Below are 57,671 nucleotides of genomic sequence, written 5' to 3' on the forward strand. Positions count from 1 at the left end.
GCTCTTCTAATTCTGCTGTATAGGGAATACCAGCATTGAAAGACCAAGTGGCAACATTATAACATCCCTCGCAGTGAAACATGCAGCCTGATACATAGAGAGAGTTACGCACACCTTCTCCATCTACAAAGTTAAAGGCCTTGTAGTCGATGATACGCCCTTGACTGAGTTCCTCACTTTTCCATTCTTGTGGTTTTGGATTATTCATTCGCTACCTCTATCCAATAACGCTCGACTCCATTACGAACATCCTCAAGGAGCCCACCATTTGCTAAAATGACTGCTCTGCTAGCAGGATTATTCACGCTACAGGTCACAAGAGCTTTCTTGATGTTCTTTTCCTTAGCAACTTGCAAGCCCTGACGGAGAGTTTCTTTAGCATAACCCTTGCCTCTTTCAGATGGACGAATAGAGTAGCCAATGTGGCCAGCATAATTCAGTAAACCCTCATTCAGTCTTAATCGCAGATTCAAAAATCCTAGAGCACGACCTATATCATCAAATGATACAAATTGAATAGAAGGAACACGATTTTCAGGCAAGTTTATTCCCATCTCTTTTTGCATATTTGTTTCCAACCACTCTTCATACACAAAGTTCTCTGTATCCCAAAATCCACCATCATGGGCTGATTGGATCTTTTCAAACTCTGCCATCATGTCTAAAACAGCTTCTCTATCTACTATTGTCGGTCTGCGTAATTCCATCATTACCTCCCACTATGAGAAAAGTGAGAGCTGACTCTCATACTCTTCGAAAATCAAATTCAAACCACGTCAGCGTCGCCTTACCGTAGTACGGTTACTGACTTCGTCAGTTCTATCCACAACCTCAAAACAGTGTTTTGAGCAACCTGCGGCTAGCTTCCTAGTTTGCTCTTTAATTTTCATTGAGTATCACTTTTATTTTTTCTTATTCTTGTTTAAAAATTGTTCTCTGATGTTGAGCAAACGTTCTTTCTTACCAGCTCCACCTTTAGAGTGTTTCTCGTGATAACGGGTCACTTGCGCACGCCCCTTATCGTCTAATTGATATTTTCCCATTTCATTTCTTTCTAATTTGTTACTTGATGCCCAGCTATTTTAATCGTTGAACCATTCATATGTTTGACACGCGCAGCGATTTCCTTGTGACGACCGTTTACCATGGGTCTTGCTTGAGGATTGCCTAAATAGCCACAAGTCCGTTTAACAACGTCTACTGTTTTAGGGTCGCTATTGCCACAGTTAGGACAAGCAAAGCCCCTCTCAGTTGGTTCAAAATCTCCTTCAAAGTCACACTTGTAGCAACGGTCAATTGGAGTATTAGTGCCCAAATAACCCACACGGTCATAAGCATAATCCCAGACAGCTTCCAAGGCTTTAGGATTTTGCTGGAGGACTGGATACTCACAATAATGAATGAAACCACCTGACGCACCCGCTTCTGGATAGACTTTCTCAAAGTCTAATTTTTCAAACGGTGTTGGATTTTTACGAACATCGTAGTGGAAAGAGTTAGTGTAGTATTCCTTATCTGTAATATCAGGAATAGAACCAAACTTGTCTGTATCTAGTCGGCAGAAACGATCTGTCAAACTTTCAGATGGTGTTGAGTAGATAGAGAAATGATAGCCATATTGGTCAGACCACTCTTCTACACGACGTTTCATATCACGAATGATATCCAGCGTGAATTCTTTGGCTTCTGGATTGTGTTCCCAGCTATTTCCAAAGAAGACTGTCGCTACTTCATACAAACCGATATAGCCCAGCGAAACGGTTGCGCGACGATTCTTAAAGAGCTGGTCAACACTTTCTTCTTTACCTAGACGATGGCCAAAAGCACCGTACTGATAGAGGATAGGAGCATTGGCTGGTGTCGCCTCTTTAGTGCGTTCGACACGATAAACCAGAGCATCTTCAGCAATATTCATCCGCTCATTGAAGATTTCCCAGAACTTATTCATGTCACCCTCAGATTCGAGGGCGATACGAGGCAGGTTAACCGTCACAACACCCAGATTCATACGGCCTGAATTGACTTCTACACCATTTTCATCCTTCCACCCTTGGAGGAACGAACGGCAACCCATAGGCACCTTGAAGGAACCTGTCAAGTCAACAATCTTATCATAGGACAAAACATCTGGGTACATCCGTTTTGTTGCACACTCTAGAGCCAACTGCTTGATGTCGTAGTTGGGTGTCCCTTCCTCTAAGTTAAGACCTCTTTTAAGCGTAAAGATGAGCTTAGGGAAGATGGCTGTGCGGTGTTCCGAACCAAGCCCATTGATACGAATGTTTAAAATCGCCTTTTGAATTTCACGCTCAAAACGATTGGTTCCTAGACCAAAACCTAGCGAAGTAAAAGGTGTTTGTCCATTTGAAGTGAAGAGAGTGTTGATTTCATACTCGAGAGATTGCATGGCATCATAAATGTCCTTTTGCGTTTTCTTCCAAGCGTAATCTTCCCGTTTTTCAGGCAAAACCCATTCTTCCGCATCTTTGAGGTGTTTTTGGTAATTCTTCTCTGCATAAGGCGCCAAGACTTCATCGATACGGTCAGCTGAACAGCCTCCATACTGGCTAGAAGCAACGTTGGCGATGATTTGGGAAATCTGAGCTGTCGCAGTCTGGATAGACTTGGGACTTTCTACCTCTGCATTTCCAATCTTAAAACCATTTTCCAACATACCTTTAAAGTCAATCAAACAGCAGTTGGTCATAGGAGTATAGGGGCTGTAGTCCAAATCATGATAGTGGATATCCCCTTTTTGGTGGGCATTGGCTACGTGCTTAGGAAGCATTTGCAGTCCGATTGATTTCCCAACAATACCTGCTGTCAAATCACGCTGGGTATTAAAAACATCGCTGTCTTTATTAGCGTTTTCATTGACAACTGCTTGATCTTTGTTGAGAAGTTTATGGATACTAAAGTTAATATCTGTCGCTTTTGAGCGCTCAAAATCCCTTTGTGTCCGATAAGTAATATACTCCTCAGCCAGCGCATATTCTTTGGCTTCGAGGAGTTCATGTTCTACGATATTTTGAATTTCGTAAATCTTAACCCCCTTTGGAAAGCGACTATGAATTTCTGTGACAATTCGCTCGGTCAGAGCATTGAGGCGTTTTTCGACCAAGGGTGTCACATCCATAACCTTGTCTGCCGCCTTGTGGAGAGCCTTGTCAATCTTGTCCACATCAAATACAACACGTCTCCCATCTCGTTTCTCGACGAAGAGAGTTGGCAAAATTGTAATTTTTTCTTCTAGTGCAATCATATGCATGCTCTTTTCTAAAATGTTCTTTCTAAAAAGTATTATACCACTCTAAAAAGAAAAATCAATATCTTGTGTTAAAAATCCTAAAATTTTTAAAAATACACAAGATATTGATTTAGCTATTTAATTTTATAGACTTTAAACTCTGAGTAATCAGTCTTTACTGGTTGGTAATTTTCTTTCAAAATTGTTTCCACTTCAGACCAGACTGCTACCTTATCATTCACCACAATCACCTTGGGTTGTTTTTCTTTCAAGTCATTGAGTAGCTTATTCCGATTTTCCTCAGTTGCTGTATAGTGCAACGGGGACAAAATAGCCGATGGCGACAAGCGCTCACTCTTACGATAAAGAGTTGCAGTATCATCCCATGCATAGATAGCATCTTCCGTACTTGTCTCCTCTTTCACCAAATCAGCAAGACGCTCACGTTCTTGATAAGGTACTGGATAAAGGACAAACCTCATCAAAAAAGGAACAGCCAAAAGATATAACAAAGTTAAAATCGGTAGGTAAAGATTCCCTTTAGTATAGCGATGCCAGAGACTAACAGGCTCTTCTCTGCGTCTTCTTCTAACACTACGACCACTCTGTTGTCCCTTGATATTGGACACTAAAAGCAGAAGAAAGACAGGGAAAATGAGCATCAAACGGGATGCATGTAGAGGATCCTGTGTAAAGGAAATCACTACCAAACCTAAAATCAGGAATAGACTCGCAGGCACTGAGATGACATATAGTTTAGAGGATTTAGATTGAAAGAGACCTAAAAAGACAAAAACCAAAACTCCCATGCCAAGAGCCAACAACCCATAAAACAAAACATTTTCTAACAATGCCGAAACAGAAACCAAACGAATGGAATGAATTGGATACAAAATTCCACTAATCGCATCCTCAAAACTTCCTGTTGCAACACTATAGTAAGCAGTTGGATAAAAGACCAGTGAGAAACCTAAAGCCACTGCAAGAAACTGATAAAATCCATGTGCAAAACGTCTATGCCCAATGTTAAAGACCAACAAGCCTAAACTCACTACAGCAATAAACAGGAGCGATGCCAAGGGAGCAAAGAAAAATCCTCCCGCCAAAGCCAGCCCAATCCGTACAAATCCCTTATCATGGCTTGGATTGCTTAGGTAAGCAGCAACTAAGCTAAAGGCCGCGAATAAGAAAGGAAGCGCTAAAAGAGTCGCATAACCTCCACCAAACGCAAGACCTGTAACTAGCATATAAAAAATAGTCACCAGTTGTCCAGCTTGGTCTCCTTGCTCTGTCAAGGTGTCTGCCGATCGAAAGAGGAAAAATCCTCCTGCTACCAAGGCTAACCACTCAAAAATGGCAAAGAAAAATCCGCCCTGAGTCACGTAAGTCAGCAAATAATAAAGCAAACCTTGACTTCCATAATAGTCGCTGTAAATTTTCCCTGTCTGATGAAGGGCCCAACCTGCATAAAAATCCTGCACTTCCTGCGCACTCATTAAATCGAGTAATAGCGGTACTCCTAGAGTTATCCCCGTTACAAGCGTACTCCATAGTAAAATTTTTACCAAAGGAAGACGACTTGATTCACGATGATGCGATTCTTGTTCGATTTGGTATTCTAGAGGTTCACGATTCTCCTGATGAACTTCTTCTACTCTACCATACACACTCATATCGTTTCTCCTATTCAATTTATCTGTCTTAGTATATCAAAAAGTCCTAGGATTGTCAGCTTGCGATGGGTGTTTGAGTGATTTTTTGTATAGTTTCACAAAGGTTTCAATTTCTCGAAATCGGTGTAAATGTGTCTGTTTAAATATCATGATATAATCCAATTCTTTCTGAGTTAACATCTTGCCTCCTACATCTTCTTATTCGTAAAAGACAAGAAAAATAGGACTGGTTTGTGTCCTCAGTCCTAGATTTCTTATAAGATAGGGGCGAATAACTGGGCAATTTCCTTAATCAATTTTTGATACCAGCTATTTTTTATCGTATGAGGGAATATTTCTTGCGATACTGAAAAAATCTCCTGAAAATCTTTTTGAATCTCTGTGATTGATGCCGTTTTATATAGCAAAACTGCATCTTCATAGTGATGAAGCAAACTTCTGTAATCTAAGTTAATGGTCCCAACTGCAGCAAAGTCCTTATCCACTAGGATTTGTTTACTGTGGATAAAGCCTGGACTATACTCAAAAATCCTTACTCCTGCTGACAAAAGATCTGGATAGGCTCCTCTTGTTATGAGCTGGATTAATTTTTTATCCGGAATAAAAGGGGTCACGATACGGACATCAACACCTCTCATGGCTGCATTTTTAATACTCTCAGTTAAATCATAGTCAATAATCAAATAGGGTGTTGTGATATAGACTGAATCAGTAGCCTGATTAATCAAACTTTGATAGACTTTTTTCCCTACCTGAGTACGGAAGATGGGCTTGGGTCCACTACCGTAAGGAATGCAGAGCCCTTGGCCAGAACAAGGCTGATTTTCCAAGTGATACTGGTCAAAATCGCTGATTTCCCCACGATTGATGTACCAAGTCATCAAAAAGAGACGAGTTAGAGCCTTGACACCAGGGCCATCTAAGCGAATCCCACTGTCCTTCCAGTAGCCAAAGCGTTCTACATGATTGATGTATTCATCGGCTAAGTTAATACCTCCTGTATAAGCTACCTGACCATCTATGACAAGGATTTTCCGATGGTCCCGATTGTTGTAAGCCACCGTCAAGCGAGGAACCACCTTGTTAAATTTATGGGCTTCAATTCCTCGACTACGAAGCTGAATAGTATAGTCTCCAGGCAAAGTCGCCATACAGCCGATATCATCATAGAGCATCTTGACCTCTACACCCTGAGCTGCCTTTTGCTCTAGTATGTCTAGTATGCTATTCCACATCAAACCTTCTTCGACAATATAATACTCTAAAAAGATAAACTTTTCAGCTTTCTTGAGGTCTTCCAACATATATTGCCACATGCTTTCACCCGAAGAAAAGAATTGTGAGTCTGTTCGATCATAGACATCGGCGTTACTATCCATACTTAACAAAGATTTGATAACTCCGTAAGCTGCCTTATCCTCTTCCTTCAATTTCTGGCGGAGAGCTTTACTGTTATCCTCACGAAAATGCATGGAACCAAGTTTGTCCAACTGCTTGATTTCTTTTTTGGATAATCGTCTTTCACCAAACATCAGATAGAGCAAGGGGCCAATGACAGGAACAAAAGTCACCACTAACCACATTACCTTGCTTTCAGGCGCCATGGAACGATTGACAATCGCTACGATAGTCGCCATACTCATAAAGATTAAGAGAATAACCCAAAGAATAGGGGCCATACGCCCTAAATAAAGAAAGAGACCAAAAACAAGAAAAAGTTCAAGTAGCATAATCGAAAGACTAAAGCCATACTTGGACATCAATAATTGAAATTTTCTATATTTCATATCCCCTCCTTGATAGTTTGAATGCTAAAAACAGGTAATTGATACTAGTATAACTCAGGTATTCGGTAGAAGGCAAGTATTTATAATCATTTTTCTGAGCAAAAGCAAAAGAGACCGAAAAATCCAGTCTTCTTCTAGTCTATTTTGATAAAACAATGCGATCAGACGCTTCTCTATCCATAACGTCGATAATCATCTGACTGCCATTGATTGCATAAATCTTGACATCATCCCCAATAACCATGCGTTGATTGGCTGCATCGAAGCTGACCTGCTTGATTTCTTGTTCCCCGTCAGTTTCAACCTGTGTCCAGGTACCAGTTGTTCCAGTTACCACTAAAGTGATACGGTCTCCTTCGTCCTGACCGGTATAAGTCCCATCAATATTAGTTGGTTGAGCCTCAGGCGCATTTTGTGAAGAACTTGTCGTTGCCTGGTTTGTATTTGCTGTGGAAGATGAAGCAACAGGTTGTGATTGCGGTTGAGCTGCTGGTTGTTGAACCTGTTGAACTCTTTGTGAACAAGCTACTAAGAGACTAAGACTTGCTAGAGAGGTCAATTTATCTGCTCATGCCCCAGTATGTGGCTCCGTACTTCTGAGATAAAATAGAGAGACCCTGTAATGAATAACAAGTCCTTGGTATCGGCTCTTTCTTCAAAACTGCTGATAAATTCTCGGTAAGAGGGAATTACATGGTAACCTGTTACATCTGTCTCATCCAGAGAACCTTGATAGTCAAAACCAGTCACCTTGAGTTCCACTGGAGGCAAATTCTCAGTCAGATAACCTAACATCCCTTGATAATCCTTACGTTTCAAGGCGCCAAAGAGGATTTGAGGTCGATATCCTTCCTGCTCTTTTTCTTTAATAAATTCAACCAAGCGAGTCAAGGCAGGGAGGTTATGAGCACCGTCCAAGTAAATTTGAGGACGAATACGCTCCAAACGGCCAGCCCAATGGGTCTTCCCCAAAGCCTGTCTTACAACCTGCTCATCAACAGCTTCCTTTCCTTCTCTCATAAAGAGAAGAAACGTTTGTAGCGCCAAGGCCGCATTTTCCTGCTGATAAGCTCCTTCTAAGCCTATTTTCAACTGTGAAAGGTTAGCCAAAGAGCTTGAAAAATCACCATTCAGCATTGAAAAATCTTGGCCCGCCTGATAAAGGTCAACAGCTAAAGATTCGGCTTTTTTCCGACAGACAAGCCTAGCTTCTGGAGGCAATTTCGCAATCACTGCCTTCTTACCAGCCTTGAAAATACCAGCTTTCTGCTCTGCGATTGCTTCCAGACTATCACCCAAGGTCTCCTGATGGTCAAGGCCGATGGAGGTGATGACAGCAATCTCTCCAGTTACCACATTGGTCGTGTCAAGTAAGCCGCCAATTCCCACTTCTAATAAAACCAAATCCACCTCTTGTTCTCTAAAATAAAGAAAAGCAATCAAGGTCAGCAATTCAAAAAAGGACAACTGATCATGGGTTTGCAGAAGCGTTTTTTCCATCTCCTTGACCTGCTCAGCCAAGCGGATGAAGTCTGTGTCTGCTATAGGTTGCCCATTAATGCAGATTCGATCATTGATAGAGACGATATGAGGGGAGGTAAAGGTCGCAACTTTTTTGCCATGTCCCATAAATAACTCCCTCATAAAAGCAATGGTAGATCCTTTCCCGTTAGTCCCTGTTACGTGGATAATAGGATAAGACTTCTCGGGATTCCCCAACAAATCCACCGCTTGCTGTATTCGGCCCAAACCTGATCGAAAATTCAAACCAATCCGACTATGGAGCCATTCTTCTATTTCAAACATACACATCTCCTTGACAAAAATCTAATCAATTATCTAACAAAATTCCGTAGATAACAAAAAATGAGGTCAGGATTTTCGTCCCGACCTCTTACCTGGTTAGCTAATCACTAGCAACTATGAATATTAACTTGGGCTAAAAACATCCACTGGATGTTCCAACTCTTCCAATTTCTAGGAGTTGGGGTGATACAGTCTCCCAGACTTACTTATAGTCTTTATTTTTAGCATAAGGGTAAAAATGTTCACTGAACATTTTTACTCCTCCATAAAACTATTGAAGACCTCCTCAATCATGTTCCATTCGTCTTCTGAGTCTTCTGGGATTGGTTGCAATTCGCCTTCTGTTCCATCTTCGTTTTCGATGAATGAGTAAGCTTGAATTTCAACTTGTCCGTCTTCGTCTTCTTCTGCGTTAACTGGTACTAGAAGAACATAGTTTTTACCAAATTCTTCTTTTCCGTCAATGGTCAAAAGGATTTCAAACAAGGTTTCATTTCCTTGCTCATCTACTAGTGTAATTAATTCACGTTCTTCGTGGTCGTGGTTATGATCGTGTGACATAGCCTCTCCTTTATATTAAAATTTTCTATCTAAATAATTTTGTAAAATCAGCTGAGCTGCTAACTTATCAATGACTTTCTTGCGCTTATTGCGACTGATATCTGCTTGTTCAATCAACATGCGCTCAGCAGCCACTGTTGTCAAGCGTTCATCTTGATAGTCTACTGGTAAACCAAAAAGCTCTTCTAGCTTTGCTCCGTATGCTTGACTAGCTTCCACGCGCGGTCCGCTTGTATTGTTCATGTTTTTAGGCAAGCCCACTACAAATCGTTCCACCTTGTAAGTATCAACCAACTCTTTAACGCGGTCAAAACCAAATTGGCCTTGCTCCTCATTGATTTGGATGATTTCAAGCCCTTGAGCTGTAAAACCGAGCGGATCGCTAATAGCCACCCCTACCGTTTTTGAACCGACGTCCAATCCCATAATTCTCATAGGTTACAGATCGACTCCTTGTCCTTTTAGGTAGTAGCGAACCAACTCCTCAACGATTTCATCACGCTCATACTTACGGATTTGATTTCGTGCATTATTATAACGAGGAACGTAGGCAGGGTCTCCACTCAATACGTAACCAACGATTTGGTTAATTGGGTTGTAGCCCTTATCGTTCAACGAAGCATAGACATCAGTCAAAGTTTCGCTAATTTCTTTTTTATTGGAATCGTCCAATTTAAAACGTACTGTTTCTTCAGTAAATCCCATTCTAACACCCTCTTTCCTTAGAATAGTACCATTATAGCATAATTCCTTACGTTCTACAATTCAGGCAGTCTATTTATTTGGATTTTCTATTGTTCTGTCGCGCCATTTGCCAATCTGTCTGAAATATATTTGCTTGGTTCATTCTTCAAGAGATTTTCCAAGCCAATATTCTTCAAATATTCCAACTGAGAAGCCTTCTTGACATCCAGAACTTGAAAATCAAAACTAGTCGTTGTTTGAAGTTCTGTTGCGCTCAATAATTTGGTTTCAAGCTTAAAGCCTGCTAATTTACGAGCTGCTATGATAGCCTCATCCTTCTCCTCTGCCTCGAGAAGAGCTTTTTGAGTTTCTTCCACTCCATGTTGGTCAATATAAGTCTTCAACTCATCAGAGACTGGACGTTTTTGTTGGATAGTTAGACTCAAAAAAGTCTTGTCTTTGTAAGTAATTGTTTGGATTTGCTGGCTACCATCATCTGATTTCGGCAAAACCAAAGTCTTGGTGACAACTGTATTCTTCTCAGCATTTTCAATAACTGGCAATGCTGACTGAAGCGTATCTTTTTCTGTTTTTGTAGCTGGTCCAGTTTCTTTTTTCTGTCCGCAACCAACCAGGACAAAAAGGAAAGCTAGACTAACAAGAACAATTTTTTTCATTTCTTTCTTCTTTCTTTTTGAAATTAAAATAAGACTGGGAGTTGCTCCCAGTCTTGATGTTTATAGAGCTGCACGCAAACGTGCTTCTGCATTTTCTACATTACGGACAGAGCGTGGTAGGAAGGCACGAATATCGTCTTCCTTATAGCCAACTTGCAGGCGTTTTTCATCTACAAGAATTGGGCTCTTTAAAATTCTCGGTGTTTCCATAATCAGATTGAGGACTTCATTGACACTCAAATCTTCAATATCCACTCCAAGGGCTTTGGCATAGCGATTTTTAGACGAAACGATGCTGGCTATTCCGTTATCTGTTTTTGTCAGAATATCCAGTAATTCTTCTCTCGTAATTCCTTCTTTACCAAGGTTTTGTTCTTTATAACTTAACTGGTGGGCATTGAGCCAGGTTTTTGCTTTTTTACAGCTAGTACAACTTGAGACTGTATAAATTTTAATCATGTACCTACCCCTTTCGCTACATGTTACTATCAGTTTAGTCTATTATACCATAAAAAACATCCGACTTGCGACCTATTTTTAAATTTTTTTGACTTTTTTCGTCATTTTCGTACTTTTTTCTTGACAAAATGAAATTTACAGCCATTCTTTATATTTCTTGATATAGATTTTTTTCACAATTGTCACGCTAATCATGTACAAAATGATGATGAAAAGCAAAAAGATGAAATAGATCGGCTTCAAAGGAGTTAGATGAAGAAGGCTAGCTAGTGGACTGTAGGGAAGGAAGGTCACAAAGGCTGCAGCCAATAAGGTTGTCACAAGGACTAGCCAAGCTGGACGACTTTGTAAAAAGGGAATTTTAGCTGAACGCAGCATATGGATAACCATGGTCTGTGACCACATGGACTCGATAAACCAACCTGTCTGAAACAAGACAATAAATCCTACGGCAGACTCCGCTCCATGGACATAGGCTTGACCTGTCGTCATGGGTACAATGATAAAATAGAGCAAACTGAAGGTCAAAATATCAAAGGCAGAAGAGATAGGTCCCATCCAAATCATGAAACGTGTGATAGACTTAGCTTCCCAGGTATGTGGATTTCTCAAAAAATCTTTGTCCACCTTGTCAAAAGGCAAGGCAATACAAGACAAATCATAGACTAGATTTAGGATAATCAAATGGACTGGCGCCATTGGTAAAAATGGTAAAAAGATTCCAGAGACTAATAGGGATAAGATATTTCCAAAATTAGAACTCACTGTCATCTTGATATATTTGGTCATATTGGCATAGACCTTACGACCTTCAACAAGTCCTTTTTCCAGCACCATGAGATCCTTATCAAGTAGGATAACATCAGCTGTTTCTTTGGCAATATCTACTGCTGTATCAACAGAAATTCCCACATCTGCAACTTTCATAGAAGGAGCATCATTGATCCCATCTCCCATATAACCGACAGCATGACCATTAGCCTTAAATCGCAGAATAATCCGTGCTTTTTGATCAGGAGAAAGTTTGGCGAAGACGGTTACCTCCTCTACGGCTTGAGCCAATTCTTCGTCCGCCATGGCGTCAATATCAGAACCCAACAGCATCTGATTGATATCCAAACCAACCTTTTCACAAACTGCTTGGGTAACTTTTTCGTTGTCTCCCGTCAAAATCTTTGTTTGAACCCCATGCTCTAACAGAGCCTTAATTGCTGGTGCTGCAGATGGTTTAGGAGGGTCTAGGAAGGCTAAATAACCAGTTAGAATCATATCCCCTTCGTCATCAACTGTATAGGCATGACCTTCCCTCAAACCTGACTTATAGGCCACTCCCAAGACACGCAAACCTTGTTGATTTAGTTGTCTGACTTCTGCTAAAATTTCTTCTCTAATAACATCTGTCAAGGGAGTAATCACTCCTTGGTATTCCGCATAACTGGAAATCATCAACATTTCCTCAAGGGCTCCCTTAGTTACCAAACTAACCGTTTCGTGTTCATCCTTAACGATAACACTCATCCGTCTACGTTCAAAATCAAAGGGAAGCTCATCTATTTTTTGAAAGGTTTGAGCCAGATTTTGCAAGAGGGCGTGTTCTTTTGCTTCCTTTTCAGTCCGCTTGATAATAGCTCTGTCCATCAAATTTTTCAGACCAGTTTGAAAATAGGAATTGAGATAGGCCCGTCTCAAGACGGTCAAATCCAAGCGCCCGTGGATGTCCAAGGGATATTCTAGAACGATTTCATCTTGGGTTAAAGTTCCTGTTTTATCTGTACACAAGATATCAATCGCCCCTAAGTCCTGTATGGCATTGAGTTTCTTGATAACCACTTTTTCCTTGGCCATAATGATGGAGCCTTTTGCTAGACTGGCTGTGATAATCATAGGAAGCATCTCAGGTGTCAATCCAACACCAACACTCAAAGCAAATACGCCAGCTTCTAACCAATCTCCATCTGTCAAGCCATTAGAAAGAAACACGATGGGAACCATGACCAACATCAAGCGAATCAGGAGCCAAGAAATACTATTCATCTCCCGCTCAAACGAAGTAGGCTCGTCATAGGTGTTCAAAGTCTGCTCAATGGCTCCCATCATGGTATCATCACCAACTGCTAAAACCACGGCCTTGGCACTACCAGACAAGACATTGGTTCCCATAAAGGCGAGCGCTTCTGCTTCTAGCAGACTATCAGATTGTTGAACTGTTGCCTTGGTCAAGGCCAATTTTTCAACCGATTCACTTTCACCTGTCAAGCCCGACTGTTGTACAAAGAAATCACGCGACTCAAATAAAAGAAGATCTGCTGGAATCATGTCTCCAGCGCTTAATTTAACCACGTCACCCACTACCAAATCATCGATAGGTACTTCTTGGATTTCTCCTTGACGAATGACAGTCGCTGTGTTGACAATCATTTTTGATAGATTGGTCGCAGCCTTATCACTACGGAGTTCTTGGACAAAGCGTATACCACCAGAAATGAGGACTAGGACAACGATGATAATAGAAGTCGTCGGATCCTCTTGACCTGGTTTTGCCAACCAGACATTAGTCACCAAGGAAATCACGGCGATGACCAGTAAGATGATCGTAAAAGGATTGATAATGGATTCGTAAATCTTTTTGAGGATACTGTCTTCTTGACCCTTTGTGATGGTATTTTCGCCATATAGGTCACGATTTTTCTCCACCTGCTCCTCAGTCAAGCCTGTTAGACTTGTCTTATAAAAAGATAGAGTTTCGTTTAAAGATGTATGAATAGCTGTTGCTAATCTTTCTTTTGTAGTTTTCATTGGTTTCTCCTATCTGTATGAATGATGTGTTTCATACACAGAGACCAATCACTTTATAAGGGCAGAACGACACAAATCAGCGATTGGCTGTGTATGTGCGGTTCCGGATGATCGTCAATTTGCATCGTCTATCTCCTTTCTTTGATTTAAACAGTAGAAAATCCCACCATAAAATGGCAGGATTAAAAAACTAATTATCTGTTTTTCGTTCAAGCTTTAACTCCATAGGGCAATGTAATGAGCTTAGTCTTGGCCTTCGCGACCAGGACTGTTGACCAACGAGTAGTGTCTCCACTGCTTTGCGGTAGTCATCCGTATCCCTATGGTAGCCTCACCTACCGTTTTCGTCTTTCAGTATAAACCTTTAAAATTTAAAAGTCAATCATTTGAGTTGTTTAACTCTTAAATAACTATCAACTCTTTTGGAGCAAGGGTCAATAATTCACAACCTGTCTCTGTAATCAAGATATCATCCTCGATACGAACGCCATATTTACCTTCGATATAGATACCTGGTTCATCTGTCAAGGTCATTCCTGCCTTAATAGTTTCTGTAGAAGTTTGGCTAAAATATGGTTCCTCATGAATATCCAGTCCAATACCGTGTCCGATACCGTGAGTAAAGTAGTCGCCATAGCCTGCCTCGATAATAATATCACGAGGGATTTTGTCAAAGTCACGGAAACCTAAGCCAGCCTTAGCCTGATCAATCAAGGCTTGGTTAGCTTTTAGAACTGTATTGTAAATCTCTGCTTGCTCGTCGCTAACATGCCCTAGATAGATAGTCCGTGTCATATCACTGACATAGTGGTCATAAAGGCAACCGAAATCCATTGTAATGGCTTCTCCTAGTTCCACTGGTTTGTGCATAGGATGGGCATGAGGTTTAGAAGAATTGATACCGCTAGCTAGAATCGTATCAAAAGATAAGCCAGATGCTCCCAACTCACGCATGCGGAAGTCAAGGAAGTTGGCAATCTCAATTTCAGTCTTTCCTGGTTTGATAAAGTCAAGCGCGTCGCGGAAAGCTTGGTCTGAGATAGAACAAGCCTTGCGAATAGCTGCAATCTCTGCCTCATCTTTAATCATTCGAAGACCTTCGACAAACTGAGTTTGTGGAAGCAAGTCAATTCCTTCAAAGGCGGCCTGCATACGATGATAATAAGAAACTGAAATCTCGTCCTCAAAACCGATTCGAGACAAGCCCATATCCTTAACAATCCCTGCAATGACAGCCAATTCATCACGGTCAGCCACAATCTCAAAACCACTGGTTTCTTGCTTGGCTGCAATGATATAGCGAGAGTCTGTCACCAAGACCTGACGGTCACGGCTGATGAAGACTGTTCCGTTTGAGCCCCAAAAACCAGTCAGGTAATAGACGTTTTTAAGGTTATTAATGATGATTCCATCTAGTTCTTTTTCTTGCATTTTAGCTAGAAATGCTTGTACGCGTTTATTCATGATGTAACTTTCCTTTCAAATACTGTCCTGTGTAGCTGGCTTCGTTAGCCGCTACTTCTTCTGGAGTTCCTGTTGCGATGATGGTTCCACCGCCGACACCGCCCTCAGGTCCCAAGTCAATAATATGGTCTGCCGTCTTGATAACATCCAGATTGTGCTCAATGACAAGAACTGTATTGCCATCATCGACAAAGCGAGCTAAAACCTTGAGCAAGCGAGCGATGTCCTCGGTATGAAGTCCTGTCGTTGGCTCGTCCAGAATGTAGAAAGATTTTCCTGTCGATCGTTTGTGGAGTTCACTAGCCAGCTTCATACGCTGGGCTTCTCCCCCAGAAAGGGTGGTAGCTGGTTGCCCTAGCGTTACATATCCCAGTCCCACATCCTTGATGGTCTGAAGTTTGCGTTGAATCTTGGGAATGTGTTGGAAGAATTCTACCGCATCGTTGACGGTCATATCCAAGACCTGCGAGATATTTTTTTCCTTGTAGTGGACTTCTAGGGTCTCACTGTTGTAGCGGGTCCCGTGGCAGACTTCACAAGCCACGTAAACATCTGGCAAGAAGTGCATCTCAATCTTGATAATCCCGTCACCTGAGCAGGCTTCACAACGACCACCCTTGACATTGAAACTGAAACGACCCTTCTTGTAGCCTCGAATCTTGGCTTCGTTTGTCTGGGCAAAAAGGTCACGTATATCGTCAAAAACTCCCGTATAGGTAGCCGGGTTAGACCTTGGCGTTCGTCCAATCGGGCTCTGGTCAATGTCAATCAAACGATCAACATGCTCAATCCCTGTAATCGTCTTGAATTTACCAGGCTTGTCTGAATTACGGTTGAGCTTCTGGGCAATAGCTTTTTTGAGAATGCTATTGATTAGGGTCGATTTACCTGAACCTGATACACCTGTCACTGCGATGAATTTTCCTAGTGGAAAGCGAGCTGTGACATTTTGCAGGTTGTTCTCACGCGCTCCTGTCACTTCGATAAAACGACCATTACCCACACGGCGCTCGTCTGGTACTGGAATGGCACGTTTGCCTGACAAGTACTGGCCTGTGATAGACTTACTGTTACGAGCTACCTGTTTAGGCGTACCTGCCGCAACAATTTCCCCACCAAAAACACCCGCACCAGGACCAACGTCAATCAGATAATCCGCCTCACGCATGGTATCTTCATCGTGTTCTACCACGATGAGAGTATTGCCCAAGTCACGCATCTTTTTGAGACTGGCAATCAGACGGTCATTATCCCTCTGGTGGAGCCCAATCGATGGCTCATCTAGGATATAGAGGACACCTGATAGGTTAGAACCAATCTGAGTTGCCAAGCGAATACGCTGACTTTCCCCACCTGAAAGGGTTCCTGCCGAACGTGACAGGGTTAGGTAGTTAAGACCCACGTTATTAAGGAAGGTCAAACGGTCCTTGATTTCCTTGAGAATGGGACGAGCAATAATGGCTTCATTTTCAGACAAAGTTAACTGGCTCACCAACTCCAAGTGGTCCGCGATAGACAGGTCTGAAATTTCTCCGATATGTGGCCCTTGCTCACCACCTACACGGACAGACAAGGCCTGGTCATTGAGACGGTAACCACGACAAGTTCCGCAGGTCAGCTCATTCATGTAGAGGCGCATCTGGGTGCGAGTGTAATCGCTGTTTGTCTCGTGATAGCGACGCTTGATATTATTGACAACTCCCTCAAAAGGAATATCGATATCGCGCACGCCACCAAATTCATTCTCATAGTGGAAATGGAATTCCTTGCCATCTGACCCATAGAGAATCAAGTTCTTATCCTCTTCTGACAAGTCCTCAAAAGGCTTATCCATATCCACTCCAAAGGCTGTCATAGCCTGCTCTAGCATGTTTGGATAGTAGTTGGATGAGATAGGATTCCAAGGTGCCAGCGCTCCCTCACGTAAGGTTTTGCTGGCATCTGGCACTACCAAATCAGTATCCACCTCCAGCTTGATGCCCAAGCCATCACACTCACTACAAGAACCAAAAGGAGCATTGAAGGAGAAGAGACGTGGCTCTAACTCTGGAACAGTAAAGCCACAAACTGGACAGGCATAATGCTCAGAGAAGAGCAACTCAGAGTCGTCCATCGTGTCGATAATGACATAACCTTCTGCAATACGAAGGGCAGCCTCAATGGAATCAAAGAGGCGACTACGGATACCCTCCTTGATAACGATACGGTCAACCACGACATCAATATTGTGTTGCTTGCTCTTAGACAACTCTGGCACTTCGGTCACATCATAGACTTCCCCATCCACACGGACGCGAACATAACCATCTTTCTGAACCTTTTCAATGACGTTCTTATGCTGTCCTTTTTTCTTACGAATGACTGGTGCTAAAATTTGTAGGCGCTGGCGTTCAGGTAACTCCAAAACCTTATCAACGATTTGCTCCACAGAAGAAGCTTTAATAGCTCCATGACCGTTGATACAGTAAGGCGTCCCCACACGCGCGTAGAGGAGACGCAGATAGTCATTGATTTCAGTCGTGGTTCCCACCGTCGAGCGAGGATTTTTACTAGTCGTTTTCTGGTCGATGGAAATAGCTGGGCTGAGACCATCAATAGCATCCACATCAGGCTTCTCCATATTTCCCAAAAACTGACGAGCGTAGGCTGACAAACTCTCCACATAGCGACGTTGTCCCTCCGCATAGAGGGTATCAAAGGCCAGACTGGATTTCCCTGAACCTGACAAACCAGTCACGACAACCAGCTTGTCTCGTGGAATCTCCACATCAATATTTTTTAAATTATGGGCACGCGCCCCATGAATGACAATTTTATCTTGCATCTTTGTTCTTTCTAGTCCATTATTGCTTACCATTATACCAAAAAAAGTGAGATTCTATTACCCAAAAGGCTGAATTTGTAGTATAATAGTACGGTGTGAAAAAATCTGAAAAATGAGAAAGGATAAGGGATATGAAACAAGTTTTTCTCTCTACAACAACTGAATTTAAAGAGATCGATACGCTTGAACCGGGTACTTGGATCAATCTCGTCAATCCGACTCAAAATGAATCACTCGAAATCGCCAATGCCTTTGATATTGATATTGCCGACCTTCGAGCACCGCTCGATGCGGAAGAAATGTCTCGTATTACCATTGAAGACGAGTACACCCTGATTATCGTAGACGTGCCGGTCACAGAAGAAAGAAATAACCGCACCTACTACGTCACCATCCCGCTTGGGATTATCATCACCGAGGAAACCATTATCACTACGTGTTTGGAACCATTACCAGTCCTCGATGTCTTTATCAACCGTCGTTTGCGTAATTTCTATACCTTCATGCGTTCGCGTTTTATCTTCCAGATTCTGTATCGCAATGCAGAGCTTTACCTAACAGCCCTTCGTTCGATTGACCGTAAGAGTGAACAAATCGAAAGTCAACTGCATCAATCAACTCGTAATGAAGAATTGATTGAGCTGATGGAATTGGAAAAAACTATCGTCTATTTCAAGGCCTCCCTCAAAACAAATGAGCGTGTGATTAAGAAATTGACCAGCTCAACCAGCAATATCAAGAAATACCTTGAGGACGAAGACCTGCTTGAAGACACCCTGATTGAAACCCAACAGGCCATCGAGATGGCAGACATTTATGGAAACGTCTTGCACTCTATGACAGAGACCTTCGCCTCTATCATTTCTAACAACCAGAACAACATCATGAAAACCTTGGCCCTTGTGACCATCGTCATGTCCATCCCAACCATGGTCTTTTCTGCCTACGGGATGAACTTTAAGGATAATGAAATCCCCCTAAACGGCGAGCCAAATGCCTTCTGGTTAATCGTCTTTATTGCCTTTGCTATGAGTGTCTCGCTCACTCTCTATCTCATCCATAAAAAATGGTTCTAAGAGGAGTTCCTATGTCTCAGATTGATCTACAAAAATTAACTAAGAAAAACCAAGAATTTGTCCACATCGCTACCCAACAATTCATCAAAGATGGAAAAACAGACGCTGAAATCAAGGCTATTTTTGAGGAAATTATTCCCCAAATCCTTGAAGAGCAAACCAAGGGTACGACTGCTCGTTCCCTCTATGGCGCACCAACTCATTGGGCTCATAGTTTCACTGTCAAGGAACAATATGAAAAAGAGCATCCAAAAGAAAATGATGATCCAAAACTCATGATTATGGACTCAGCTCTTTTCATCACTAGCCTCTTTGCCCTTGTCAGCGCCCTCACAACTTTCTTTGCGGCAGATCAAGCTTTTGGCTATGGATTTATCACCCTCCTGCTAGTTGGACTTGTTGGTGGATTTGCCTTCTATTTGATGTACTACTTTGTCTACCAATATTATGGACCAGATATGGACCGCAGTCAACGTCCACCTTTCTGGAAATCTGTACTAGTTATCCTAGCATCTATGTTCCTTTGGTTACTTGTCTTCTTTGCAACAAGCTTCCTACCAGCTAGCCTTAACCCAGTACTTGCTCCATTGCCACTGGCTATTATCGGAGCAGCCCTCCTAGCCCTTCGCTTCTATCTCAAGAAACGCTTGAACATCCGAAGTGCAAGTGCAGGACCAACACGTTATTAAGGGAACGATAAAAGCAACTGCAGGTGCGGTTGCTTTTTTACGGCTCTTTCTTGATTTTAAAGTATTCTTCTGACATCCCACATAGCTTCCTCTTATCTTTTGTGATAAAATAGGCTCAATCTATTTCTAGGAGGATAAAATATGATTTCTACTATTGGTATTGTTAGTTTATCTAGTGGCATTATCGGAGAGGACTTTGTCAAACACGAAGTTGACTTGGGCGTCCAACGTCTCAAGGACCTGGGACTCAATCCTATCTTTTTGCCCCATTCGCTAAATGGATTAGACTTTATCAAGGACCATCCTGAAGCGCGTGCAGAGGATTTGATTCAGGCCTTTTCTGATGATAGCATCGATATGATCCTATGCGCCATCGGTGGAGACGATACCTATCGCTTACTACCTTATCTTTTTGAAAATGACCAACTACAAAAGGTTATCAAACAAAAAATTTTTCTTGGCTTCTCGGATACAACCATGAACCATCTCATGTTGCATAAACTAGGAATCAAGACTTTTTATGGTCAATCCTTCTTAGCAGACATTTGTGAATTAGAAAAAGAAATGCTAACCTATAGCCTTCACTACTTTAAAGAATTGATTGAGACGGGAAGAATCTCAGAAATCCGCCCTAGTGACGTTTGGTATGAGGAACGAACTGATTTTAGTCCCAAGGCTTTGGGAACACCTCGTGTCAGTCATGCAAATACCGGTTTTGAGTTGTTGCAAGGAAATGCCCAGTTCGAGGGAAAAATCCTCGGTGGTTGCCTCGAATCCCTCTACGATATCTTTGACAACTCTCGATACGCAGATAGCACGGAGCTCTGCCAAAAATACAAACTTTTCCCCGACTTGTCAGACTGGGAAGGAAAGATCCTCTTACTAGAGACAAGCGAAGAAAAGCCTGAGCCGAAAGACTTCAAAAAGATGTTGCAAACTTTAAAGAACACTGGTATATTCGAGGCCATCAGTGGACTCCTGGTCGGAAAACCTATGGATGAAACTTTCTATGACGACTATAAAGAGGCACTATTGGATATTATTGACAGCAATATCCCGATTATCTATAATCTAAATGTCGGCCACGCAACTCCAAGAGCAATTGTCCCCTTCGGAGTTCACGCCTATGTAGATGCAAAGGAGCAAATCATTCGCTTTGACTATAACAAAAAATAAATAGTTTCTCTATTTTTGTGCTTTTGTATTGGTTTTCGTTACAATTTGTATCTGAATTTATTGCATTTCGCTAATTTCTATGATATCCTTTTGAAGGAGGTGTATATGACAAAACAAAAAATTAATCGAATCGTAGGTTCTATTGGTGCCTTTATTGGAATTATAGTATTTATTGCCTACATACCTCAAATTATCGCTAATTTACAGGGAAATAAAGCTCAACCATTTCAACCTTTATCAGCTGCTATATCTTGCTTAATCTGGGTTATTTATGGATGGACAAAGGAACCTAAGAAGGATTGGATACTAATCATTCCAAATTCAGCTGGTGTTATTTTAGGTGGAATCACTTTTTTGACTTCACTCTAACAAATCTAATAGTATATATAAAAAGCTGGGAAAAGTTTCTCAGCTTTTTTCTATATTCTCAGATATGCTAGTTACCTGTACACACTAATGACCGCTTTTCCACTCACAATCATTCTCGTGGTCATCAACTAGGCCTGCAGCCTGTAGAAAAGACAAGACGGCGACTGGGCCTGTGAACTTGAAGCCTCGTTTTTTGAGATTTTTGGCTAATTTCTCAGACAAGGGTGTTTTAGCTGGGGCTTGGCGGTAATCGGGAACATCATTGACGATCGTTTTCCCCTCAACAAAAGACCAAAGATAGGCATCAAAAGAGCCGTACTCTGCCTGTAGTCGTAGAAAGGCTTGGGCGTTAGCGCGTGTAGCAAAAATCTTGGCTCGATTTCGGATAATAGCTGGATTATCCAGCAAGGCTTCCAATTCGGTATCGGTCATCTCTGCAACTGCTTGAATTTGATAGCCATGAAAGGCTTCTCGGAAAGCTTGGCGTTTGTTGAGTACCGTTTCCCAAGACAGGCCTGCCTGATAGGTTTCCATACACAATAACTCAAACAATGCTTGGTCATCATGGAGGGGCTGACCCCACTCCTCATCATGATAGGCAATGTAGAGCGGATTGGTCATCTTGACCCACGAACAACGTTTTGTCATGCTCTGCTCCTATTTGACCAACATTTTAAGGGCCGACTTGATATAGTTCTCAGCTGTATCTGTCGTTCCTTCAAAGAATTTCTTGATTTTCTTGAGTTCGGTCGCCTTGTAGCCCAGAGCCAACATGGCTTCCATGGCTTCTTCCAGTTCTTGGTTTTCAGCGCTTGCTTGCACTGCCACCTTGGCAGGAAGGTCATCTCCTGCAACTACTACCTTGCCTTCCAAGTCCAGCACCATCTGCTGGGCTGTTTTCTTGCCAATTTTAGGAAACTTGGTCAAGTAGGTGATGTTCTTGGTTTCGATGGCTTGAACCAAGCCAGCATTGTCATCAGCAGCGATAATAGCAAGAGCTGATACAGGACCAATCCCAGAAACCGAAATCAGACTAAGAAAGAGCTTTTTCTCGTCTTCTGAGCGAAAACCATAAAGCAGATGAGCGTCCTCACGTACAACTTGATGAACATAAATTTGAGCTTCTTGATTGACCTGTCCTGAATAAGCATAAGGATTGGCCACATGCAAAATATAACCGATACCGTTGACTTCAAGAACAATGTATTTAGCAGTGATTTTGGTAATGATTCCTTTTAAATATTCGTACATGGTTTTCCTTTTAGTTTAATATTTCCCCAACTCACGGAGACTGGTGTGATTTTCCTGAATGCGTCGGAACATCTTTTCCATATCTGACTTGGTAAAATGCACCAAAACAGGACGTCCGTGGGGACAGTTATAGGGATTGTCACATTGAGAAAGCTGATAAAGGAGCTGTCTGGCCGAATGATCGTCAATACGATGGTTGGCCTTGATAGACCGTTTGCAGGACATCATAATAGCCAGCTCTGCTCGGTATTTCTTGATAGAAACTTCCTTGGTCAAGAGGAGCATGTCGCACATTTCATAGATGCCTGACTCGATTTCCTCCTCTTCCATCCAAATAGGATGCTCACGCAGGATAAATTGATTTTCTCCGTACTCTGCTAGAAAGACGCCCACTTCCTCTAAGAGAGGCATTCTCTCCCTGAGACGAAGGGCATCATCCGCTGGAAATTCAAAGATATAGGGTACTAGGAGTTGCTGCTGGCTCTGGTCAACATCACCAATGCTTTCACGATACTCCTCGTACTTGACCCGTTCCTGCGCCGCATGTTGGTCTATGATGTAAAGTCCATCTCGCCCTTGGGCAAAGAGATAGGTTCCATGCATTTGCCCGAAAAATTCCAACTCTGGGAAGCTTGAAGATTCTTCTCGCTCCAGTTTGTCATAAGCCTTATCAAGACTAGCTAGGTCTAACTCCGGATGGTCTAATTGGTCATAGTTAGCAGGCTTTCTCTCTGCAAAATGCAGTTTTGCGGGCTTGGTCAGCTGGTCCAAGGTTTCCTTGGCAAATAAAGTTAAATCCTGTCCTTCATCAGTCAATTCTACCTGATAATCAGCCACCTCAGCTTGACTAGGTCTTGTCGGCTCAGTATTCTCATAGTAGAGCGTATTTTCTTTGAGTGGGAGAATGGTCTGCTCCACCTTCTCACGATTGCGCACGGTCGACTTGGCAAGATTTTCCAAGGCATCTGGTATCAAAGTTTGTTCCTTGAGACTGTTGGAAATAGCTTCTGAGACCAGGGTCATCAGTTCTTTTTCCTTGGAAATCCGCACCTCTTGCTTAGTCGGATGCACATTGACATCCGCTAGATAAGGATCGATATGGATGTGAATGACAGCCAGTGGAAAACGCCCCACCATGAGCTTACTGCCATAACCGTCAAGAATAGCACGATTGAGTAAAAAGTTCTTGATATAACGGCCATTGATGAAGAGACTGATATAGTTGCGATTAGCCCGAGTCAACTCAGGCAAGGACACAAAGCCTGAAATTTCGAAATCAAGGTCAGAATTCTCAATTTCAATCATCTTCTTGGCACTCGCCAAACCATAAATTCCTGCGATTGCTTGTCGCAGTTGACCAGTCCCTGCTGTCCGCGTCATTTCCTTGCCATCACTAATCAAACTAAACGAAATCTCAGGATGGGCCAAACCCAGACGGTTGACAATATCAATGATATGAGACAACTCCGCTTGCTGACTCTTCATATACTTGAGACGGGCAGGCGTGTTGAAAAAAAGGTCCTCCACACAAACCTTGGTTCCCACAGGACTAGTCGCTGGGACGACTTCTTCAACTTCTCCTCCACGCGCGACGAGCTTGGTTCCATGACTTGCACCATCCATCGCCGTCAACAGAGTCAGTACACTGACAGACGCGATAGAAGGCAGAGCTTCACCACGAAAACCAAGCGTCCGAATCCGAAAGAGATCTGCCTGATTTTTTATCTTACTGGTCGCATGACGACGCAGGGCTAATTCCACCTCATCGTGGGCAATTCCATGACCATTATCCGTGATTTGGATTTTCTTGAGACCTGCCTCCTCAATCTCGACGATAATCTGACTAGAGCCAGCGTCAATGGCATTTTCTACCAGCTCCTTAACAACGCTAGCTGGACGCTCGATAACCTCTCCAGCTGCAATCTGGTTTGCCAGCACCTCTGGCAATTCAATAATATGAGACATCTTTCAGCCCCTTTCCGTATCTATTTTCCTAGAAATTGATTAGTGCTATTATACCATATTTCAGATAGGACAGAAAAGCAAGCACCACATAGGAGCCAAATCCCTCCACATAGACAAAGTCCCTTGCCATAGGCTATAAAATAGTGTTTAATAAAAGTGTACAGGAAGTGATCACAACCTTGTATAACTGAAAAGGAGAGAAATTTATGAAAGTAGAACTACAAATTAGTGAAACTTACAAGGAGGAAAAGCTGATTGTCCAAGCACCTCAGCCGACAGATAAAGTCCAGAAAGTCATCGAATTTGCAGAAAATCTGGACCGAACAGAAACAATCAAAGGGAAAATCGATAATCAGGTCTATCTCGTTAAGATTGGTAAGGTTCAGCGCTTCTATATCGAGAATCGGAAGGTTCTAGCAGAAACAGCAAGTCAGACCTACAACATTGATTTACGGCTCTATCAAGTCCTTGAACTCTTGCCAACCAATTTTATCCAAATTTCCCAATCAGAAATCATCAATATCGATTTCATCTCTCATCTCAAGCTCACCCCCAACGGCCTAGTAGAAATTTTCTTGAAAAACGAAAGCTTCACCTACTCTTCACGCCGTTACCTAAAAACCATCAAGGAGAAATTAGAACTATGAAAAAACAAATCTTCCACGACGCAGCTACTGGTGTCCTCATCGGCCTCATCCTCTCTATCATCTTTTCACTCATTTATGCACCAAATACCTACGCTCCACTTAGCCCTGAATCTCTCGTCGGCCAAGTAATGACTCAACATCAAGTTCACGGTGCCCTAATCTTGCTCTACTGTACTCTTATCTGGGCAGCCATCGGCATTCTCTTTAGTTTTGGCAATAGCTTGTTCAAGCGTGACTGGAGCTTACTCCGTGCGACGCTTTCCCATTTCTTTCTCATGCTGGCTGGCTTTGTCCCACTAGCCACTCTGGCAGGTTGGTTCCCCTTCCACTGGATCTTCTATCTCCAGCTCATTATCGAGTTTGCGATTGTCTACCTCATCATTTGGACTATTTCCTATAAAAGAGCATCAAAAAAAGTAGACCATATCAATCAACTCTTGGAGCATAGAAAATAGGAATATCATAATAAGCAAATCCGAGAAAGAAACTTCTCGGTTTTTCTTTATCCTTCTGCACCTTACTATCATAGCAGTTATTTTCAGATCTTCTTTGTAAATTTTCTGTAATTTTCTATCTTTTTTTCAAAATATTCTTGCATTTTTCCAAAGTTTTTTGTAGAATATAGATTACATATCCAGATTATTCTGAAAATTCAAAAAGGAGCATCTATCATGTCACAAGCTATTTCGTTAAATCAATCAACCTGGACAAGTAAACTAAAAGCAATGGGACCTGGAATCCTAATGGCTTCTGCTGCTGTTGGCGGTTCTCACATTGTATCTTCCACTCAAGCTGGTGGTTCTTATGGGTGGTCGCTACTCTTCTTGGTCATCTTAGCCAATGTCTTTAAATATCCATTTTTCCGTTTTGGTGCTGAATACACCGCTGATACTGGAAAGACTTTGGTTGAAGGTTATGCCGAAAAAGGGAAACTCTATCTCTGGATTTTCTTTATCCTAAATGTCTTTTCGGCTATGGTCAACACAGCCGGTGTTGCCATTCTGTGCTCAGCTATCATCGCCAGCGCCTTCCCAATGATCGGTCTGAGCATCACTCAATGGTCCCTCATTCTCGTTGCAGTCATTTGGGCTATGTTACTCTTTGGAGGCTACAAACTCTTAGATGGCATGGCAAAATGGATCATGTCCGCTTTGACCATTGCAACTGTTCTTGCAGTTATCATCGCGGCGGTCAAGCATCCCGAATACAGCTCTGATTTTGTCGAGAAAACACCTTGGCAAATGGCAGCTCTACCCTTCATCGTTTCCCTCTTAGGATGGATGCCAGCTCCTATTGAAATTTCAGCTATCAATTCACTTTGGTCTGCTGAAAAGAAAAAGACCGTCAACTTTAACACAGAGGACGCTCTATTTGACTTTAATGTTGGTTACATTGGAACAGCTATCCTAGCTGTGTTCTTTGTAGCACTGGGAGCATTGATTCAATATCCTACAGGGCAAGCAGTTGAAGCTGCTTCAGCCAAATACATCTCTCAATTCGTGGGCATGTATGCCTCTGTTCTTGGCGAATGGTCCCGTTACTTGATTACCTTTATTGCCTTCCTGTGTATCTTTGGAACAGTTATCACTGTTATCGATGGCTATTCTCGTGTCAATCAGGAATCTCTCCGACTGCTAATCAGTCAAAAAGAAGACAGTAGTAAATCTTTGAACATCTGGATGACCATCACTGCTATCATCGGTATCGTCATTATCAAGTTCTTCGCTGGTCAGGTTTCAACCATGCTCCGCTTTGCTATGATTGGTTCTTTCCTGACAACACCATTCTTCGCTCTTTTGAACTACGCCTTGGTAACGCGTGAAAACAAAAATCTTCCTTCTTGGCTCAAATACCTTGCCATTGCAGGATTGATTTTCCTCTTTGGCTTCGCCATCTTCTTTATCTACGCACTCGCAATCGGAAAAGCAGGTTAACTGACAAGCGCGAGATGAAGATAATACTCTTCGCAAATCAAATTCAAACCACGTCAACGTCGCCTTGCCGTACTCAAGTACAGCCTGCGGCTAGTTTCCTAGTTTGCTCTTTGATTTTCATTGAGTATAAGGTTTCATTTCAAGAGAAAATTCAGTAAATATTTCTATGATAAAAAGCATAAGAACAAGGTTTTGAAGACCTGGACTTATGCTTTTTTACGTTCTCAAAGACTGTTTATACTCAAAAAGCAGTTGAAAAATCTCAAGCGCCTCTTATATTGACTTTAATTTTCCTTTTCCAACTCATACAAATCCGCAATAATCGCTGCGACATGTTTGATATCTTCCAGCATACCTCGCATTTCAAAGTCAGCCAAGACAGGGAAACCAAAGCGTTGGCTGTATTGCTTAGCTGTCAGGCAGTATTGGTTATTAAAGTTACGATTTCCTGAGCCAACCACGCCAAAACACTTACTAGCATTGTCACCATAGGCGATAAAATCCCCCACTGGTGTCGTCAAAATCTCTACATCTCCGTTATCAACGCCATTCCCACCTTCTAGGTAGGTCGGCAAAAAAGCGACATAGGGATGGTCCATTTCATAAAAATCTTGGCCTTCTTTGACCAAATCCTTGATATGAATCTTTTGAACCTCAATTCCCTCGTACTGGGACAAGAGATAGTCTTTCAAGCGCGTCACAAAACTCTCAGTATTGCCACTCAAACTAATATAAACTAAAGAAATTGTCTTCATATGTACCTCCATGATTTTATTTTTAATCGAAAAAGAACTACCAAGATTGTAACTTGATAGCTCTTTTTTGTCAATACTTAAGCAAGATCTTCTGTTTCCTCTTCTTCCGCCAAGGCTTTCTGTTGACGCCACATCTTATAGAAGACAAGGGCTAAGAAAAGAACATTGATGACGATATAGAAAATGCTAACGGCTTGTGAAATAACACTTATCCCTAAACGCATGGTCTCATCGTGAACTAACTGCACAGCGTCTTGTAAACTAACATAGCCATAAATCGAACCAATAATGGCTAGCAAAACATAGCCGACATAAGTATAGTTTGCATATTGCAAATTTTTACGAATAAGGAAGACAATCGCTACTACAACTAAAATAGCAGATAGTACAATCAAGGCCATATTAAAAATAGAATGAGATGATTCTGCTACTCTATAGGTGTAATTGATGTTGTCTTCTAATTGCTGGGCACTAAGTCCTGCAACATGTGACTGTTTAGCACGAAGGACTTCTTTGCTAGGCAAGGGACTCAACATTCCAAACAGAGACATAGCTGAAATAAGGGCAGACAAGATTAGCAAGACCCATAGATAAATCGGTTTCTTTTTCATGATAGAACCTCCTGATGTTATTATTGATATTATAGCACTTTTTGTAAAGGGATACAAATCTTATAGTATAGTTTCTACCTGTTTTCGGTAGGCTTTGGGAGACTTTCCGCACAATTTTCGGAACACTTTATAGAAATATCCAACATTACTGTAACCAACCGCATAGCAAATATCTTCGATACTATCACTAGTCGAAAGTAAGAGCTGCTGGGCAGCCTTAATGCGTTGTTTATTTAGTAACTCTGCGAAGGTCGAATTGGTTTCTCGCTTAATCAACTGACCTAGATAGACAGGATTGATAAAGAGATCTTTACTGATATCCTTGAGGGAAAGTTCTTTCTGATAATCACGCCCAATGACTTCCAGCACACTGACCACATTTTCATTCATACGATATTGTCCAAAGAATCGAGTCAGAGTTTCCTTAATATATGGAACCAATTCATCGAAGGATTGAATAGCATGAATGGTTTTGACAATGTCCGTCATATCATCAGCTTTGAGATGTTCAAACAAATGGAAAACATCCATGACAAACTGGATAAAAAGCTGTTTGGTAATCGGAACACGCGGTGTATTTTCAAGAACCACCTTCTCCAAAAGATTCAACTCTTCCACGATTTGATTGAGGTTTCCCTGAATGATAACCCTATAAATCGGTTCGTAATAGGCAAAGAGACTCTGAGACTGTTGTAGATTTACAGAACCGTAAAAGAGGGCTTTCTCAGCATTCAGCTTCCAGCGTTCAAAGTGTTCTTGATAGGGAGCTTCAAAGGGAGTAACGACTAAACCATCTAGGGGTTGATCAGAAATAAAAATCTGCCAGTCTTGACCCAAGACATAGTAGGGAATGGTGAAGGAGCCTTGTTTTTCCTTGGATAGACCTATCCACCAATTCTCCTTACCTCCTAGATAACTAACAAATCCAGCCTCGTCTAAATCTTGACTGAGGGTCTGACTTTTCTTTACTCTCTCACCGAGCTGACCTGCAATCTTCTCCAGCAGATTTCCCAACTCTACCTTATCAACAGGCTTGACCAGATAGTCCACCACACTAAGGTTCATTGCTCTTTTTACATAATCAAACTCCTGATAACCTGAAAGCAGGATATAGGCTGCATCTGGTAAGATTTCTTTCATCTCCCGAATCATATCAAGCCCTGTTTTGTCGGGCATATTGACATCGGAAATGACCACATCGACAGGATTTTCCTGAACATATTCTAGGGCTTCATCGGCATGACTGGCTGTTGCGACGACCTCCATATCCCACTTATCAAAGGGAATCAAACGTTTCAGACCTTCTGTCACCATGTACTCATCATCTACTAATAATACTTTATACATTTTCTCCCTTTCTACTCATCTTGAATTGTAATACGATACTGAACACCTGCTTGCTCTGCAGACTCTATAGTAATAGCATAGCGGTCCCCAAAATAGAGTACAAAACGCTCGTGTACATTGACAATCCCGATAGACTGCTTTTGATCACTGTAACTGGCTTGGTGTTCAAACTGTCTCTGACTTAATTTTTCTCGGAGATTTGCCAGCTTTTCAACTGACATTCCACGGCCATTATCGACCACTAAAATTTCCACAAACCCATCCTGTTTAAGTGCCTTGATGCTAATCACATTATCTGTCCGTCTGTGGTCAACACCATGCGCGAAATAGTTTTCTACCAGCGGTTGCAAGGTAAACTTAGGAATCTTCATATTTTCTAACCCTGGATCTATCTTAAAACCATAGGCAATGGATTTGGGATAGCGAACCATGCAGAGATAGCTGTATTTACGGCAAAATTCTAATTCCTGTTTGAGAAGAGTTTCTCTTTCGTCAGAAATATTGTTACGCAAGAGACTACTGAATTCATAAATGATATCTGCCAACTCATCTTGACTCTGCATAACTGCATACATGCGCAAGAATTCCAGCGTATTATACATAAAATGAGGATTGATTTGAGCCTGCAAGGCTCGCATATTGGCATCTTTTTGACTAAGCTCTAACTGGTAAATATCATGGATATTCTTTTCCAAACGATCCAACATATCATTGGTGGTCTCTGCGATTAAGAGCAATTCCTGATCCTTTTCAAGCGTAGCAATGCGAAGACCTTCTTCCCCTTGGGCAATAGCCTGAATGGAATCCACCAAATCCACTACCTGCTTTTGGTAATTCGCAAAGGTCTGCCTCAAAGTCAGATAGAGAATAACAATAAAGAGAAGGCTTAAGCCCACAATCAAAGCAGAGCTAGTCACTGTTCCTTGTAAAACAAAGTTTTTGGGAACTGCTACCTGAACTTGATAGCCATGAGAGGTTACACCAACAAACCAGTTCTCATGTTCCCTATTGACCCTCTCACCAATATGAAAAATCTCCGTATCAAAAGGCGATGTCACAGTAACAGCCATCGGGATATGACCTCTGGTATTGTCTACAGCATGGTATAAGATTTCTGGATCCAAGGAAATATAAACAACCCCTATAGATTGATCCGTCGCTGGGTCTAAAATAGGAACTCCAAAACTATTGGCCTCCGGTTTAAAGCCTTCCGCAAGTACCGAATGACCACCTCTCTCATTTCTGCTCGAAACATAAACTTCTTTAAAGTCCTGCAAAACGATTGCAACACCCGTTATATAGTCATTCTGAACATATAGGTCATCGATATTTTCATACAGAGAAATAGAAGTTGAAGAAACCGCTTGATGCTCCAACAACCAATAAAAATACTCAGAAGTTGACAAGCTAAAGTACTTATAAACCCCTTGTATCCGGTCTTGATTGGCTACTAAATCTTGCGCCAGTTGGGCTGACTCGCGATAATAATATTCCACCTCTTCAACTGTTCGAGTGGTTACACGCTGGGCTACTCTCTGGGCTTCCTTTTCCCGTGAATCCCAGTCAGCGTAAGAGAGTAAGATTGCAAAACTCGCAATAATAATCATCATAACTGAACTGTAGGTTCTCAGAAGCGTATGTAGCCAAAACTGCTTCATTCTATTTTGTCGCCAATTTTTCATGGATGCTTTCATAGACAGGTTCCAACATATCACTGATAAAGAAATGCCACATCCCAATTCCTACAAAGAAGAGCAGAGCAGGCATATAGTAACCAATTGCCACAAGTAACACTGTCCCAAGGAGAACCTTGGCCACAGCTGCTAGGTTCATAAAGATGCCAATCAAGGATAGTTTGAGGCTATTTCGATAGGACAAGTCAAAATAAACTTGTAATTTCAAAGACACTGTATAGGCCAAAAAGAGCAGGGCGACTACTAGGACATTCAAAAAGGTCGCAATCAAATGAATGATGGTTTGATGAGGCAATTGCACCAAGAGATACAAGCCATAGATTAAAACTAGATCCACCCCTAAAAAGCTATAGAAAACCAGGTTGCTTGAGACAAAATTTTGCTTGTAAAGAGACCAAGCCTCCTTCAAACTGTATTCCCGAAAGCTATAACCATGTTCTGCATATAGGCTCATCAAGGTGGCACTAGCTGGCGCTAGACCAAGAATAATCCCTCCTGCTAAGGTTAATAGCCAAAAGAAGGCTGTCGCAATCATCCCTAAAAAGAAACGATTAAAGGCAAAGTCTAAAAATCTACCCATGATATCCCCCTAAAAATAACTATGAAACTATTATATCATATTTCAAGCGTTTTCAAAAAATTCTAGTGCCCATTTACAATCCCATCAAACCGTGATACAATGAGAATTGTGAAAAAATGATCAGGAGACAATTCATGAAAAAATCTATCTTAACTACACTGTTTTTTGCAGTTCTTTACTTCCTCTGCATGGGGATTGGTGTCCTTTTGGGCAATCTCTTTGACCAAACTGGAAACATGTTTTATGCGCCTGCCTTTACTGCCCTTGTCGGCGGTAGCGTCTATATGATCCTAGTCGCAAAAGTTCCGCGCTTTGGAGCCATTACCACTATCGGCCTTGTCATCGCCCTCTTTTTCTTGGGAACTAAACACGGTGCCGGTGCCTTCCTTCCTGGAATTATCTGTGGTCTGCTAGCAGATGGAGTAGCTAGCCTCGGAAAATACAAGAACCAAACAAAGAACTTCCTTTCTTTCGTTATTTTTGCCTTTAGCTCAACCGGTCCAATCTTGCTTATGTGGATTGCGCCCAAAGCTTATATGGCAACCCTTCTAGCAAGAGGAAAATCCCAAGAATATATCGACCGTATCATGGTTGCGCCAAATCCTGAAACCATCCTTTTATTTATCGCAAGTGTTGTCATCGGAGCCCTAGTGGGTGCCTTGATTGGACAAGCCTTGAGTAAAAAATTTGCACAGAAAATCTGATTACTAAAAAAGAGCCAGGCGGCTCTTTTTTATTTATGACTCAATTTCTTAGTCAAGAAATCTCCCAAGAATTGGATTACAAAGATAATCAAAATGATAATGATGGTTGCCAAGATGGTCACATCGTGATTGTAGCGGTTAAATCCATAGGCGATAGCTACGTTACCAATACCACCTGCTCCGACCGCTCCCGCCATGGCTGTTTCACCGACTAGTGAAATCAAGGTTACAGTCGTCACACGGATCAAATCTGGAAGGCCTTCTGATAGGTAAACACCTACGATATCCCAGAATGTCGCTCCACTCGCTTGAGCCGCCTCAATGACACCGCCATCCAGTTCAGCTAAGACAACCTGCACCTGACGGGCAAAGAAAGCAAAGACTGCAAAAGATAGGGGTACGATAGCCGCATTTGGTCCGATACTTGTTCCTACGATTAGATGAGAGAAGGGTGACAAGACTGCCAAGAGAATGATAAAAGGAACCGCACGGAAAATAGAGGTGATTTTATCCAAAATCCAAAAAACGACTTTATTTTCCAAGACACCACCTGGCGATGTCAAGACAAGGAAGAGCCCTGCCACTAGCCCCAAGAAACCTCCGATAATGAAGGAAAGAACTGTCATATAAAGAGTTAGGTAGATGGCTGTTCCCCAGCCTGCTTGACCAGCCCAGCCCATTTTATAAACATTTGGTAAATAGGTTTGAATCAATGATTCCATCTTACTGTCCTCCCTTCAATACTTTTAGTTGTACACCTGCTTGACGAATGGCTTCTTGGGCACCTGCTAGCGCTGCTTTTTCACCTGACAAGACCACAACCAATTCTCCAACAGGAGTACCATCGAGGATTTCGATATTCCCATAGAGGATATTAGCCGTCACTTGATAATGCTTGTACAATTCATTCAAAAGTGGCTCGTCTGTTGAAGCACCTGCATACTTGAGTTGCACTAAAAGACTGTTTTCAGACAAATGTTGTACGATTTCTTGCTTCTCGATTTTGACCATGGCTTCGTCAATACCTGTTGCTGTTGAGATAAAGTCTTGAGTCAAAGGTTGTTTAGGATCTGAGAAGATTTCGAGGACACTGCCCTCCTCAATTAAATGACCATCCTGCATGACTGCAACACGATTGGCAATATCTTTGACAATCTGCATTTCATGCGTAATCAAGACAACAGTCAAGCCTAATTTTTGGTTCAAATCTTGCAACAAGGCCAAAATCTGCTTGGTTGTCTTAGGGTCAAGGGCAGAAGTTGACTCGTCTGAAATCAAGATTTTTGGATCATTTGCCAAAGCACGTGCAATGGCTACACGCTGTTTTTGCCCTCCAGATAGTTGTGAAGGGTAGTTTTCAGCACGATCTGCCAAGCCGACCAAGTCCAACAACTTAGCTACTTTAGCTTTCTTTGCTTCCTTGCTGAGTCCAGAATGTTTAAGGGCAAAGGCTACATTCTCCTCTGCTGTCTTTTGGCTCATCAGGTTAAAATGCTGGAAAATCATCCCGATATCTTGACGTTTACGACGCAACTGCTCTGCCGTCAAGGTCACCTTGCCATCAAAAATCACATCATCGTCAATAGTAATTTTGCCTGCAGATGGTTTTTGCAAGAGGTTAATCACCCGTACAAGGGTTGATTTCCCTGCTCCAGAATATCCAACAATTCCGTAGATATCCCCTTCTTGGATGTGAATGGTCACATCCTTGACCGCTGTGATGGTTCTCTTCTTCTGATGAAAAGTCACATCGATCTGATCTAACTTAATAATATCTCTACTCATAGCTTCTAATCAGCTCCTCTACTAATTCAATATGGGTGTAGTAATCGGCGATTCGCACATTCTCATCTCCACCATGGTCTCGACTATTGGCATTTCCTAGACCGAAGGCCACCATTGGCACCTCTAGGGCATCAAAAACCGTATGCATAGGCCCTGTCCCTGCTGTAGTCGGCAAGACTGAAACGCCCTGTGGATAGAATTTCTTGGCCAACTCGATCACATTAAGAATGGCTGGCGCGCTCATGTCGCTTCGATAGCTCATCTCTCCCAAGGTATAGTATAATTCTACCTTATCAAAGCCATTTTTGTCTAGCTGTTTCCGAATTTTTTCCAGAACATCATGCGGTTCTAGACCAGGAACCAAACGAACCTCTAGCTTAGCACTGGCTTCTGCTGGCAAAATCGTTTTAACTCCTTGTCCTTGATAGCCTGACTGAATTCCTTCGATATTAAGGGCTGGCTCGAAAAAGAAACGTTTTAGAAAGGCTGCACGGTCCTCTTGTAAGAGAGGCAATTCCAAACCATAAATCTGGCTGATTTCCCCTGGATTTCGTTGGGCATAGGTATCCACCAAGGCCAATTCACGTTCATTTGGCTCTTGTACTTCTTCGTACAAACCTTCAACCAAGATACGACCATCTGCGGCACGAAGAGACTGTAGGGCTTGAAGGAGGTACCAGGGAGCTGACTCCACAACCCCACCATAACTAGAGTGGATATCCACATCCGCACTTTTCACCTTGGCATCAAAGGTCACAATCCCCTTATTTCCACCAGAAATTTCTAGCTGTTCCAAGGCATTTTTGGTCCCTTGTTCCCAGACCAACAAGTCTGCGCCACGAAGTTTATCAGCGTGCTTTTCCAGATACTTATCTAGGTCTGTCGAAGCCGATTCCTCCGCTCCCTCCATGATAAAACTGATATTGACAGGCAGATCATCATGATGCTGCATGTATTTTCTCAAAGCGCTCAAACGAGCTGTGATATGACCCTTGTCGTCATCAACCCCACGCCCATACATGAAGCCATTGCGGATCGAAAGCGTAAAGGGTTCCTCTGTCCAGACCTGATCCCCGTCCGCTGGCACAGTGTCATAGTGGTTATAGAAAATCAAGGTTTTGGCATCTGGACGCGAACTCTTGAAATGCGCCATGACAAAAGGCGCCGTGTAAGTCTCATCAATCTCCACTTCAGCCCCAACACGCTTAAAAATCTCACCCAGATAGTTTGCGACTTCTTTGAGACCCACCTGTTGGGCAAAGACCGACCTCTTAGAAATCAAGGTACGCAAAACCTCAAAATAATGCTGGGCCACATGATCCTTTTCAAATTTTTCAATCTGTTCTTGTTCGCTAGGAAAAACCATATTCTCTCTACCTTTCTATGAACTACTCTTCCTGACAATCCATGCTCTATACAAAAGCAAGAGGTGGAATTTTCTCTCCCACCTCCCTGTTTCTTATTACCAAACTGGTTGATCCAAACCGTCTGATGTTTCTTCGATAACTTTTTTCACGTCATCTGTGTGGTAAGCTGCGATCACTTTCTTGATAGCATCAGCCTTAGGTGATGTTTCCCAATCTTTTTTCGCAACGATGATGTTGTACCATTGTTTTGAGTTTTCATCAGCTTGTTCTTTGAAAAGTGCTTTCTTGTAGTCCAATTTTGCTTCCGTAACGAAGGTATTGTTTACAACGGCAGCGTCAACTGATGACAATGAACGTGCTGTTTGGCTAGCATCCAATTCGGTGATTTTCAAGTTCTTTGGATTTTCTTTGATGTTAGCAACTGTTGCAAGAGCAGTTCCTGAAACGTCCAATTTAATCAAGCCAGCTGATTGAAGCAAGTAAAGCGCACGGCTTTCGTTTGTAGCATCGTTCGGTACAGCGATTTCTCCGTTTGCTGGGATGTCTTCTACTTTAGTGTACTTGTTGTCACTTCCATTCAAACCTGAGTAAAGGCGGATTGGAGAGATGTAAGTATCAGCAATCGCTACAAGGTCTTTTCCGTTTTCTTTGTTCCAGTTGTTCAAGAAGTTATAGTGTTGGAAAGCGTTCAAGTCTACTTCGCCATCAGCAGTTGCCTTGTTTGGTTGTGAGTAGTCTGTGAACTCTGTAAATTCCAAAGTAATACCGTCTTTTTTAACCAATTCTTGAACTTTATCCCAACGAGCTTCTTCAGAACCGCTACGGTTAACAGTTGCGATTTTGATAGTTGTTGCATTGTCTGCTTTCTTTTCTGAGTTTCCGCAAGCTGCAAGAGCCAAACCTGCGACGGTAGCAAGGGCTGCTACACCAAGCCATTTTTTGATTTTCATGATTCTTTCTCCTTAAAAATAATACCGTACTAGTATCTCACAATTTGTTTGATTTCACAAATTGTTATTAGATAGTCAGATATATAGTTTAAAACTATATCCCTAAAAACTGAGAAATCATCCATCTTACTCAGAATGGATGATTTCAAGAAATTATTTAATATCAGCTTCTGCTGGTAGGTAAGTGTCACCGAAGAATTGTTTAGACAATTTTTCAAGAGTTCCGTCTTTGTAGAGTTCTTGGATACGTTTGTCTACAAATGTTTTCAACTCATCTTGACCTTTAGCAAGAAGTGGGTAAACATAAGGTTGTTGGTCGCTTGGAAGTTCGATCACTTTCAAGTTGTCCAAACCTTGGTCCTTGATGACTGTTTCAACACCGATTTTATCAAAAATCTTGTAGTCAAACTGGCCATCGCTCAAGCGTCCCATGATTTGTTGGAAGTCCGCTTTAGTATACTTTAGGACAGTTGGATTATCTGAATGTTGTTTGTTGTAGTCTTCTAGCTGTTTAGCAGAAGTTGTCCCTTGAACAACTTCTGTTGATTTTCCACCGATATCATCAAGCGATTTGATGCTAGGATCATCTTTTTTCACTACAAGAACGTTAGGGTTTTTAGCAGTTGGAGCTGCATAAAGGTATTTTTCAGCACGTTCTTTAGTGTAGCTGATGTTGCTAACAGCCATATTGTAACGGTCGGCATCAAGTCCTGCAAAGACTCCTGACCACTCTGTCTTCTCAAACTTGACATCATACTTGTCAGAGTCTTTAAAGATAGCGCGAACCACTTCAATTTCGTAACCAGTCAATTCGCCATTTTCTTCATAGTTGAATGGTTTTGGTGTAGCATTAGTTGCAACGATAATTTCTTTCTTGCTAGCTGCTTCTCCTTCTTTCTTAGCACCACCTGAGCAAGCCGCAAGCACACCTGCAGCAACAAGCCCTAGGGCAGCAAGAGATGAGTATTTAACGATTTTTTTCATGTCATTTCCTCCAAAATAGAATACCTTATAATCTTAACAGAAAAAGAGCATTTACGCCATTATATGATATCTATCTCTGTGATAGGTTTTCTTTATGGCTGATTTATACTCAATGAAAATCAAAGAGCAAACTAGGAAGCTAGCCGTAGGTTGCTCAAAGCACTGCTTTGAGGTTGTAGATAGAACTGACGAAGTCAGTAACATATATACGGTAAGGCGACGCTGACGTGGTTTGAAGAGATTTTCGAAGAGTATTAAAAGACCAAACGCAAGACGGCAATCAAAACCACTCCAAAGAGAACTGTTCCGACTAGATTGCGGTAGCGAAAGGCTACCCAAGCTGTTGGAAAGATGGCTAAGAAGTCCAGCCATTTGATTTGAGGAAGACTCCCAACCTTGCCTGTCACTACACTTGAAAGAATCAAGGCAAAGATAATAGAAACGGGCAAGAACTTCAAAAAACGTTCAACAATCGCAGGCAGACCCTTATACTTGACCAAGATGAAGGGAATCATACGGGGAATCCAAGTCACAAGACCAGAGAAAATAACTGCTAATAAAAGATACTTACTGACCATCTAAAACCACCCCCATTGTACAACCTAGCAAGGTCGCAAACAGAACAGCTAGTGACTGAGACACCACTGTCAAGAGTAAAAAGAAGGACACCGCAACAACTGCTAAGATAATGAGCAGATTGCGGACAGGAATCCGTCTTTGCATAATCTGGAATTGCGAAGCAAAAATTCCAATGAACATCCCAACCAGGGCAAAATCCAATCCAAAGATTTCTGGATTTGGCAGCAGACCACCCAGAGCCGTTCCGACAACTGTTCCCACAAACCAAGCCACATAGCTGTTGAGATTGTTTCCATGCATCCACATAGGATTGACCTTGTCTGTATGGGCTAATTCACCCATCAAAACGCCGTAAGTCTCATCTGTCAAGAGACTAGACATACCGATATTTTGCCAGAGACTAGTATGACGGAAATAGGTCGACGCATGCAAGCTCAGCAAAAAGAGACGCAAATTAATCAAAAAAACCGTCATAGCAATAGCTGCCACAGGTGCTTGAACCGCAATCAGTGCCAACATGGCAAACTGGGCGCTCCCAGCATAAACAAAGAGGCTCATCAAGCCCATCTCAACAGGTGTTACATAGGGCGCACCAATAATCCCACAGGCCAGGCCGATACTGACATAACCAAGGGCTGTTGGCATGGCTGCCTGCGCCCCCTCCCAAAATCCTTTTTCTTTCATCTTTCTCCTCATATTGTCTTAATAAATGGGCTGAATCAGTTCCAGCCACAGCATGGACTATTATAACACATTCAGGAAAGAGAAAAAAGTCTGCTGATTGTAGCTATCATAAAAAGACTGGCAATCCAGTCTCAAACATATATTATAGAAATTCTCCGTTAGATACTTTCACGAATATTCAAGAGCATGGCAAAGGCAACTAGAAGAAATAGCAATAAAACAAAGCTAACTACCAAAGTTCCAAAGCTAGTCGCAATGGTTACCAAAGCTATTGTAAATAAGCTAGGTAAAACAACCGTAATAGCACCGATAGAGGATTGAACTGCTCCCATTGACTCCTCAGGTATTTGTTTAAAAACGAGTTCCTGTAATCGAGGAGAGAGAATACCTGCGAAAAAGGCATCCAAGGCACTAAAGATAAGAATCCAGTCAAAACGAACTGTGGCAAATCCTACTAGAAGAAGCAACTGGATAACAAGTGAGGCATATAGAGCTGTTTTTATAGAAATCGTATTTTTCAGATAGCCACTCACAAGACTTCCGACAATAAGGGCTGCTAATTCAAGAGTGGATAACAAGGCAAGAGATTGACCTGTTTGTAAATTCAAAAAGGGTTGATTTCTCAAAAACAGAGTAGAAACAGGAACTGTAACATTTATCACTGCTTGACTAATAGAGATAATAAACAAAACCAAGAGCACCTTATTCATATTCCATATCAATTTCGATGATTGGAGCAGATGCTGGCAAAAGGATTTTACAGAGAGTCCTTCTTGATAGCTAATCGTTTTTTCTACTTTCAAGAGATCATTTTTTATGAAGAGGATACCTAAAAATGCGATTAAAAAGGTAAGAGCGTTCAGTGAGGAAATAAACTGGATGGATAGAATACCTAATAAGACTCCTCCTAAAATATTACTGATTGTTTTCACCAAACTAACAGTTGACTGTTTAAATCCAATAGCTTCTGCCAGATGATCTTGCCCAATAATTCTAATGAAAATCGGAGTGAGCATGGCGCCTGAAAAATAACTCAATGTGTCAGACAAGAGGTTAATCAGACAAATAAAGGTTACTAGCAACAAGGAAAAAGACTGCCCTGAAAGCGATAGGGACACTATAGAGTAAAGCAAAAATTTTGTAAAACTAATGACTGTGTATTTCAAGACACGATGATGTTGAAAATCCGCCAAAACTCCCAGAAAGATTTGTAGAACTTGGGGAAGGGTTTCTGAAATCGTGATAAGTAAAATCGCCAAAGGGGCAAAAGAGGCATCTGCCACATAATTCAAAAAAGCCAGATAAAAAATCGTATCCCCAATCGTTGAAATCCACTGGTTGATGGTTAATTGCCTAAAATCTCTATTTTGAAGAAATACTTTCATCACAACTCCTTTTTAAATTCAAATGGGAATCTTTCCCCAAGGATAGACCGCGATACTACTAACAACCATTACAGTAACATCAAAATCTGACCAATGCCATTATAGACTATATGCAGCCCAATAGGCCAATAAATAGACTTTGTCACTCTAAACAGGACAGCAAATATGAGTCCGCCACCCATATAGAAGACAAAGTCTGTCAATACCCAACCATGATTACTAATGTGCAAGACACCAAATAAAGTAGCCGAACCAAGTACATCTAATCCCCATTTCTTCCCTTTTTCCAGAGCAGTCATCACTAATCCACGATAAATCATGTCTTCAAAAATGGGACCTGCAATCACAGGATAAAAAAAATACATCAAAAATGCCGTAGCTCCTGTAAAAGTAGGAGCAGCATGTTGATAAGAAATTTCATTTCGAGTAGGTGGGAAAAGAAAAAAGGTGACAAAATTCCAAGCAACAAAAGCAAGCAGAGCTAGGAAGGAATAGAAAAGATAGGATCCTTTAAACTTTCTACTGTTGATTTTCTGCCATTTACCTGACCAAATCATAATAACAAAAGCAAATAGAACCACAAGAAAATGCAACATCATATCCGACAGATAATAGGTAAAGTCAGATAGACCAAGAGCAAAGTCGCTAGATAAAACCAGACCACTGAACTTCTGGTCAGCAATAACTAGTAGAGCGGCTATAATAAAATAGTATTTAGAAATTATCTTTTTCATATTTCATCTTTCTAATATCCAAACACCAATAAGCTCACGATAATTAAAAAGGTATTCCACAAGATGTGAAGTGCCATTGACCAATAAATTGAACGTGTATAACGAAAGAGAATACAGAGTAGCAGACCTGCTCCTGCATAAACGATGAAGTCTGTTAAAACCCATCCATATTGTAAAACATGGATGAGACTAAAGAGTGTGGAAGAAATAATGGCATCAATATAGTATTTTTTAAATTTAGATAGGGCTGTCATCAGAAGACCACGGAAAACTAACTCCTCAACTATCGGAGCAATAAGACTGCCATAGAGAATACGTGTCACAAAATAACTAATTCCCGTCAAATTGGCTACGGCTTCTTTTATAGCACTACTATTTTGTGTGCTGGGAAAGATCCTAGTCGTTATATTTACCCACAAAAACATCAATATAAAGGAAAGAAAGAAGATACCCAGATAGGACCAACGAAACTGAAATCGACCGTAATCTTTCCAACGTTGACTCTTAACAAGAAGCACAGTACTAGCAATTCCTTCAATTACTATCAATAAAATTTGAATCCCATAAAATCCAAAATCTGATAATTGATCCATAAACTCTAATCTCACTACTAAACTAAAAATCAAGTAATAAGACATAAGTACCAAAATGGTTCCTAGGTAAAATTTCGTTTCTCCCCTTTTCATAGTTTCTTCTCCTAAATATTAGTTACGGCGTTTTCCAAACAGTCCTTCAATCAGCCCATTAGTCCAATCAAATGCCCCATAAGGTCTGGGACTAATACCTCTACCTCCCCAAGCAGGCAAAGCACTGCCACCACAACCAATATTTTCACCCACGCAAACCGAAGTGATATTTCCTCCTCTAACATCTTGCAACTCAGTTTCTGTCAATTCCATTGTTTCTGCAAATTGTAAATTTAACATCTTTTACACTCCTTCAATTGTTTTCTTCTTGTAAACCACTTCTGCGACCTAGGATTTGCTTCAAATGTTTTACAAGGTCAGTATAACATGGAAATTGGCTTATTTTAGAAAATCGCATATTTGATATTTTTTCTTATAGAAATTTCACATTTGCGATTTTGGTAGATTTGATTATTTCACTGGTATAATAAAGTTACTACTAACAAGGAGGGATATAATGATGAAGAAAAGAAAAATCCAACTGATACTCCTGCTTATTTCGGAGTGGGTGATCGTCTTCCCGTTTCTAATTAATTGATAAGTTCTTTGTATTGCTGAAAACGCAATTCGAAGAGGGCTATCAATTGTGGATTTTCTAATATTTGCAGAGATTGGATAAAGTGTTCAATCTCTTTTTGATTGCTTCCTTTGGTTTGAAGAAAGACACTCATCTTCTTTAAAAACTGCCACGATACTTTTTCAAAAACATCGTATGGACGAAGCATGCTCTCCAACTCGGCCTCAAAGATTGGAATATAAGAAAATAGCTTACGCTCCATGAGTTCTGATATAATATTCAGAAATCCACTTTTCATATACAGTCTATTATGTACTAACTCTTTAAATTCTTTGGATTTTTCAAGTAAGGAAGTTGATAAAAAAATCAGATCTTGATTTCTCAAGAAAGGCATAGTATTGCAGAAAAGATAGAGTTCAAACCAAGTCCAAGATTCAATAGCATAGAGATAGATGGTCAGAAACTCCCTATCCTCCTCTGCTAGCGAATAGCTTTTATCTAAGGAATGGAGTGCGTTTTTAATTACAATAGCATTCAAACAACGATAGGTCTGCGCCATCTGTTCTTGCTCGACTTCCTCCAACAGTTGCTCTAAGCCAGCAATATCTTGATGGGCAAAGCGATCCACAACCTTTCTACCAATTCGCATATGTGGAGATTCTTGATAGTTGTTGAGCTTGTGCCCAAACTCATCAAAGGTCACATTTATACCTTGGATAGCTAGGATTAGCTTGTCCGCAGATAGCATAGACTGCCCTAGTTCAAACTTGGACAACTGAGAAGCTGTTAGTCCCTCACAGGCCACATCTGACTGCTTGAGTTTTCTCGCCAAGCGCAATTCCTTGTAAAATTCCCCCAATTCCATTCTCTCAATCATCTGACCACCTCCTAGATTTTGCATATTATATCATTATTTTTATGGTTTTGTCAAAATATTCTGACATTTAAGAGAGCAAAAAAGCCAGCCTTAAGCTGACTCCTTATTCCATCGTATCAAAAGCGAGACTTGGTTTGGCATTTAGGCCCAAGTTTGCAAAGTTTTCTTTGTTCCACTCGCTGACGCTGGCATAGGCAATCATACCTGCATTGTCTCCACAGAGGCGCAGAGGTGGGATGATAACCTTGACATCTGTGATTTCAGTTGCTAGGCGTTCTCTGAGACCTTTATTGGCTGCCACACCACCTGCCACGACAAGGGTCTTAACAGGGTATTTCTCCAAAGCCTTCTTGGTTTTAGCCATAAGAATATCCAAGACAGCTGCTTGGAAGGAAGCACACAAGTCCTCTGTGGACAAGCTTTCTCCCTTTTGCTCGGCATTGTGGTGAAGATTGATAAAGGCAGATTTCAAACCTGAGAATGAAAACTCCAGATTATCTTCCTTAATCATGGCACGAGGAAAATCATAAATATCCTGTCCCTGATGAGCTAGCTCATCAATCTCACGACCTGCAGGATAGGTTAAGCCCATGACACGGCCGACCTTATCATAAGCCTCACCAACCGCGTCATCTCGCGTTTCTCCAACAATCTTGTAGTCACCAGCCTCGGAAACATAGACCAACTCCGTATGTCCACCGCTAACCAAGAGGGCTAGCAAGGGAAACTCCAAAGGCTCCACACTCTGAGCGGCCATGAGGTGACCAGCCATGTGGTTAACAGGGATAAGTGGAAGTCCATGCGCCCAAGCAAAGGCCTTAGCAGCTGACAAACCAACTAGCAAGGCTCCGACCAAGCCTGGTCCATAGGTAACAGCCACAGCTGTCACGTCCTCTTCGGTAATCCCTGCTTCTGCCAGTGCCTCCTCGATACAGGCTGTAATGACTTCGACATGGTGACGACTGGCTACTTCCGGCACTACGCCACCGAAACGTTTATGGCTCTCAATTTGACTAGCAATGACATTGGACAAGAGCTCATCGTCGTTTTTCAAGACGGCAACACTGGTCTCATCACAGGATGTCTCAAATGCTAAAATATATCTATCCTTCATCTATTTCTCTCTTCATGATGATGGCGTCCTCGACTGGGTCATGGTAGTAGGCCTTTCGCTCAGCGATGACTGCCATCTTTTCTTTCTTGTAAAATGCTTGCGCTCGTTGATTTGACTTTCTGACTTCTAGGAAAATCTCCTTGTCTGTCGGCAATTGAGCAAACAAGGCTGACGCAATTCCCTGACCCTGATAGTCTCCTTTAACAGCGATTTGCAAGACTTCTGCCTCAAAGATATTTTCCTGCACAGCTAGAAATCCAATCACTTCTACCCCATCATAAGCCAGAGCATACCAAGTCTGGTCTTGGGACAGGTCTGCTTGGATTTGTTCCAGAGTCCAAGGACTGACTGGGTAAACAGCTGCCATCACAGCGTAGATGGCTTGAGCCAAGTCAGGTTGCTGTTGAGTTCGTTTGATTTCTATCATAGGCGTTTAATGTAGGACTCACCAGAATCGGTATGGTTCTTGAGCCAGTTTTCCTCAGCCTCGACACGCTTGAGGTAGTTCGGCACAAAATCATGCAAGGAGTCTGCTTCCTTGTCCCAGGCCCAGAGAGCTAGATTAGCTGCATTTGGCAAGGTTTCTTTGTAATCAGTCCTTGGCAAGTGTTCTTGAATCTGCTCAACAAAGGGGGCAACTTCTCCGACAAAGGTTACCTGACTAGCACCCTTGATTAGCTCAATCACTCGCTCAAAGGGCAGGTGTGCTTCTGGCATGACAGGTTTGGCATTTTCATAAAATCCTGCATAAACATTATTGCGACGAGCATCCATCAAAGGGACGAACAAGCCTTCTTGTTGGTAGGGCACCAGAGCCAAGAGGCTAGACATACCAACTAACTCAATGTTCAAAGTATGAGCAAGTGTCTTAGCAGTTGCTACCGCAATTCGCAAGCCTGTGTAGCTACCCGGCCCTTCCGCCACCACGATTCGGTCCAAATCCTTGGGCGTCCAATCCAAACTTGCCATCAAAAAATCAATGGCAGGCATGAGGGTAATACTGTGATTTTTCTTAATATTAATCGTCGTCTCGGCAAGAACCTGCTTGTCCTCTAAAATAGCGAGAGAAAGAGCCTTGCTGGACGTATCAAAAGCTAATACTTTCATAACACATTCCTATCTTTTTGTCTGCTTACTATTATACTACAAAAGCTGGCACATGGGAATTTTCTTTATCCCCAAACAAAAAGCCTATACTTAGCTGAAAAATAATTTAAAAAATGTTCACTTTCCCTTTTCTTTTCCGAATATAAAAGTGAACAAGAAAATTGAAAGGACCTTCGTAAAAAGTTTGGTAGGTCATGCTAGATAAAAGACACATTTTTAGAAGGATAAATTTTATTATCTTTATCTCTTACAGTTTGCTCAGTATTCTCAATGATTTAAACATTACTACTATCCCTTTACCAATTGATCTATCTGTTTGTATTGTTTTATTTTTATGCTTCAACTCTATTTTTGAGCAGAACAATGACTCCCATAAAAATAATAAGCTCTGAAAATTCCATTATCATGTCATTTTAGAAAAATGCAAAGACCACCTCATCTTGATAGATGGGGTGGGATTTTCGTGTCGTAAATCTACTATCTCTATATCCCCAAACAAAAAGCCCCAGCATAAGCGGGGCATCTAAGCATTTAATCCAAAGTAAAATACAAACCAAACGACATAGGTTACGAGGAGAAGAAAAAGCGAGTAGAGAGTCACAAAGGTAATTTTCCACAAGAACTTGGTTTTTCGTTGCTCCAGTTTGGCAAATAGAAGATTCCCCGCATAAACGCAAGCAACAAAAACAATAAAAGCTACCAAGCGAGCTCCGATAGCAAAAGCAAATAAGTTATACATAGGGCAACCTCCTTGACTTAAAATCTATATGGAATTATGACAAGCGATAAATTTCACTTCCATTATCAATATAGCACATTTTCTTTGTTTTTGCAAGCGCTTACTAAAGAAATCGTCCCCTGACTTTCTCGTTTCTGTCTTTTACTAATTTTTCATTTTGTGGTATAATTGAAATAATTGTAACGAATCAAGGTCAATCTAGACACAAAATGGAATGAAATCAAGCAAATATCTGCTAAAAGTTTGGAATAAGCTGACCTGTAAATAGAAAGGAACTATATGATTTACAAAGTTTTTTATCAAGAAACAAAAGAACGTAGCCCACGTCGCGAAACAACACGCGCACTTTACCTAGACATCGATGCTAGCTCAGAACTTGAGGGCCGTATCGCTGCTCGCCAACTTGTCGAAGAAAATCGCCCAGAGTACAACATCGAGTATATCGAACTCTTGTCTGACAAATTGCTAGATTACGAAAAAGAAACTGGCGCCTTCGAAATTACGGAGTTTTAATATGGCCTACACTCTTAAACCTGAAGAAGTCGGCGTTTTTGCCATCGGTGGTCTGGGAGAAATCGGGAAAAATACATATGGGATTGAATACCAAGACGAGATTATCATCGTCGATGCTGGGATTAAATTCCCAGAAGATGACTTGCTGGGTATCGACTATGTCATTCCTGATTATTCTTACATCGTAGACAATATCGACCGCGTCAAGGCTGTTTTGATTACACACGGACACGAGGACCACATCGGTGGGATTCCATTCCTGCTCAAGCAAGCAAATGTCCCTATCTACGCTGGACCGCTTGCCTTGGCTTTGATCCGTGGGAAACTCGAAGAACACGGTCTCTTGCGCAACGCCAAACTTTACGAAATCAACCACAATACTGAGTTAACCTTTAAAAATCTCAAGGCAACTTTCTTTAGAACTACACACTCTATTCCAGAACCTTTGGGGATTGTCATTCATACTCCTCAAGGGAAAATTGTCTGTACGGGTGACTTCAAGTTTGACTTAACACCAGTTGGTGAACCAGCAGATTTGCACCGTATGGCAGCCCTTGGTGAAGAAGGCGTGCTCTGTCTCCTGTCTGACTCAACAAATGCAGAAGTGCCAACCTTTACCAACTCTGAAAAAGTCGTTGGCCAGTCCATCATGAAGATTATCCAAGGCATAGAGGGACGTATCATCTTTGCATCCTTTGCCTCAAATATCTTCCGTCTCCAGCAAGCAACAGAAGCTGCTGTTAAGACTGGACGTAAGATTGCAGTCTTTGGTCGTTCGATGGAAAAGGCCATTGTCAACGGAATCGATCTTGGCTACATCAAAGCTCCTAAGGGAACCTTTATCGAGCCAAATGAAATCAAAGATTATCCTGCAGGCGAGATTCTTATCCTCTGTACAGGTAGTCAGGGTGAGCCAATGGCTGCCCTCTCTCGTATCGCCAACGGAACCCACCGTCAGGTACAACTCCAGCCCGGTGATACCGTTATCTTCTCTTCTAGCCCAATCCCTGGAAACACTACTAGCGTCAACAAGCTGATCAACATCATTTCTGAAGCTGGTGTCGAAGTTATCCACGGTAAGGTTAACAATATCCATACCTCTGGACATGGTGGCCAGCAAGAGCAAAAACTCATGCTCCGCTTGATTAAGCCAAAATACTTCATGCCTGTCCACGGTGAATACCGCATGCAAAAAGTCCACGCTGGACTAGCGGTGGATACTGGTGTTGAGAAGGACAACATCTTTATCATGAGCAATGGTGATGTGCTTGCCCTTACTGCTGACTCTGCTCGTATCGCAGGTCATTTCAACGCCCAAGACATCTATGTCGATGGAAATCGTATCGGTGAAATCGGTGCTGCTGTCCTCAAAGATCGTCGTGATCTATCTGAAGACGGTGTCGTTCTGGCAGTCGCAACTGTTGACTTCAAATCACAGATGATTCTGTCTGGACCAGATATCCTCAGCCGAGGCTTTGTCTACATGAGAGAGTCTGGCGACTTGATTCGCCAAAGCCAGCGTATCCTCTTCAATGCAATTCGTATCGCACTGAAAAACAAGGATGCTAGCGTGCAATCTGTCAATGGTGCCATTGTCAACGCTATTCGCCCCTTCCTCTATGAAAATACAGAACGTGAACCGATCATCATCCCTATGATCCTCACACCAGATGAAGAATAAATCATAAAACAGCCCCGATTTTTCGGAGCTGTTTTTCTCTATACTTTCTTTTGAGATTAAAACTCAATAAAAATCGAAATCAGACTAGAAGGCTAGGCGAAAGCATAACTTGAGTTAGCTCCCATAGTTCGGGGAACTATGGGAGGCTGGAGATGAATCAAAGCCAAGCTTTGAACTCATTCGTAAGAAGCCGACGACGTATCATTTTGATTTTTGAAGAGTTTTAGAAATACTACGATTTTTACCTTCCAGATACACCATCAGAATCGAAATATCTGCTGGGTTTACTCCCGAAATACGGCTGGCTTGGCCGATGGTTTCTGGATTGATGAGTTTGAACTTCTGACGAGCTTCTGTCGCGATAGAATCAATATCATCCCAATCAATATTGGCTGGAATGCGTTTTTCTTCCATGCGCTTCATCTTGGCAACCTGATCCATGGCTTTGGAAATATAGCCTTCGTACTTGATTTCTGTTTCAATCAATTCGATAATCTTGTCATCCAAGTCCTCTGCAGCTGGTCCGATGAAGGCCACCACATCTTGATAAGAAACTTCTGGACGGCGAAGGAATTCCTTGGCTGTTACTGCATCTGTCAACGGCTTGAAGCCCATCTCCTCAACCTTGGCATTGGTTTCCTTGACTGGCTTGAGTTTGATGCTGTCTAGGCGCTTCATCTCATTATCAAATTGATTTTTCTTGATTTCAAAACGAGCCCAGCGTTCATCATCCACAAGTCCAATCTCGCGTCCCATCTCTGTCAAACGCATATCGGCATTGTCATGACGGAGGATGAGTCGGTATTCAGCTCGACTGGTCAAAAGGCGATAAGGTTCAATCGTTCCCTTGGTCACCAAGTCATCAATCATCACCCCGATATAACCATCGCTGCGCTTCAAAATCAACTCAGGCTTGCCTTGGACTTTCAAAGCCGCATTGATACCCGCGATAATGCCTTGGCCAGCAGCTTCTTCATAACCTGATGTTCCATTTGTCTGACCAGCAGTGAAAAGTCCGGAGATTTTCTTGGTTTCCAGAGTCGCACGCAACTGATGAGGCAAGACCATGTCATACTCAATGGCATAACCAGTTCGCATCATCTCAGCATTTTCCAAACCTTTGATGGAATGTACCAAGTCACGCTGGACATCCTCAGGCAGACTGGTTGAAAGTCCTTGGACATAGACCTCCTCTGTATTGCGCCCTTCTGGCTCAAGGAAAAGTTGGTGACGTTCCTTGTCCGCAAAGCGCACAATCTTATCCTCAATCGACGGACAGTAACGAGGCCCCACTCCCTTGACCACACCTGTAAACATAGGCGCACGGTGGAGGTTATTTTGGATAATTTCATGGCTGGTACCATTGGTGTAGGTCAACCAGCATGGCACTTGATCCTTGACATAATCCTCATCTCGTGAGGTATATGAGAAGTGATTAGGCGCTTCGTCTCCTGGCTGAATTTCTGTCACATCGTAATTGATAGAAGAAGCCTTGACACGTGGAGGGGTCCCTGTCTTGAAACGACCGATTTCGAGGCCTAGTTCCTTGAGATTGTCAGCAAGGTTAATAGAAGCCAAGCTGTGGTTAGGACCTGATGAGTACTTGAGGTCTCCGATGATAATTTCCCCACGGAGGGCTGTTCCTGTCGTCACGATAACGGCCTTTGCAGCATACTCTTGATGGGTCGCTGTACGAACACCGACAACCTTGCCATCTTCAACCAAAATCTCATCAATCATTGTTTGACGAAGGGTCAGATTTTCTTGGTTTTCAACTGTCTTGCGCATTTCCTTAGAGTAAAGTTCCTTGTCAGCCTGCGCACGAAGGGCACGGACAGCTGGACCCTTCCCTGTGTTGAGCATCTTCATCTGGATGTAAGTCTTGTCAATGGTTTTGGCCATTTCACCACCAAGTGCATCAACTTCACGCACAACGATCCCCTTGGCAGAACCACCGATAGAGGGGTTACAAGGCATGAAAGCCAGCATTTCAATGTTGATGGTCGCAAGCAAGACCTTACAGCCCATACGACTGGCAGCCAAGGAAGCCTCGACCCCAGCGTGTCCCGCACCGATTACAATAATATCGTATTCTTCAGTAAAATTATAAGTCATGTTTCTCTCCTATTCCTCAAGATGAATGTGTCTTAGTTGGCCGTCCCAAACTGGTAGGGCTGTTTTTAGAAAGGCTGGAACTAGCTGGATATTCTGGAGCTGATCAAAGTCAATCCACTCACAGGGCTGCCTCTTCTCATCTTCCTGCATGGTCAATGGGGCATCTTCAAGCAAATCCACCAGATAATGAAACTCGATATTGTGATAGGAAACACCGTCCTGTTCAAAACGATTTTCAACCACAAAAGCTAGCTGTCCAGCTTGAGCTCTGACACCCAGTTCTTCCCTCACTTCACGGACTACCGCGTCTTCCGTGCTTTCATTGACTTGAATCGCACCGCCAATAGTGTAATACTTACCCTTTTCTTTGGTAACTAGGAGCTTACGATTTTGAAGAATCAAAGCTGTCGCCCGAACTCCAAAAACCGTATTTCCTACTCTTGTCCGAAAGTCTTGCTGAGTCATTCTTGTCCTTTCCCTTAAACGACACAAAAACAGTCAAAACTCCAAAGAAGTGCAGGACAAAAAAGCCTGCAACATCCATGAGCTTTGACCATCATTTCTATTGCTTTTATTATTGTAGCAAATTGAGAAAATTTGTCAATCTAAATGTACTGACAAACTTGTCCATCTCGATAAGCATTGTCAATCAAGCCACCACCTAGACACTCTTCGCCATCGTAAAAGACAACTGCCTGTCCCGGTGTGATAGCGCGTTGCGGTTCCGCAAAGATGACCTCTGCCTTGTCTCCTTTGACATGTACTGTCACCTTAGAATCAGGCTGACGGTAGCGGAATTTTGCTGTGCATTCTAGCGTAAATTCTTCTGGCATATCACGAGTAAAGTGGACTTGACTGGCTTCTAGACTGGTTGACATGAGCGAGTCATGGTAGAAACCTTGCCCGACATAGAGAATGTTCTTACTTAGGTCTTTTCCGACAACGAACCAAGGGGCATTGTCACCTCCGTGTTGCCCACCGATACCGAGACCTCCACGCTGACCAATCGTATAGTACATAAGACCTGCATGCTCGCCCATATCGCGACCATCTACAATCATCATGCGACCTGGCTGAGCTGGCAGGTAGTTGCTGAGAAAGTTTTTAAAGTTCTTTTCTCCGATAAAGCAAATCCCTGTCGAGTCTTTCTTCTTAGCAGTCGCAAGGCCTGCTTCTTCTGCTAGTCTGCGAACTTCAGGCTTTTCCAAATGCCCCAGTGGGAACATGGTTTTTTGGAGTTGTTCTTGCGAAAGTTGGCTAAGGAAATAGGTCTGGTCCTTGCCATTGTCCACACCACGAAGCATGTGAACTGTTCCATCCTCATCACGCGCCACTCGGGCATAATGCCCAGTCGCTACATAGTCTGCCCCCAAGGTCATGGCATAGTCCAAAAAGGCCTTAAACTTGATTTCCTTGTTACACATAACATCTGGATTTGGCGTACGTCCTGCACGGTATTCCGCTAGGAAATACTCGAAAACGCGGTCCCAGTACTCTTTTTCAAAATTGACAGAGTAGTAAGGAATGCCAATCTGGTCTGCCACCGCAGCCACATCCTTGTAATCTTCGGTCGCCGTACAGACGCCGTTTTCATCTGTGTCATCCCAGTTCTTCATGAAGATACCGATCACATCGTAGCCCTGCTCCTTGAGAAGAAGAGCCGTCACCGACGAATCAACACCACCACTCATCCCCACGACAACACGTGTTTTAGAGTTATCACTCATGGTAAGTCTCCCATCTATTCGTTTATTCACGATTGAAGGTCGTGTGTGCTTTAACGATTGAAGGTCGCTTGAGCAGTATTCATTATAACATGCTTGGTTGGAGAAGACAAGGAAAGGAGCCAATCTTGACTCCTTTGTTGAAAAAATTGTTTTAACCTTGTCCTTTCTTTTCTAAACCGAAAATGAAACGGTAATCGATAAAGATGCCCATGATTGAATAGACGCATAAAAACAGCCTACGCTTACTTTCCATTATTCCGTGATTGAATGTATTTAACAATAGTATAGATAAGAAAGGCAAGCATGATTGCCAGATAGCTAACTATAAGGAAAACATGCTTAAAAATAATAGTATCAAATGAACTCACGATAGCTAATAATAGATTTATAATAAATACTATAGTCGCAAATAGTTGTACTTTTTTATCTTTCATAACTAGTCCCAGCCTAAATTACTTTCCAATATCCTACCGAAATTATAGCCGGTAATAAAGCCTGACATATAACCTGTTGCTGCACCACAAGTAGCTAAAATGAATGCATAGGTAACTGTACCAATAACTGGTAAGTTTATTGTCCCTAGTGCTGCACCAGCTGCCGCACCAGTTATAGCTCCTGCTATTCCGCCTGCGACAGCACCTACACCTCCACAAAGCATGGCAAGCCACCCTTCGCCATCAAGATACATCATTTCTTGTTCATCAATAGTAACATAGTTGTTTGGTAATACGAGTTCCATCAAAATTCTCCTTTTTTATTAAGCATGGTTAGGATAGTTTCCTAACAAGTGATTGTCGACTGTGTTTATAGCACTTAGTTACCTAGATAGCTTTCCTTTATCATGTCTGATTTTAAGCCGTTCTAAGATTTAATCCATATTTCTATTACTTGCTATTTTTAAATAATTCGTATTCCTTTTCTTTGATAAATGGAACTGAAAAATTAGAAAAAATTAGTAGAATCGAAAACAGATATCCGTCTTTTTGTATCACTAAAACATAACTTAAAAATATATAGACCATCAAATCTAGTGCAAGAAGAGAAAATATCCTCCTTTTCATCATCTCACTTGAATTAAAGATTCTGTTTAATAGAAGCTTTATCGTAGTATCTACACAAATTTTTATCAAAAAGATAAGAGCCAATACACGATTATCAACTGTATCATGAAGAATAAATGGAAATATAGTTAATATAAAACTAGAAATCTCTAAATATTTTATCCAAGGAGATTGAGACATCTTACTTTTAAACTGACTGATTTTCCTATATTCACTAGCTAATCTAGTATCAAAATCTCTACCAATTTTATTAAAGATTAAGAACTCCAGAATAAAAATACTTATTAATACGATATAAGTAGAAACGTTTCCTGGGAAAAATTTATTGATTAAAATTGGAAAACTCATTAACAGAATCGAATTTATGGCTAGACAGATAGATACTATTTTATTTTTCACAGAATATAGAGGTAGTGATACTATTGAGTAGATAAATGCTAAAAAAATAAGCAAAAAATACTCCGTGTTACTTATAATCGGATTAAATGATAAAAATATATACACCCAACACACGATAATATGTATTTTTCGAATGTTATCTACATTACTCATCTTACTGTCGCAGATATGAATCCATCCCAAGGATAGGGGTTTCCGTTAATATCACAACCTCTATTAAGAGCACCATATCCAATACAGTAAGCTATTCTTCCTGCAGCCCCAGCCAATACACCTGCCGCTGCACCAATAAGCCAACCTCCAAGGCCTCCAACTTTAATATAGTTTATTAGTTTTTTGGTTAAAACTGCAGCTCCAGCTAATGCTATAAAAGTCCCTGGGCTCATAGCTAAAGCTGCACAAATTCCTTGACAATCACTCTTGCTTAAATAAGCCCCCCATCAAGATACATCATCTCTTCTTGCTCAAGAGCAACATAATTATTTGGTAATACGAGTTCCATTTATTTTCTCCTTTTTTATTAAGCATGGTTAGGATAGCTTCCTAACAAGTGATCGTTGACTTTGTTTATAGCACTTAGTTACCTAGATAAGATATCTTTCCTTTATCTTACTTTATTTTATAGGTGACTTAATGTTTAAAACCAATTATTGCTTGAAACTTAGCATTTCCAAAATCCAATCAAGATAGGTTTCTTTATCATAGACAATCCGCACTTCAACTGGCATATCCTTGTGGAGGACGACTGTCTCACTTCCATGTTTTAGAGTTAAGGTTTCTAATTCTATCATGACTTTATAAAGGCTGATATTCCCTTCTTTCGTTTCTTGGGAAATTGTTCCTGAATCAATCTGTCTGACTTGTCCCTTCAGTGTTCCATATTTTTGACTATTTACACCAGTAATAGCAACATCAACTTTTGCTCTTTTTGAAACACGAGAAATATCACTCGCAAGTACAAAAGCCTCTACATAGTAACCTTTTTCTTTCCCTGAAACTTCTGCTATCGTTTGCCCCTGCTGAATAGACATTCCTTGTTTCAAAGGTACCAGATAATGCAGAGTACCTTCATTTGGCGCTAATATACTATGTGCTTTATCTTGACCTGTTGCCACTCCAAGATTAGCCTCAAGCTCTGTAATACTTTTATTGTTGTTTGAACGAGCAGTACCTAACTCACTAATTAATTGAGCATAAATATTATAAGCCTGAGAAGTTGGATTATTATAGGTACGGTTCATATCCTTAATATTGCTTTGTTGACTATCAATCTCGCTATTCTTAGAAGTAATATTTGTTTTTAATGCTTCGATTTTTGTTGTTATTTCTGATATCTTAGTTTCTAACTTAGCTTTGTTATCAGCTGATGTCGTATCTGATAGAGAAGGTGAGTCTCCTTGCTGTTGAAGTTGAAGCAATTCATTTTGTAGAGCTTGCAAGTCGGCATCTAACTGATTTCTTTCAGCTGTTATTTTATTCAACTTCGTATATTCATCCTGAATCTTTGAATACTGGGTACCATTATTATAATTTTCCGAGTTTAACTGAGACAGATAGTATTCAACTTTCCCATAATATTCCTGTTCTTCACCAGAATTAGATAAATGATTGTATTTCTCATTTAATGATTGTTCAAATTTTTGAAAAATAGCTTCTTTTGCGCGTAACTTCTCCAATTGTTTATTCAAAGAGCTCGCTTGTAAACCTTCTTGTCCACTTGATAACGAAATAATGACATCTCCTGCATTTACCATATCTCCTTCTGACTTATGTAAAGTAACTACCTTCCCTGAACTAATTGCTGATAGGAACTCTGTACCTGTTATAACTGAATTCCCATTCGCTTTTACAATATAGTTTTTGGGTATATAAGCTGCACCAATCAATGCACCGCTTAAGACAATAGCAGTTGAAATAATGAGAATAAACGCAAAAGCTGGTGGTCTCTTATCAAAGAAAATACGAGAATAACGTAATTCTGATTTATTATATAATTTCATAGGCTTACAATTGGTCTAAAAATATCTACTACCATTTTTTCAGGAGAAGAATTAACATAAACTGTATAGACAATCCCATCCGTTTGAATATCATTTTCATAGACATATAGGTCCAATTTAGAATACGCATACTGCATATACTCAGGGCTATCTTCAAAACGAACATATAAACAATATGGAACAGAGATGGAATCCTGTACATCATAAATATTACTGTACTGTTGAGCATTATGAGCTTGAATATAAAAATCAAAATCAGTCGTTATTAATCCATCATCATGAATAGTTGTACCACAACTTTTTACAATTAATGGACCAAAAATTTGTGCTTTTAACAACTGCAAATGTTGATAAAACTTTTCAATCTCTTAATTTATATTTTCTACTTTTATATCATACAACTTTTTACAGATAACTGACTTTAATACTAGTTTTTTATTATCTTGAATCTCCAGTTTAGCCATAAGTAACCTCCTCTGCATCTAACATAACCGACGGTTCTACTTGTTGCTTCATATAAAAACTCTGTAACTCGACCATTCTAGCATATTTTCCATTTTTAGCCATTAATTCCTCATGAGTCCCATATTCTACAATGGAACCATTCTCCAAAAAACATATCTTATCACATCGAAGAATTGTAGACAGCCTGTGGGCTACTACAATTGTTGTCTTATCTATTATTTTATTAAAGATTAAATCCTGAATAATCTGTTCACTAAATGAATCTAAGTTAGAGGTTGCCTCATCAAATATATACAAGTCAGCTTTACTCAGCAGTGCTCTTGCAATAGCCAATCGTTGTTTCTCTCCACCCGAGAAATTTTGACCGCCTTCTTCTACGAAGGAGCCATAACGATTTTGAAGGCGTTGAATCGTATCATGAATACCAACAATACGACAAACTCTCACCATATCCTCATATGTGACAGAAGGATTACCAATTTTTAGATTATCAATAATTGTCCCTGTAAAGAGTTCTATGGTTTGAGGAATGTAGGAAATTTTCTTACGTAATTTACCATAGTCAAGGTCTGATAAGTCATTTGCTCCTATACAAATTTTCCCATCACTAGGGTTTATAAATCGTAATAATAAACGAACTATCGTACTTTTTCCTGCTCCACTTTCTCCAACAAAAGCTATTTTTTCTCCTTGTTTAATTCGCAAATTAAAGCTCTTGATAACAGGAGGGCGCGAACCATAGGCAAATGTTACATCTTTAAACTCAATATCATCACACAAGGTGAAGGCTCTAATACTATAATCCAAGGCAATGTCTTCACGATCTACTTCCATCAATTCTTGAAGTCGACTAACCGCAACCTGTACCTCTTGAAAGGTTAACTGCAAACCAACTAGATTCTGAATAGGTTCTGTAAAATATTGACTTAATGTCTGAAAAACCAAGAGGTCCCCAATAGTCATTTTTCCATCAATGATAAATAAGGCGCCCACTCCCATAAATAATAACCCACCCATGGTTGAGGTCATTGAGGATATTGTAGACTGAATATTCTTCAAAACACCCTCTTTATAACCAATTTCTAAAGTATGAACAAATTTTTCTTCAATTTTGTTTAAACGTTGTTCCTCGTCATGTTGAGACTTAATGGTATCAATGTTACGAATGGATTCAATTAACTGTGAATTAAGAAGTCCATTTGCTTCCATTTGTTCATGATTAATTTTTTTATAAGGCTTTTTAAAACAGTATATAAGAATGATGTTAACAATAACCATAAAAACTAATATCAGAAATAAAGATTGATTAATAGTCCAAAGGACAACCGCACTAATAACTGACAAGGTGATATCCATGACTAATGAAATAGAGACTGACGTAAACACATTCTTGATTGTCATCGCATCTTGAAATCTTGTTAAAACA

General features: G+C 41.3%; 58 protein-coding genes, 1 pseudogene and 1 riboswitch (2 of these 60 cut by a window edge). Of the genes and pseudogenes, 10 read left to right on the plus strand and 49 right to left on the minus strand.

Annotated elements, in window-relative coordinates:
- The 16 genes from nrdG to uvrA form a co-directional block, all read right to left on the minus strand.
- Positions 1-208 carry the 5' portion of an anaerobic ribonucleoside-triphosphate reductase activating protein gene (gene nrdG, locus N8M09_RS01515; RefSeq protein WP_033678521.1) on the minus strand. The gene continues 383 nt to the left of window position 1, outside the view, so 208 of the gene's 591 nt are visible here — the first part of the coding sequence; its start codon is at positions 206-208; its stop codon lies beyond the left edge, outside the window.
- On the minus strand, positions 201-707 hold the full coding sequence (locus tag N8M09_RS01520) for a GNAT family N-acetyltransferase (RefSeq protein WP_261062915.1): 507 nt from the start codon (positions 705-707) through the stop codon (positions 201-203). Before N8M09_RS01520 ends, nrdG begins: the two co-directional genes overlap by 8 nt.
- 195 nt (positions 708-902) lie before the next feature.
- Positions 903-1,043, minus strand: coding sequence for a hypothetical protein (locus N8M09_RS01525; protein ID WP_261062916.1), 141 nt, complete (start codon positions 1,041-1,043; stop codon positions 903-905).
- An 11-nt stretch (positions 1,044-1,054) separates the two neighbouring features.
- Positions 1,055-3,262: an anaerobic ribonucleoside-triphosphate reductase gene (gene nrdD, locus N8M09_RS01530; protein ID WP_261062917.1), complete on the minus strand. Its 2,208-nt coding sequence runs from the start codon at positions 3,260-3,262 to the stop codon at positions 1,055-1,057.
- Positions 3,263-3,381: 119 nt separating this feature from the next.
- The gene (locus N8M09_RS01535) at positions 3,382-4,920 is read right to left on the minus strand and encodes a damage-inducible protein CinA (RefSeq protein ID WP_261062918.1); all 1,539 of its coding nucleotides are present in this window, start codon (positions 4,918-4,920) and stop codon (positions 3,382-3,384) included.
- Between the two features lie 254 nt (positions 4,921-5,174).
- On the minus strand, positions 5,175-6,707 hold the full coding sequence (cls, locus tag N8M09_RS01540) for a cardiolipin synthase (protein WP_261062919.1): 1,533 nt from the start codon (positions 6,705-6,707) through the stop codon (positions 5,175-5,177).
- Positions 6,708-6,846: 139 nt separating this feature from the next.
- The gene (locus N8M09_RS01545; RefSeq protein ID WP_261062920.1) at positions 6,847-7,266 is read right to left on the minus strand and encodes an SP_0198 family lipoprotein; all 420 of its coding nucleotides are present in this window, start codon (positions 7,264-7,266) and stop codon (positions 6,847-6,849) included.
- Complete coding sequence (locus N8M09_RS01550; protein WP_261062921.1) at positions 7,263-8,513, minus strand: bifunctional folylpolyglutamate synthase/dihydrofolate synthase; 1,251 nt, start codon at positions 8,511-8,513, stop codon at positions 7,263-7,265. Before N8M09_RS01550 ends, N8M09_RS01545 begins: the two co-directional genes overlap by 4 nt.
- A 255-nt stretch (positions 8,514-8,768) precedes the next feature.
- Positions 8,769-9,074 (minus strand): DUF1292 domain-containing protein, encoded by a 306-nt coding sequence (locus tag N8M09_RS01555; RefSeq protein WP_000017620.1) that lies wholly within the window; start codon positions 9,072-9,074, stop codon positions 8,769-8,771.
- A gap of 15 nt (positions 9,075-9,089) precedes the next feature.
- Positions 9,090-9,509, minus strand: a complete 420-nt coding sequence (gene ruvX, locus N8M09_RS01560; RefSeq protein ID WP_004239076.1) for a Holliday junction resolvase RuvX — start codon at positions 9,507-9,509, stop codon at positions 9,090-9,092.
- Between the two features lie 3 nt (positions 9,510-9,512).
- The gene (locus N8M09_RS01565; protein ID WP_000507059.1) at positions 9,513-9,779 is read right to left on the minus strand and encodes an IreB family regulatory phosphoprotein; all 267 of its coding nucleotides are present in this window, start codon (positions 9,777-9,779) and stop codon (positions 9,513-9,515) included.
- Between the two features lie 86 nt (positions 9,780-9,865).
- Positions 9,866-10,435: an SP0191 family lipoprotein gene (locus N8M09_RS01570; RefSeq protein WP_057487786.1), complete on the minus strand. Its 570-nt coding sequence runs from the start codon at positions 10,433-10,435 to the stop codon at positions 9,866-9,868.
- A 60-nt stretch (positions 10,436-10,495) separates the two neighbouring features.
- Positions 10,496-10,894, minus strand: coding sequence for a transcriptional regulator Spx (spx, locus tag N8M09_RS01575; RefSeq protein WP_000591165.1), 399 nt, complete (start codon positions 10,892-10,894; stop codon positions 10,496-10,498).
- A gap of 135 nt (positions 10,895-11,029) precedes the next feature.
- Positions 11,030-13,690, minus strand: a complete 2,661-nt coding sequence (mgtA, locus tag N8M09_RS01580; protein WP_261062922.1) for a magnesium-translocating P-type ATPase — start codon at positions 13,688-13,690, stop codon at positions 11,030-11,032.
- Positions 13,691-13,884: 194 nt separating this feature from the next.
- Positions 13,885-14,035: riboswitch (M-box (ykoK) riboswitch) on the minus strand.
- Between the two features lie 57 nt (positions 14,036-14,092).
- Positions 14,093-15,154 (minus strand): M24 family metallopeptidase, encoded by a 1,062-nt coding sequence (locus tag N8M09_RS01585; RefSeq protein ID WP_261062923.1) that lies wholly within the window; start codon positions 15,152-15,154, stop codon positions 14,093-14,095.
- The gene (gene uvrA, locus N8M09_RS01590; protein WP_261062924.1) at positions 15,147-17,978 is read right to left on the minus strand and encodes an excinuclease ABC subunit UvrA; all 2,832 of its coding nucleotides are present in this window, start codon (positions 17,976-17,978) and stop codon (positions 15,147-15,149) included. The genes N8M09_RS01585 and uvrA overlap by 8 nt, the downstream gene beginning before the upstream one ends.
- Positions 17,979-18,109: 131 nt before the next feature.
- Between uvrA and N8M09_RS01595 the strand changes: the two genes are divergently transcribed.
- The 4 genes from N8M09_RS01595 to N8M09_RS01610 all read left to right on the plus strand — a co-directional run bounded on the left by N8M09_RS01595 (position 18,110) and on the right by N8M09_RS01610 (position 21,288).
- On the plus strand, positions 18,110-19,054 hold the full coding sequence (locus tag N8M09_RS01595; protein ID WP_000815623.1) for a magnesium transporter CorA family protein: 945 nt from the start codon (positions 18,110-18,112) through the stop codon (positions 19,052-19,054).
- Positions 19,055-19,065: 11 nt separating this feature from the next.
- Entirely contained in the window at positions 19,066-19,743 is a 678-nt protein-coding gene (locus N8M09_RS01600) for a DUF1129 domain-containing protein (RefSeq protein WP_261062925.1), read from the plus strand.
- Positions 19,744-19,884: 141 nt separating this feature from the next.
- Positions 19,885-20,919, plus strand: coding sequence for a S66 family peptidase (locus N8M09_RS01605; RefSeq protein ID WP_261062926.1), 1,035 nt, complete (start codon positions 19,885-19,887; stop codon positions 20,917-20,919).
- 105 nt (positions 20,920-21,024) lie between these two features.
- Positions 21,025-21,288: a SemiSWEET family transporter gene (locus N8M09_RS01610; protein WP_000166114.1), complete on the plus strand. Its 264-nt coding sequence runs from the start codon at positions 21,025-21,027 to the stop codon at positions 21,286-21,288.
- An 84-nt stretch (positions 21,289-21,372) separates the two neighbouring features.
- Here the strand turns inward: N8M09_RS01610 and N8M09_RS01615 are convergent, their stop codons facing one another.
- The 3 genes from N8M09_RS01615 to mutL are packed head-to-tail and all read right to left on the minus strand — an operon-like array spanning position 21,373 to position 24,504.
- Positions 21,373-21,936: a DNA-3-methyladenine glycosylase I gene (locus N8M09_RS01615; protein ID WP_261062927.1), complete on the minus strand. Its 564-nt coding sequence runs from the start codon at positions 21,934-21,936 to the stop codon at positions 21,373-21,375.
- 9 nt (positions 21,937-21,945) lie between these two features.
- Positions 21,946-22,539: a Holliday junction branch migration protein RuvA gene (ruvA, locus tag N8M09_RS01620; RefSeq protein WP_000273423.1), complete on the minus strand. Its 594-nt coding sequence runs from the start codon at positions 22,537-22,539 to the stop codon at positions 21,946-21,948.
- A gap of 15 nt (positions 22,540-22,554) precedes the next feature.
- Positions 22,555-24,504, minus strand: coding sequence for a DNA mismatch repair endonuclease MutL (gene mutL, locus N8M09_RS01625; RefSeq protein WP_261062928.1), 1,950 nt, complete (start codon positions 24,502-24,504; stop codon positions 22,555-22,557).
- A gap of 206 nt (positions 24,505-24,710) precedes the next feature.
- Between mutL and N8M09_RS01630 the strand changes: the two genes are divergently transcribed.
- The 3 genes from N8M09_RS01630 to N8M09_RS01640 all read left to right on the plus strand — a co-directional run bounded on the left by N8M09_RS01630 (position 24,711) and on the right by N8M09_RS01640 (position 27,085).
- The gene (locus N8M09_RS01630; RefSeq protein WP_261062929.1) at positions 24,711-25,151 is read left to right on the plus strand and encodes a LytTR family DNA-binding domain-containing protein; all 441 of its coding nucleotides are present in this window, start codon (positions 24,711-24,713) and stop codon (positions 25,149-25,151) included.
- On the plus strand, positions 25,148-25,606 hold the full coding sequence (locus N8M09_RS01635; protein ID WP_261062930.1) for a DUF3021 domain-containing protein: 459 nt from the start codon (positions 25,148-25,150) through the stop codon (positions 25,604-25,606). The genes N8M09_RS01630 and N8M09_RS01635 overlap by 4 nt, the downstream gene beginning before the upstream one ends.
- A 216-nt stretch (positions 25,607-25,822) precedes the next feature.
- Complete coding sequence (locus N8M09_RS01640; RefSeq protein ID WP_261062931.1) at positions 25,823-27,085, plus strand: NRAMP family divalent metal transporter; 1,263 nt, start codon at positions 25,823-25,825, stop codon at positions 27,083-27,085.
- A 284-nt stretch (positions 27,086-27,369) separates the two neighbouring features.
- Here N8M09_RS01640 and nrdI read toward each other — a convergent pair whose 3' ends face one another.
- The 5 genes from nrdI to N8M09_RS01665 form a co-directional block, all read right to left on the minus strand.
- The gene (nrdI, locus tag N8M09_RS01645; protein WP_261062932.1) at positions 27,370-27,840 is read right to left on the minus strand and encodes a class Ib ribonucleoside-diphosphate reductase assembly flavoprotein NrdI; all 471 of its coding nucleotides are present in this window, start codon (positions 27,838-27,840) and stop codon (positions 27,370-27,372) included.
- Between the two features lie 77 nt (positions 27,841-27,917).
- Positions 27,918-28,451, minus strand: a complete 534-nt coding sequence (locus N8M09_RS01650; protein WP_223330348.1) for an ABC transporter permease — start codon at positions 28,449-28,451, stop codon at positions 27,918-27,920.
- Between the two features lie 60 nt (positions 28,452-28,511).
- Entirely contained in the window at positions 28,512-29,798 is a 1,287-nt protein-coding gene (locus N8M09_RS01655; protein WP_261062933.1) for a response regulator transcription factor, read from the minus strand.
- 11 nt (positions 29,799-29,809) lie between these two features.
- Positions 29,810-31,480: a sensor histidine kinase gene (locus N8M09_RS01660; protein WP_314726041.1), complete on the minus strand. Its 1,671-nt coding sequence runs from the start codon at positions 31,478-31,480 to the stop codon at positions 29,810-29,812.
- A complete protein-coding gene (locus N8M09_RS01665; RefSeq protein WP_261062934.1) occupies positions 31,458-32,072 on the minus strand; it encodes a YesL family protein in 615 nt (204 codons plus the stop codon). The genes N8M09_RS01660 and N8M09_RS01665 overlap by 23 nt, the downstream gene beginning before the upstream one ends.
- A gap of 134 nt (positions 32,073-32,206) precedes the next feature.
- On the opposite strand from N8M09_RS01665, the gene N8M09_RS01670 reads away from it, so the two are divergent.
- The gene (locus N8M09_RS01670; RefSeq protein WP_261062935.1) at positions 32,207-32,776 is read left to right on the plus strand and encodes an MptD family putative ECF transporter S component; all 570 of its coding nucleotides are present in this window, start codon (positions 32,207-32,209) and stop codon (positions 32,774-32,776) included.
- Positions 32,777-32,805: 29 nt separating this feature from the next.
- On the opposite strand, the gene N8M09_RS01675 is transcribed toward N8M09_RS01670, so the two are convergent.
- The 16 genes from N8M09_RS01675 to N8M09_RS01750 form a co-directional block, all read right to left on the minus strand.
- Positions 32,806-33,498 carry a methionine ABC transporter permease gene (locus N8M09_RS01675; protein ID WP_261062936.1) on the minus strand — a complete coding sequence of 231 codons (693 nt, stop codon included), beginning with the start codon at positions 33,496-33,498 and terminating at the stop codon, positions 32,806-32,808.
- Position 33,499: 1 nt separating this feature from the next.
- Positions 33,500-34,561: a methionine ABC transporter ATP-binding protein gene (locus N8M09_RS01680; protein WP_261062937.1), complete on the minus strand. Its 1,062-nt coding sequence runs from the start codon at positions 34,559-34,561 to the stop codon at positions 33,500-33,502.
- Positions 34,554-35,927: a M20 family metallopeptidase gene (locus N8M09_RS01685; protein WP_261062938.1), complete on the minus strand. Its 1,374-nt coding sequence runs from the start codon at positions 35,925-35,927 to the stop codon at positions 34,554-34,556. The genes N8M09_RS01680 and N8M09_RS01685 overlap by 8 nt, the downstream gene beginning before the upstream one ends.
- 96 nt (positions 35,928-36,023) lie before the next feature.
- Positions 36,024-36,878, minus strand: a complete 855-nt coding sequence (locus N8M09_RS01690) for a MetQ/NlpA family ABC transporter substrate-binding protein (RefSeq protein WP_023948487.1) — start codon at positions 36,876-36,878, stop codon at positions 36,024-36,026.
- Positions 36,879-37,031: 153 nt separating this feature from the next.
- Positions 37,032-37,862, minus strand: a complete 831-nt coding sequence (locus tag N8M09_RS01695; protein WP_004254995.1) for an amino acid ABC transporter substrate-binding protein — start codon at positions 37,860-37,862, stop codon at positions 37,032-37,034.
- Between the two features lie 254 nt (positions 37,863-38,116).
- Positions 38,117-38,440 carry an AzlD domain-containing protein gene (locus tag N8M09_RS01700; protein WP_070842091.1) on the minus strand — a complete coding sequence of 108 codons (324 nt, stop codon included), beginning with the start codon at positions 38,438-38,440 and terminating at the stop codon, positions 38,117-38,119.
- Positions 38,430-39,125 carry an AzlC family ABC transporter permease gene (locus N8M09_RS01705; protein ID WP_000659743.1) on the minus strand — a complete coding sequence of 232 codons (696 nt, stop codon included), beginning with the start codon at positions 39,123-39,125 and terminating at the stop codon, positions 38,430-38,432. Before N8M09_RS01705 ends, N8M09_RS01700 begins: the two co-directional genes overlap by 11 nt.
- A 158-nt stretch (positions 39,126-39,283) precedes the next feature.
- Entirely contained in the window at positions 39,284-40,510 is a 1,227-nt protein-coding gene (locus N8M09_RS01710; RefSeq protein ID WP_261062939.1) for an MFS transporter, read from the minus strand.
- A gap of 68 nt (positions 40,511-40,578) precedes the next feature.
- On the minus strand, positions 40,579-41,244 hold the full coding sequence (locus tag N8M09_RS01715; RefSeq protein WP_261062940.1) for a CPBP family intramembrane glutamic endopeptidase: 666 nt from the start codon (positions 41,242-41,244) through the stop codon (positions 40,579-40,581).
- Positions 41,245-41,255: 11 nt separating this feature from the next.
- Positions 41,256-41,930: a CPBP family intramembrane glutamic endopeptidase gene (locus tag N8M09_RS01720; RefSeq protein ID WP_261062941.1), complete on the minus strand. Its 675-nt coding sequence runs from the start codon at positions 41,928-41,930 to the stop codon at positions 41,256-41,258.
- 18 nt (positions 41,931-41,948) lie between these two features.
- Positions 41,949-42,170, minus strand: coding sequence for a hypothetical protein (locus N8M09_RS01725; RefSeq protein WP_261062942.1), 222 nt, complete (start codon positions 42,168-42,170; stop codon positions 41,949-41,951).
- Between the two features lie 290 nt (positions 42,171-42,460).
- Positions 42,461-43,324, minus strand: coding sequence for an Rgg/GadR/MutR family transcriptional regulator (locus N8M09_RS01730; protein ID WP_261062943.1), 864 nt, complete (start codon positions 43,322-43,324; stop codon positions 42,461-42,463).
- Positions 43,325-43,427: 103 nt separating this feature from the next.
- Positions 43,428-44,438, minus strand: a complete 1,011-nt coding sequence (gene tsaD / locus N8M09_RS01735; RefSeq protein ID WP_261062944.1) for a tRNA (adenosine(37)-N6)-threonylcarbamoyltransferase complex transferase subunit TsaD — start codon at positions 44,436-44,438, stop codon at positions 43,428-43,430.
- Complete coding sequence (gene rimI / locus N8M09_RS01740) at positions 44,428-44,865, minus strand: ribosomal protein S18-alanine N-acetyltransferase (protein ID WP_261062945.1); 438 nt, start codon at positions 44,863-44,865, stop codon at positions 44,428-44,430. The genes tsaD and rimI overlap by 11 nt, the downstream gene beginning before the upstream one ends.
- The gene (gene tsaB, locus N8M09_RS01745; protein ID WP_261062946.1) at positions 44,862-45,545 is read right to left on the minus strand and encodes a tRNA (adenosine(37)-N6)-threonylcarbamoyltransferase complex dimerization subunit type 1 TsaB; all 684 of its coding nucleotides are present in this window, start codon (positions 45,543-45,545) and stop codon (positions 44,862-44,864) included. Before tsaB ends, rimI begins: the two co-directional genes overlap by 4 nt.
- 523 nt (positions 45,546-46,068) lie before the next feature.
- Entirely contained in the window at positions 46,069-46,284 is a 216-nt protein-coding gene (locus tag N8M09_RS01750; protein ID WP_261062947.1) for a hypothetical protein, read from the minus strand.
- A 279-nt stretch (positions 46,285-46,563) separates the two neighbouring features.
- On the opposite strand from N8M09_RS01750, the gene N8M09_RS01755 reads away from it, so the two are divergent.
- Both N8M09_RS01755 and rnjA read left to right on the plus strand, forming a co-directional pair.
- Positions 46,564-46,797 carry a DNA-dependent RNA polymerase subunit epsilon gene (locus N8M09_RS01755; RefSeq protein WP_000639572.1) on the plus strand — a complete coding sequence of 78 codons (234 nt, stop codon included), beginning with the start codon at positions 46,564-46,566 and terminating at the stop codon, positions 46,795-46,797.
- A gap of 1 nt (position 46,798) precedes the next feature.
- Entirely contained in the window at positions 46,799-48,478 is a 1,680-nt protein-coding gene (gene rnjA, locus N8M09_RS01760; RefSeq protein WP_049521946.1) for a ribonuclease J1, read from the plus strand.
- 201 nt (positions 48,479-48,679) lie between these two features.
- Here the strand turns inward: rnjA and mnmG are convergent, their stop codons facing one another.
- From mnmG to N8M09_RS01805, 9 genes and pseudogenes are all read right to left on the minus strand, one after another.
- Positions 48,680-50,593 (minus strand): tRNA uridine-5-carboxymethylaminomethyl(34) synthesis enzyme MnmG, encoded by a 1,914-nt coding sequence (mnmG, locus tag N8M09_RS01765; protein ID WP_078238064.1) that lies wholly within the window; start codon positions 50,591-50,593, stop codon positions 48,680-48,682.
- A gap of 9 nt (positions 50,594-50,602) precedes the next feature.
- Positions 50,603-51,058 (minus strand): NUDIX hydrolase, encoded by a 456-nt coding sequence (locus N8M09_RS01770; RefSeq protein ID WP_261024614.1) that lies wholly within the window; start codon positions 51,056-51,058, stop codon positions 50,603-50,605.
- A 140-nt stretch (positions 51,059-51,198) separates the two neighbouring features.
- Positions 51,199-52,320, minus strand: coding sequence for a tRNA 2-thiouridine(34) synthase MnmA (gene mnmA / locus N8M09_RS01775; protein ID WP_203175661.1), 1,122 nt, complete (start codon positions 52,318-52,320; stop codon positions 51,199-51,201).
- A 436-nt stretch (positions 52,321-52,756) separates the two neighbouring features.
- A complete protein-coding gene (locus N8M09_RS01780) occupies positions 52,757-53,059 on the minus strand; it encodes a hypothetical protein (RefSeq protein ID WP_261062948.1) in 303 nt (100 codons plus the stop codon).
- Positions 53,060-53,204: 145 nt separating this feature from the next.
- Positions 53,205-53,933, minus strand: a complete 729-nt coding sequence (locus N8M09_RS01785; protein WP_261062949.1) for a hypothetical protein — start codon at positions 53,931-53,933, stop codon at positions 53,205-53,207.
- Complete coding sequence (locus N8M09_RS01790; RefSeq protein WP_261062950.1) at positions 53,930-54,166, minus strand: argininosuccinate lyase; 237 nt, start codon at positions 54,164-54,166, stop codon at positions 53,930-53,932. The genes N8M09_RS01785 and N8M09_RS01790 overlap by 4 nt, the downstream gene beginning before the upstream one ends.
- 261 nt (positions 54,167-54,427) lie before the next feature.
- Positions 54,428-55,780 carry an HlyD family secretion protein gene (locus N8M09_RS01795; protein ID WP_261062951.1) on the minus strand — a complete coding sequence of 451 codons (1,353 nt, stop codon included), beginning with the start codon at positions 55,778-55,780 and terminating at the stop codon, positions 54,428-54,430.
- On the minus strand, positions 55,777-56,118 hold the full coding sequence (locus N8M09_RS01800; protein ID WP_261062952.1) for an AraC family transcriptional regulator: 342 nt from the start codon (positions 56,116-56,118) through the stop codon (positions 55,777-55,779). The genes N8M09_RS01795 and N8M09_RS01800 overlap by 4 nt, the downstream gene beginning before the upstream one ends.
- Before the next feature lie 118 nt (positions 56,119-56,236).
- Positions 56,237-57,671, minus strand: a pseudogene (locus N8M09_RS01805) (peptidase domain-containing ABC transporter); it runs 785 nt beyond the window's last position.

Source organism: Streptococcus mitis, from assembly GCF_946190375.1.
In the GTDB taxonomy this organism is placed as follows: domain Bacteria; phylum Bacillota; class Bacilli; order Lactobacillales; family Streptococcaceae; genus Streptococcus; species Streptococcus mitis_CJ.

Bases quoted from the DNA above. Each gene is read 5' to 3' on its own strand.
- N8M09_RS01520 (WP_261062915.1), bottom strand. From the start codon at position 707: ATGGAATTACGCAGACCGACAATAGTAGATAGAGAAGCTGTTTTAGAC.
- N8M09_RS01525 (WP_261062916.1), bottom strand. From the start codon at position 1,043: ATGGGAAAATATCAATTAGACGATAAGGGGCGTGCGCAAGTGACCCGT.
- nrdD (WP_261062917.1), bottom strand. From the start codon at position 3,262: ATGATTGCACTAGAAGAAAAAATTACAATTTTGCCAACTCTCTTCGTC.
- N8M09_RS01535 (WP_261062918.1), bottom strand. From the start codon at position 4,920: ATGAGTGTGTATGGTAGAGTAGAAGAAGTTCATCAGGAGAATCGTGAA.
- cls (WP_261062919.1), bottom strand. From the start codon at position 6,707: ATGAAATATAGAAAATTTCAATTATTGATGTCCAAGTATGGCTTTAGT.
- N8M09_RS01550 (WP_261062921.1), bottom strand. From the start codon at position 8,513: ATGTTTGAAATAGAAGAATGGCTCCATAGTCGGATTGGTTTGAATTTT.
- N8M09_RS01555 (WP_000017620.1), bottom strand. From the start codon at position 9,074: ATGTCACACGATCATAACCACGACCACGAAGAACGTGAATTAATTACA.
- ruvX (WP_004239076.1), bottom strand. From the start codon at position 9,509: ATGAGAATTATGGGATTGGACGTCGGTTCAAAAACGGTAGGGGTGGCT.
- N8M09_RS01565 (WP_000507059.1), bottom strand. From the start codon at position 9,779: ATGGGATTTACTGAAGAAACAGTACGTTTTAAATTGGACGATTCCAAT.
- N8M09_RS01570 (WP_057487786.1), bottom strand. From the start codon at position 10,435: ATGAAAAAAATTGTTCTTGTTAGTCTAGCTTTCCTTTTTGTCCTGGTT.
- spx (WP_000591165.1), bottom strand. From the start codon at position 10,894: ATGATTAAAATTTATACAGTCTCAAGTTGTACTAGCTGTAAAAAAGCA.
- mgtA (WP_261062922.1), bottom strand. From the start codon at position 13,690: ATGAAAACTACAAAAGAAAGATTAGCAACAGCTATTCATACATCTTTA.
- N8M09_RS01585 (WP_261062923.1), bottom strand. From the start codon at position 15,154: ATGAATAAACGCGTACAAGCATTTCTAGCTAAAATGCAAGAAAAAGAA.
- uvrA (WP_261062924.1), bottom strand. From the start codon at position 17,978: ATGCAAGATAAAATTGTCATTCATGGGGCGCGTGCCCATAATTTAAAA.
- N8M09_RS01595 (WP_000815623.1), top strand. From the start codon at position 18,110: ATGAAACAAGTTTTTCTCTCTACAACAACTGAATTTAAAGAGATCGAT.
- N8M09_RS01600 (WP_261062925.1), top strand. From the start codon at position 19,066: ATGTCTCAGATTGATCTACAAAAATTAACTAAGAAAAACCAAGAATTT.
- N8M09_RS01605 (WP_261062926.1), top strand. From the start codon at position 19,885: ATGATTTCTACTATTGGTATTGTTAGTTTATCTAGTGGCATTATCGGA.
- N8M09_RS01610 (WP_000166114.1), top strand. From the start codon at position 21,025: ATGACAAAACAAAAAATTAATCGAATCGTAGGTTCTATTGGTGCCTTT.
- N8M09_RS01615 (WP_261062927.1), bottom strand. From the start codon at position 21,936: ATGACAAAACGTTGTTCGTGGGTCAAGATGACCAATCCGCTCTACATT.
- ruvA (WP_000273423.1), bottom strand. From the start codon at position 22,539: ATGTACGAATATTTAAAAGGAATCATTACCAAAATCACTGCTAAATAC.
- mutL (WP_261062928.1), bottom strand. From the start codon at position 24,504: ATGTCTCATATTATTGAATTGCCAGAGGTGCTGGCAAACCAGATTGCA.
- N8M09_RS01630 (WP_261062929.1), top strand. From the start codon at position 24,711: ATGAAAGTAGAACTACAAATTAGTGAAACTTACAAGGAGGAAAAGCTG.
- N8M09_RS01635 (WP_261062930.1), top strand. From the start codon at position 25,148: ATGAAAAAACAAATCTTCCACGACGCAGCTACTGGTGTCCTCATCGGC.
- N8M09_RS01640 (WP_261062931.1), top strand. From the start codon at position 25,823: ATGTCACAAGCTATTTCGTTAAATCAATCAACCTGGACAAGTAAACTA.
- nrdI (WP_261062932.1), bottom strand. From the start codon at position 27,840: ATGAAGACAATTTCTTTAGTTTATATTAGTTTGAGTGGCAATACTGAG.
- N8M09_RS01650 (WP_223330348.1), bottom strand. From the start codon at position 28,451: ATGAAAAAGAAACCGATTTATCTATGGGTCTTGCTAATCTTGTCTGCC.
- N8M09_RS01655 (WP_261062933.1), bottom strand. From the start codon at position 29,798: ATGTATAAAGTATTATTAGTAGATGATGAGTACATGGTGACAGAAGGT.
- N8M09_RS01660 (WP_314726041.1), bottom strand. From the start codon at position 31,480: ATGAAAAATTGGCGACAAAATAGAATGAAGCAGTTTTGGCTACATACG.
- N8M09_RS01665 (WP_261062934.1), bottom strand. From the start codon at position 32,072: ATGGGTAGATTTTTAGACTTTGCCTTTAATCGTTTCTTTTTAGGGATG.
- N8M09_RS01670 (WP_261062935.1), top strand. From the start codon at position 32,207: ATGAAAAAATCTATCTTAACTACACTGTTTTTTGCAGTTCTTTACTTC.
- N8M09_RS01675 (WP_261062936.1), bottom strand. From the start codon at position 33,498: ATGGAATCATTGATTCAAACCTATTTACCAAATGTTTATAAAATGGGC.
- N8M09_RS01680 (WP_261062937.1), bottom strand. From the start codon at position 34,561: ATGAGTAGAGATATTATTAAGTTAGATCAGATCGATGTGACTTTTCAT.
- N8M09_RS01685 (WP_261062938.1), bottom strand. From the start codon at position 35,927: ATGGTTTTTCCTAGCGAACAAGAACAGATTGAAAAATTTGAAAAGGAT.
- N8M09_RS01690 (WP_023948487.1), bottom strand. From the start codon at position 36,878: ATGAAAATCAAAAAATGGCTTGGTGTAGCAGCCCTTGCTACCGTCGCA.
- N8M09_RS01695 (WP_004254995.1), bottom strand. From the start codon at position 37,862: ATGAAAAAAATCGTTAAATACTCATCTCTTGCTGCCCTAGGGCTTGTT.
- N8M09_RS01700 (WP_070842091.1), bottom strand. From the start codon at position 38,440: ATGGTCAGTAAGTATCTTTTATTAGCAGTTATTTTCTCTGGTCTTGTG.
- N8M09_RS01705 (WP_000659743.1), bottom strand. From the start codon at position 39,125: ATGAAAGAAAAAGGATTTTGGGAGGGGGCGCAGGCAGCCATGCCAACA.
- N8M09_RS01710 (WP_261062939.1), bottom strand. From the start codon at position 40,510: ATGAAAGTATTTCTTCAAAATAGAGATTTTAGGCAATTAACCATCAAC.
- N8M09_RS01715 (WP_261062940.1), bottom strand. From the start codon at position 41,244: ATGAAAAAGATAATTTCTAAATACTATTTTATTATAGCCGCTCTACTA.
- N8M09_RS01720 (WP_261062941.1), bottom strand. From the start codon at position 41,930: ATGAAAAGGGGAGAAACGAAATTTTACCTAGGAACCATTTTGGTACTT.
- N8M09_RS01725 (WP_261062942.1), bottom strand. From the start codon at position 42,170: ATGTTAAATTTACAATTTGCAGAAACAATGGAATTGACAGAAACTGAG.
- N8M09_RS01730 (WP_261062943.1), bottom strand. From the start codon at position 43,324: ATGATTGAGAGAATGGAATTGGGGGAATTTTACAAGGAATTGCGCTTG.
- tsaD (WP_261062944.1), bottom strand. From the start codon at position 44,438: ATGAAGGATAGATATATTTTAGCATTTGAGACATCCTGTGATGAGACC.
- rimI (WP_261062945.1), bottom strand. From the start codon at position 44,865: ATGATAGAAATCAAACGAACTCAACAGCAACCTGACTTGGCTCAAGCC.
- tsaB (WP_261062946.1), bottom strand. From the start codon at position 45,545: ATGAAAGTATTAGCTTTTGATACGTCCAGCAAGGCTCTTTCTCTCGCT.
- N8M09_RS01750 (WP_261062947.1), bottom strand. From the start codon at position 46,284: ATGTATAACTTATTTGCTTTTGCTATCGGAGCTCGCTTGGTAGCTTTT.
- N8M09_RS01755 (WP_000639572.1), top strand. From the start codon at position 46,564: ATGATTTACAAAGTTTTTTATCAAGAAACAAAAGAACGTAGCCCACGT.
- rnjA (WP_049521946.1), top strand. From the start codon at position 46,799: ATGGCCTACACTCTTAAACCTGAAGAAGTCGGCGTTTTTGCCATCGGT.
- mnmG (WP_078238064.1), bottom strand. From the start codon at position 50,593: ATGACTTATAATTTTACTGAAGAATACGATATTATTGTAATCGGTGCG.
- N8M09_RS01770 (WP_261024614.1), bottom strand. From the start codon at position 51,058: ATGACTCAGCAAGACTTTCGGACAAGAGTAGGAAATACGGTTTTTGGA.
- mnmA (WP_203175661.1), bottom strand. From the start codon at position 52,320: ATGAGTGATAACTCTAAAACACGTGTTGTCGTGGGGATGAGTGGTGGT.
- N8M09_RS01780 (WP_261062948.1), bottom strand. From the start codon at position 53,059: ATGGAACTCGTATTACCAAACAACTATGTTACTATTGATGAACAAGAA.
- N8M09_RS01785 (WP_261062949.1), bottom strand. From the start codon at position 53,933: ATGAGTAATGTAGATAACATTCGAAAAATACATATTATCGTGTGTTGG.
- N8M09_RS01790 (WP_261062950.1), bottom strand. From the start codon at position 54,166: ATGAGCCCAGGGACTTTTATAGCATTAGCTGGAGCTGCAGTTTTAACC.
- N8M09_RS01795 (WP_261062951.1), bottom strand. From the start codon at position 55,780: ATGAAATTATATAATAAATCAGAATTACGTTATTCTCGTATTTTCTTT.